The following is a 57671-nucleotide window of genomic DNA, read 5'->3' as shown; positions in this document are numbered from 1 at the left end:
TTGCGCTCCAGCCCGCGGGCCCGGGCGGCGTCCCGCACGTCGTCGAACGCGCTGGCGACCCACGGGATGCTGCGGAACATCACCGCTACGGCGATGCCCACGGCCTCGGGGTCGACCCACCGCCGGAGCGGGCGGGCGAGCCGGACCACGCCGTCGACCAGGACGTTCGGCTGCGTCGTGCCGGTGACGACACCGGCCGCGAGGTAGCACGCCGTGATGCCGAGCTCGACCCGCGCGGCAGGGCCCACCGCCTGGCTCCACCACTGGAAGGCGAACAGCACCACGAGCACCGGCAGGACCGGACGGATCGTGCGCCAGATCCGGCCCGGCCCGAGGTAGCCGGCCGACGGCCCGGCGAGCACGCCCAGCCCGGACTGGCCCTTGGTGAAGACCGGGAAGCCGACGAAGCCGATCACGAGGTAGAGCAGCACCGCGAGGCCACCGCGCAGCGGACCGAGGCAGAGACCGGTGAGCATCACCGCGAGCGTCTGCAGGGTGATCGGCACCCCGACGCTGCCGACCGGGATGCCGGGGACGATCGCCGCGACCGTGATCAGGGCCGCGAAGACGGCCACGAGCGCGATCGAACGGGGTCGTAGGCCGGGCGTGGCGTTCGTCACGTCGGGCGCTGCCGTGGCGGGGCGGTTGGTCATCACGCGTGGACCTAACCTGTTGCCCGTCCGATCCCGGGACTATGTTCACCAGCATGCTCGCTGCCTACGCCGCCGCCCAGTCCGAGAACGACCCCCTGTCCGGCCTCGTCGTCGGCGACCGGCCGGCACCGGAGCCACCCGCCGGCTGGTCCGTGCTGAACGTCCGCGCAGCCGGGCTGAACCACCACGACGTCTGGTCGCTGCGGGGCGTCGGGCTGGCCGCGGACCGGCTGCCCATGATCCTGGGCTGCGACGCGGCCGGGACCGATGCCGACGGCAACGAGGTCATCGCCCACTCCGTCATCCCATCCGCCGGCTGGCGCGGGGACGAGACCTTCGACCCGCGCCGCACCCTGCTGTCCGAGCTGCACCAGGGGGCCATGGCCGAGCAGGTGGTCGTGCCGACCGCCAACCTCGTCCCCAAGCCCGCCGGGATGTCGTGGGAGACCGCGGCGTGCCTGTCCACAGCGTGGCTGACCGCCTACCGGATGCTCTTCACGAACTCCGGGGTCCAGCCCGGTGGCACCGTGCTCGTGCAGGGGGCCGGCGGGGGGGTCGCCACGGCGCTTGTCCAGCTCGGGCACGCCGCCGGCCTGCGGATGTGGGCCACCTCGCGCGACCCGTCCCGTGCCGACCGCGCCCTGCGGATCGGCGCGGACCGGGTCCTCGCGTCGGGCGAGCGGCTGCCGGAGCGCGTCGATGCGGTCATGGAGACCGTGGGGGCCGCGACCTGGTCGCACTCGGTCAACGCGCTCAAGCCCGGCGGGAGCATCGTCATCGCCGGCGCCACCTCGGGCTACGACCCGCGCAAGGGAGAGCTGAACAAGATCTTCTTCAAGCAGCTGAGGGTCATCGGCTCGACGATGGGCACCCGTGACGAGCTCGCCCGGCTGGCCGGCTTCGTCCAGGCCGCAGGGATCGAGCCGGTCATCGACTCGGTCCTGCCGCTGGAGCAGGCCCGGGTCGGCTTCGCCCGGATGCTCGACGGCGACGTCTTCGGCAAGGTCGTCTTCACGCTGTCCTGAGCCTCAGGGGTGCTCGAGCGCCACCTCGACGGCGCACCCGTCGACGGTCGGCACCCCCGGTGTGCCGACAAGGGACTCCGCGGCGAGGGCCACCTCGAAGCGCGCGAGCAGCCGCCCCAGCTCGTACGGTCCGTCCGCCCCGAGCCGCACCGACGTCTCCCCGACGTCGGCCCGCCCCCCGGGCACCGTGTGCAGGGCGAGCGCCACCGCCCGCCGGACCGCCTCGCACTGCGGGCCGGGCCGGGCCGGGCTGATGCCGACCGCCGCCGACCGAGCCGACCCCGGTGCGACGCCGAGCGCGGCCCGGACCGCCTCGACCCGGCCGAGCGCGAACCAGTCACTCGGTCCGGTCCGTACGAGGTCGGCCGCCCCGGTGGCCACGGACTCGCCCCCCGTGACGAGGTCCGCCAGTCCCCGGACCACGGCCGCGGGCACTCGGCGGGCCTTGCCCTTGACGAGGTCGGCCGCCGCGGCGACCTCGTCGGCGACCGCGCGCGTCGTCACCGCCAGGGGCCGACCGTCGGCGTCGTGCCCGCCGCGCAGGTCCTCGACGACTGCCAACCCGTGGGCACCGAGGGCGAAGTCGGTCTGACCCACGCGCCAGGGCCGTCCCGCCGTGTCGCTGAGCACCACCCCGAGCCGGACGCCGTAGCGCGCCGTCAACCCGGCGTGCAGGTCGCGGCACACCGCGTCGGGGTCCGCCGGCAGCAGCAGCCAGCCCCCCCGTCCGCCCGTGTTCGAGCCGTCGACGCCCGCGGCCGCCATCACCGGCCCGGCCACCGAGTGGACCACGCGCGTGACGTGACCGTCCGCGACCCGCTCGGCCACCACGGAGCGGGTCTGGGAGGCGACCAGGGCCTCCTTGTCCGCCGCGTCGCTGACCAGCCCCAGCGCCTTGGAGGCGATCTTGCTCGACACCACGACGATGTCGCCGTCCGCCGGCTCGATCCCCGAGCGGCGTAGCCCGGCCGCGAGCAGGGCGGGCAGGTCGTCGCCCGCACACACCTCCGGTATGCCGCCCACCGCGGTCACCGTCACGCGCCGGCTCACGCCGGGGTGCCCTTCGCCGCGAGCCGGCGGCCGAGCCCGAGCGCGGCGCCCGCGATGTCCGCGGCCGTCCCGACCGAGGACATCAGCAGGGGCCGGGCCAGCACGACAGGCCGCGTCCGCCCCGCCATCGGGTCGGTCTCGTCGACCAGCCAGCCGTCCAGGAAGTCGGCGTACAGGCCCGCCACGGCCTCGCTCGTCGAGGCGACCCCGATCGTCTCGAGGCACACGTCGGCGTGGCCTCGGACCGGCCGGCCGCCGACGAGGGGGGAGACGCCCACGACCGGTGCCCGGGCCCCCCGCAGGGCGTCGCGGACGCCGGGGACGGTGAGGATGATCCCGATCGACACGACGGGGTTGCTCGGCGGCAGCAGGACGACGTCGGCGGTCCGGAGCGCGTCGAGGACCCCCGGTGCCGGAGTGGCCCGGTCGAGGCCCGCCACCACGAAGCGTTCGGCGGGAAGGGCGGCCTGGTGTCGCACCCACCACTGCTGGAAGTGGATCGCCTCGGGCCCGCCACCCTGCTCGACCACGACGTGGGTCTCGACGGGCGTGTCGGTCATCGGCAGGAGCGTGACGCGTCGGTCGGGCAGGCCCCAACGGGCGGCCAGGTGCGTGGTGACCGCGCTGAGCGGCATACCCTGGCCGAGCAGCTGGGAGCGGTAGATGTGCGTGGCGAAGTCCTTGTCACCGAGGCTGAACCAGGTCGGTTGCGCCCCGAGCGCGACGAGCTCCTCGGCCACGTGGTGGCTCTCGTCGGCGCGCCCCCACCCCTGTCCCTCGTGGACCGCGCCACCGAGGGTGTAGAGCAGGGTGTCGAGGTCGGGGCAGACCCGTAGCCCGAAGAGGGTGATGTCGTCGCCGGTGTTGCCGATGATCGTCAGCTCGGCGTCGGTGTCGCCGGTGCGTTCGAGGTGGTGCAGCAGCCCGCGCAGGAACCGGGCCCCGCCGACCCCGCCGGCCAACGCCGTGATTCGCATGGCCCGATCCTCTCAGGCGGCCCCAAGGGGCCCCGGCCGGCCCCAAATATCAGACGTGGGCTTGACTTGAGGGGTATGACACGCTTGTAATTTCATTGTTGTCTTCTGTTCGTAGGCCGGGTTGTGAGTTGGCCGGGTTGTTCCAAGGCCGGGTTGGTCGTAGGCCGGGTTGGTCGTAGGCCGGGTTGGTCGTAGGCCGGGTTGGTCGTAGGCCGGCTGAGGTCGGTCCCGGCACGGCGGAGACGGCAGCACACAGTAGTCCGGAACAGGGCATGCCGAACCGGCAGGCCGGAAAAGTGCAGACACGGATTCAGGGTCGAGGAGAGGTCATGCACGAGATACTGCAGGTGCTGAGCGGTGAGACCGACGAGAGCGAGCTCGCCTGGCAGGAGCGGGGGCTGTGCGCGCAGACGGACCCGGAGGCCTTCTTCCCGGAGAAGGGCGGGTCGACGCGCGAGGCCAAGAAGGTGTGCGTCAACTGCCCGGTGCGCCAGGAGTGCCTCGAGTACGCCCTCGCCCACGACGAGCGCTTCGGCATCTGGGGCGGGCTGTCCGAGCGGGAGCGCCGCAAGCTCAAGAAGCGCGCCGTCTGACCGGACCGCCGGTACCGGGCACCGACCCGGCCGACGGATGCCATCGTGCCCGACGCGCTCAGCACCGCTTCCCTGATCACTCCCGCCGGGGCGGGAGCCGCTGCCGCGACCCGGCTCCCCGCGACGCCGCGGCTGCCGGCCGCACCCCTGGCCGAGGTCTCCGTCGTCCTGCTCGTGCGCGACGGGACGAGGTGGCTCGCCGAGTGCCTCGACGCGCTCGCCCGACAGACCTTCCCGCCGCGGCGCGTCCTCGCCGTCGACCTCGGCAGCGGCGACACCTCGGTCGCGATCCTGCGGGCCCACCAGCCCCTTCGCCACGCGGTCCGCGACGTCGACATCCTCCAGCTGCCCGCTCGGACCCCGGCCGGGCGGGCCGTCGACCGAGCGGTCGCGAGCCTGCCCGCCGCGACGGGTGCCCGTCAGCTCGTCTGGGTGCTGCGCGACGCCGCCGCGCCCCGGCCCGAGGCCCTCGCCCGGCTCGTCGAGGCGTTGCTGCGCTCGTCGTCCGTCGGCGTGGCCGGTCCGAAGCTGGTGGAGTGGGACGACCCACGGCGGCTCGTGGAGCTCGGCCTGCAGGTGACCCGCAGCGGTCGGCGCGTCGACACGCCGGCGCGCGGCGAGGTCGACCAGGGCCAGCACGACGGCCGCACCGACGTGCTGGCCGTCGGCCTTGGCGGCATGCTGGTCGACCGGGCCGTCCACAGCGACCTCGGGGGATTCGACGAGAGCTTCGAGGGGTACGGCGCGGCGCTGGACTTCGGCTGGCGTGCCCAGCTCGCCGGCCACCGGGTCGTCGTCGTGCCGAGCGCCGTCGTGCGCGACGCGTCGGCGGCGGCCGACGGACGGCCACCAGGATCGCCCTCCGCAGCCGAGGTGCTGCGCCGGAGCCGTCGGGCCACCCGCCAGGTGGCGCTCGCCAGGTCGGCACCGCTCACCTCCCCCTTCCTCGCGCTCTGGATCGCCCTGTCCAGCCTCGTCGCCGCAGCGACCCTGCTCGTCGCGAAGCGACCCCGACAGGCGTGGCGCGAGCTGTCCGACATCGGGGCGCTCGCCCACCCGGTGGCGGTCCTGGCGGCGCGGTGGCGCGGGCGGTCGACCAGGCGACTGCGCCGCGGCGACCTCGCCACCCTGTTCGTGTCACCGCTCGAGGCGGCCCGCACGACGCTCGACCACATCCACGAGGCGATCACCCCGGAGACCCGACGGCGCGACGAGTCCCTCCCCAACCTCGAGACCGGTCCGGTCGGTGAGGAGTCGGAGTCGCTCGACGTGCTGCCGGCGGCGCTGCCCCGCCGGATCGTGACCCATCCCGGCTTCCTGGCCGTCGTCGCCGTCCTGGTCGCGACGACCCTCGCGTGGCGCGGCCTCGTCCCGGCCGGTGCGCTGTCCTCGACCGGAGCCGGAGTGGCCGGCGGCGAGCTGTTCCCCGTCAACACCGGCTCGTCGGGCCTCTGGCACGCGTTCCGGGACGCCTGGCACGGGTCCGGGCTCGGCAGCGGCGGGGCGTCGGCTCCGGCCCTCGCGGTGCTGGCCGCGCTGACCTGGCTGCTCGAGCACGTCCCGGGGGTCGATGCGGGCCGGTCGCCGGCGGCGGTCACGATCGCCTGGCTGCTGTTCCTCGGACCCGTCCTGGCGACCTGGTCGGCCTACCTCGCCGGGCGGGTCGTCTCCTCGTCCCGCGTCGCCCGGGCGGTCGTGGCGGCCGCCTGGGGCCTTGGTGCCGTGGTCACCGTGGCCGTCTCCCAGGGTCGGCTGAGCGCCGTCGTCGTGCACGTCCTGCTGCCGTTCGTCCTCGCGGGGTTCGCCCTCGCCGGCCGCCGCGACGGCACCTACACCGCGACCTTCGCCACGGCGCTCGCGACCGCCGTCGTCGGCGCGTTCGCACCACCGCTGCTGGTCGCGTCCGTCGTGGCCGCGCTGCTCATGGTGGTGTTCGGGCCCGGGCAGCGTCGCCTCCGGGGGTTCGTGCTCCTCGTCGTCCCGGCGGCGCTGCTGGGCCCGTCCCTGCTCCGGTTCGTCGCCGACTGGCGCCTGCTGCTGTCCGGTCCGGGGCTGCTCGACACCGGCCCCCCGGGCCCTGTCGTGGGCCTGGTCCTCGCCCAGCCCGGTGCCCACCTCGGGGCGTGGCTCTGGCTGTCGGCACCCCTGGTCGCACTCGGGGCCATGGGGTATGCCGCACCCGCGCGCTCGAGGTCGACCCGCGTGGGTCTGTGGGCCGGCATCGCCGTCGGTCTGGCCGGTCTGGCCGCGGCCCTGGCCGGCGGCCGTGTCGTGCTGGGCACCGCGGCCACCGGCGTGGGCACCTCCGCGCCCGCCCGGCTCTGGGAGGGGGTGGGGCTGCAGCTCTGGCTCGCCGGGCTGCTCGTCGGCCTGCTCGCGGGCAGCCGGGTCGTGCTCGCCGGCCTGCGGCGCCCCCGGCGGCGCCGCTCCCTCGGACTCGCGCTGGTCGCAGCGGTCCTCGCCCTGGTGCCGGTCGGGGCCGGTGGCGTGCACTGGGCGGTCACGGGGGTGGGCGACCGCCTCACACCACGAGAGGCCGCGCTGCCCGCGGTCGCGGTCGAGCAGGGGGCCGGCCCGCTTGCCACCCGGCTGCTGCTGCTGCGGCCCTCCGCGACCGTCGTCGACTTCGAGCTGTTCGGCACCGAGCCGGGCGACCTGCTGCGCGACCTCGACCGCGAGCGCCCCGACAGCTCCGGCCTGGTCGGCGCGGTGGCGACCCTCGTCGGGGGGCAGCAGGGCGACGCAGCCGCCTGGCACGGGCTGGCCGACCAGGCCGTCGGCTTCGTGCAGGTCGTGGCCGACGGTGACGACGAGCTGGTCCGGCGCCTCGACTCCACCGAAGGGCTGAGCCGGCTCGGTCGCGACGACGGCGCCACGCTGTGGAAGGTGCAGGCCCTGCCGGCCGCACCCGGGGCCACGCCGGCGCCTGCCCCTTCGCGGGTGCGCCTCGTCGACGGGACGGGCCGGCTGCTTGCGGCGGTCCCGACGGTCGGCCCGCACGCCGCGGTCGACCACCGTCTCCCGGCGGCCGGTGCGGGGCGGCGCGTCGTCGTCGCGGAACCCACGGAGTGGGCCGACCACGTCTCGGTGACCCTGGACGGCGCGCTGCTGGCACCCGTCCCGGGTACCGCGCAGCCGACCTACCTCGTCCCGGCCTCGGGCGGGCACCTGGTCATCGACCTCGCCACCGCGCATCCGTGGTGGACGCTCGCCCAGGCGGTCCTGCTCGGGTTCGTGTGCTTCATGGCGCTGCCGCTCGGCAACCGCCGGTCGAGGAGGCGCGCATGACTCCGGCCGGCGGCATCCTGCGGGTGACGGTCGTCGTCGCGTGTGCCGGCGCCATGGTGGGCATCGCCACGACGACGACCGGCTCCCTGGAGCTCGCCCGCACCGGCACCGGCGCGGGTCTGCCGGCGGTCTCCGCCGCGGCCGTCACCGATGCGACCCTGGTCTGTCCCGGCCCCGAGCGGATCGGCGTCGACGGGCTGCGCGACGTGCCGGCCCGGACCCGGGTGACGGCGCTGGCGGCGCCGCAAGCCGTGGTGTCCGGGGTGGTCGGCGCGGGCCGCGGTGCGGTGCGCGTCGGACCGCTCGAGGCGACAACGGGCGCCACGGTCGCCCAGCGGGCCCGACCCGTGCAGGTGACCGTCTCCCGGGCGCAGGGAGCCGTCGTCCGGGCCACCGGAGCCCTCGCCCCGGGCGTGGTCGGGGTCCAGACGTGGCTGCGCCGGGGCGACGACGACCGCGGTCTCGCGATGAGCCCGTGTTCCCCACCGGCCGCCGACCTGTGGCTGGTGGGCGGCGGGTCCGGCCCGTCGCGCACCGAGCGTCTGGTGCTCACCAACCCGGGGGCCAACACGGTCATGGTCGCGTTCACGGTGCTCGGGGCCGACGGCACGATCGCGGGCACCGGGCACGACCGCACGATCCCACCCCGCTCCCGCTCGGTGCTCTCGCTCGACACCCTGGCACCCGGGGTGTCCGGCCCCGTCGTGCACGTGGTCGCCACCGGGGGAGAGGTGTCCGGGGTGCTCAGTGACGCCTGGATCGACGGCGCCACCGCCCGAGGCATCGACGATGCCGTCGCGGTCGCCCCACCCGGGCGCGACCTCGTCGTGGCCGGTATCGACAAGGCCGGCGCGGCGAGCCTGCGCATCGGCAACCCGAGCGGGCAGGAGGCGGTGGTCCAGCTGCGTGTCCTCACCCGGGCCGGGCCGGTCCAGCCCGACGGGCTGCGGGCCCTGCGCGTTCCGGCCGGCGCCACCCTGGACGTACCGCTGGACGTGCCCGACGGCGCCGTCGGGGTCCACGTCGTCGCCGACCAGCCGGTCGTCGCCGCTGCGTGGGTCGAGCGCCGGGTGGCGACCGGCACCGACCGGATGGGCGACTTCGGCTGGGTCCCGGCCACGCCGGCCGTGCAGCGCCTGGCGGGCCTGGCCCTGCCCGGTGCCGTCGTGCCGGGCGCCACGGCACGGTTGCTGCTCGCGGCGGGCCGGGCCCGTTCCGTCGTCACGGTGACCACGAGCGGCCCCGACTCGCAGACCCGTCGGGTCGACGTCCCAGCCGACAAGGTCGTCACGGTCGACCTCGGCCGCGCCGAAGGGGTCTGGGTCGCGCCGAGCGCGGGTCCGCTCCACGCCGCGGTGTCCGTCGCCGGCGTGGTGGACAAGGTGCCGGTGCTGTCGATCGTGCCGCTCACCGACACGCCGCTGACCGCGGTGACCGTCCCGGTCCGTCAGGTCGGCAGCTGACCGGTCAGCCCGTCTCGATCGGGAGTGCGCTTGCAAGAGCGCTCGAACGGAGCCGACCGGCTCGCCGACGTCACTCGCCGAACCCGGGGTCCAGCTCCTCCGGTGGGACACCGAGCAGGCCGGCGACCTGTTCGGTGACGATGTCGGCGACCAGCGCGGCGACCTCACGGGCGCCGGACGCCCGCGTCTCGACCGGCCGGCGGTAGACGACGATCCGGGCGGGCCGGCCCGCGCCCGCCGGGTACAGCCGTCCGAGCGGCACCTCGGCGTGCTCCCACGGGGCCGGGTTGCGCGGCACGTCCTCGACGGCGAACTCCACTGCGGGAAATGCCCGCCCGCACGTCGACTCGAGCCGGGCGGCCGCGTCCAGGACGTAGTCGTCGAACTCGTCGCGCCTACTGCGCATCGCCGGCACCGGAGGCCAGGCCAGCGGGCCGCGTGGGCCGCGGCCGTGCCGGTCCCGGCGCTGCACGCCCCAGGAGGTCTCCGGCGGGGAAGGGCTCACACTCGAACTGTAGATCAGCACCGGCGGGACTCGGCGTGGTGCCGCGCCGGGCCACCGGGCCGGGTCTAGAGTGGGCGATCGTGGGGCTGCGACGGGGTTGTTCGAAGACGGCGTGCACCGGAACGGCGGTCGCCACCCTCACCTATGTCTACGCCGACCGCGCCATGGTGCTCGGCCCGTTGGCCACCTACGCGGAGCCGCACACCTACGACCTCTGCCGCGAGCACGCCGAGCGGATGACCGCACCACGCGGGTGGGAGGTCGTGCGGCTCGAGGGTGACTACCCCGAGCCCGAGGCGGCCGGCGACGACCTGCTCGCCGTCGCCGAGGCGGTCCGCGAGGACGGTCGACCGCGCGGGCGTCAGCCTTCCCCGAGCGCCCGGACCGCGACCGGCTCGAGCAGTGCCGCCGCGGAGCTGCGGGCGGAGTCCGAGGCCGGGATCACCCAGGCCGGGCGTCGTGGCCACCTGCGGATTCTGCGCGACGGCTGACGACTAGGGTCGTCCCCGTGGCATCCCTCTCCGACTTCGTCAAGGCGTACGACGTCCGCGGGCTCGTGCCGGAGCAGCTCTCGCCACAGGTCGCCACGGCCGTGGGGGCCGCCTTCGCCGAGGTCGTCGTGCTGCCCGAGGGCCATTCCGGGATCGTCGTCGGACACGACATGCGGCCCTCCTCGCCCGAGCTGTCGGCCGCCTTCGCCGACGGCGTCACCTCCCGTGGGGTCGACGTCGCGGTGCTCGGGCTGACGTCGACCGACGAGCTCTACTACGCCAGCGGCGCGCTCGACCGGCCCGGCGCGATGTTCACGGCGAGCCACAACCCGGCCCGCTACAACGGGATCAAGCTCTGTCGCTCCGCCGCCCGCCCGATCGGCCAGGAGACGGGTCTGGCCGAGGTGCGCGACCTGGCCCAGTGGCTGCTCGACAGCCCGACCGGGCTGTTCGCCCCGACGCGCGGCCGCGGCACGGTCGAGGCGCGTGAGGTGCTCGCCGACTACGCGGCCTTCCTGCGCTCGCTCGTGGACCTGAGCGGCATACGGCCCCTCACCGTCGTCGTCGACGCGGGCAACGGGATGGGCGGCCACACCGTCCCGGCCGTGCTCGGCACGGCGGCCGGGCTGCCCGAGCTGCCGCTCACCGTCGTGCCGCTCTACTTCGAGCTGGACGGCACCTTCCCCAACCACGAGGCCAACCCGCTCGACCCCGCCAACATCGTCGACCTGCAGGCCGCGGTCGTCCATCATGGGGCCGACCTCGGGCTGGCCTTCGACGGGGACGCCGACCGGTGCTTCGTCGTCGACGCCGACGGCACGCCCGTCTCGGCCAGCGCGATCACCGCCCTCGTCGCCGCCCGCGAGATCGAACGGGCCCGCGCAGCGGGCGACACCGAGATCCGGGTCGTGCACAACGTCATCTGCAGCCGCGCGGTCGCCGAGGTCATCCGGGAGCACGGCGCGCAACCCGTCCGGGCCCGGGTCGGCCACTCCTACATCAAGGCCGACATGGCCCGCACCGGAGCCGTCTTCGGCGGGGAGCACTCGGCCCACTACTACTTCCGTGACTTCTGGTTCGCCGACACCGGCATGCTCGCGGCGCTGCACGTGCTGGCCGCGCTCGGTGGGCAGCACGCCCCCCTCTCGGCCCTCGTCGCAGGTTACGAACGCTACCCGAGCTCGGGCGAGATCAACAGCACGGTCGAGGACGCGGCCGCGGTGGCCGACACGCTCCGGGCGTGGGCGAGCGTGCGTCAGGCCGGCATCGACGAGCTGGACGGGCTGACCGTCACCAGCCCGGGGCAGGGCGGCCCGATGTGGTGGTTCAACGTGCGGGCCTCCAACACCGAGCCGCTCCTGCGGCTCAACGTCGAGGCCGCCGACCGTGAGACGATGGAGCACGTCCGGGACGAGATCCTCGGGCTGGTCCGCGCAGGAGCACGTGGAGGGCATGAGAGTGAGCGATCACACGATTGAGCCGTGGCTACGCGAGATCCTGCGGTGCCCGCGCTGCAAGGGAGAGCTGACCGACGCCGCCGCCGCAGACGGCCTCGAGCTGCGGTGCGCCGGGTGTCGGCTCGGCTACCCCGTCGACTCGGGCATCCCCGTCCTTCTCGTCGACCTGGCTCGCCCGCTCGGCTGACCCCTCCGCCGTGTTCGACGACACGCTCCTGGACGACATCGACGCGGTCGAACGGCTCGACCGGCGCGGAGTCCTCCGCGCGCTCGCCACGTCCGGCGCCCAGGTCCGGGTCTCGGCTCGCTCGGCGGACGAGGCGGGGCTGGCGCGGCTGGCCGACATGCAGCCGCGCGGTGTCGTGGTCGCGGCCACCGGTGGCTCCGGCGCCGTCGGTGGCCTGTTCGACACGGTGACACGCCGGCACAGCGCGGTGCCGGTCCAGACGTGCCGTTCGACGCCGCTGCCGGCCTGGGTCGGCGCCTACGACCTCGTCGTCGCCGTGTCGCAGTCCGGCCGTGCGGCCGGGACCCTCGCGCTCGCCGCCGAGGCGGCCCGGCGCGGTGCCAACCTGCTGACCGTCGGTGTCGCCGACTCGCCGCTCGCGGACGTCTGCGCCCGCGCCCACGGCACCCACGTCCCGATCGACGGGGCCGGGTCCAGCTCGCGAGCCGCCCTGTGGGCCCAGGCGACCCCGGTGCTGATGGCCGCCGACGCGCTCGGGCTCGCCGCGATCGGACGCGAGACCATCGAGTCGCTCGCCGACGTCCTCGACGAGCAGGCCCGTCGGCTCGGGCCTCGGGTCGAGTCGTGGGACAACCCCGCGAAGGCGCTGGCCGCAGAGGTGTCCGAGTCGGTCCCGATCCTGCTCGGGTGCGGCCCGCTCGGCGAGTCCGCGGCCCGCCGTGCGAGTGCGATGTTCGGCCGGACCGGCCGCGTCCCGGTCGCCTACGGGGTGCTCCCGGACGCCGCCTCCCAGATCGTCGCCTGCTTCGACGGCCCGCTCGCCAGCAGCGAGGGCGACGACCGGGTGGGACGCGGCATCTTCGCCGACCCGTTCCTCGACGGGGTGACGAGCCGTCCGCTGCGGCTGATCGTGCTGCGTGACGCCTCCACCGACGGGGGCGGCTACTCGGCGGTGACCGACGCGGTCGTGGCGGCCGCCGAGGATGCCGGGGTGCGCGTGTCGGTGATCGACGCGACCGCACCCGACCCGCTGCTGCGCCTCGCGCACCACGTCGCGGTGACCGACTTCGCCGCGACGTACCTGGCGCTGGGGCTCGGATACGACCCGGGCGACTCGCGCCACGTCCGTCTCCTGCGTGACGCCCGGCCCACGGACCCCGCGCCGTAGGCTGCGGGCGTGACCGAACACTACGACCTCGCGATCATCGGGACCGGCTCCGGCAACTCGCTCGTCACCCCCGACTTCGACGACAAGCGGGTGGCCGTCATCGAGTCGGGGACGTTCGGGGGGACCTGCCTGAACGTCGGATGCATCCCCACGAAGATGTTCGTGTATGCCGCCGAGGTGGCCGACAGCGCGCGCACGGCCGCCCGTTACGGCGTGGACGCGCAGGTCGACGCCGTGCGCTGGCGCGACATCCGCGACCGGATCTTCGGCCGGATCGACCCGATCGCGGCGAGCGGGCGCGACTACCGGGTGGACGGGCCCAACACGACGGCCTACCTGGGCCGGGCCCGGTTCACCGCACCGCGGGACCTGACCGTCGCCTACCCCGACGGGCACACGACGGAGCTGACCGCCGACCAGGTCGTCATCGCGACCGGCGCCCACCCGATCGTGCCCCCGGTCATCGGCGGCAGCGGCGTGCCGTTCCACACGTCCGACACCATCATGCGGATCGACGAGCTGCCCGAGCACCTGCTCGTCGTCGGCGGCGGGTTCATCGCCGCCGAGATGGCCCACATCTTCGGGGGGCTGGGCACGCAGGTGACGGTCGTGGCCCGAGGCGGCCGGCTGCTGCGGCACCTCGACTCCGAGATCTCGCAGCGGTTCACCCGGATCGCCCGGGACCAGTGGGACGTGCGCACCAACACGACGGTCCGCGAGGCGAGCGGCGCCCCGGGCGAGATCACGCTGCGCCTGTCCGACGGCAGCACAGTCCACGGGGACCTGCTGCTGGTGGCGACCGGCCGCGCTCCCACCACCGCAGACCTCGCTCTCGGCCGGGCCGGCGTGCGCACCCACGTCGACGGCCGCGTGGTCGTCGACCGCTACGGCCGCACCGGCGCGCCCGGTGTCTGGGCGCTGGGAGACTGCTGCTCGCCCTACCAGCTCAAGCACGTGGCCAACGCCGAGGCCCGGGCCGTCGCCCACAACCTCGTGCACCCGGACGAGCTGCGCCCCTTCCCGCACCGCAACGTCCCCTCGGCGGTCTTCAGCTCACCCCAGATCGCCACGATCGGGCTGACCGAGGACGAGTGCGTCGCCCAGAACCGGCCCCATGTCGTCAAGGTCCAGGCCTACGGCGACACCGCCTACGGCTGGGCGATGGAGGACACGACGAGCGTGTGCAAGGTCCTCGCCGACCCGCACACCGGGCTGCTGCTCGGTGCCCACGTCATGGGCCCGCAGGCCTCGACACTGATCCAGCCGCTCGTGCAGGCGATGGCGCTGGGCACGCCGGCGCCGGTCGTCGCCCGGAACCAGTACTGGATCCACCCCGCCCTCGCCGAGGTGGTCGAGAACGCCCTGCTGGGCCTGGGCCTGGCCGAGCCCTACGTGACCTCCCCGACCCACTGACCGGGCTGGGCCACGAGAACTGCGTTCGTGGTGGGTTCTCGTGGCCCGACCCGGGCGCAGGTGCGCGCCGCGGCACGGCCGCCCCTAGGATCTGACCCCATGGCAGGTGGACTGGTCGCGCTCCTCGACGACATCGCCGCACTCGTCAAGCTCGCGGCCGCCTCGGTCGACGACGTCGGGGCGGCGGCCGGGCGCGCCAGCGTCAAGGCGACCGGGGTCGTGGTCGACGACACCGCGGTCACCCCCCGCTACGTGCAGGGTCTCGCCCCGGAGCGGGAGCTGCCGATCATCAAGCGGATCGCGCTCGGGTCGCTGCGCAACAAGATCATCGTCATCCTGCCGGTCATCCTCGTGCTCAGCCAGTTCGTCCCCTGGCTGCTGACGCCCCTGCTGATGATCGGCGGCGCCTACCTGTGCTACGAGGGGGCCGAGCGCATCTGGGAGGCGGTGTCGGGACACCACGAGGAGAAGGCCCCGGCCGCCGCCGACGCGAACCAGGAGGAGACGGTCGTCTCCGGAGCGGTCCGCACCGACTTCATCCTCTCCGCCGAGATCATGGTGATCGCCCTGGACGAGGTGAGCCACGAGCCCTTCTGGACCCGTGCCGTGGTCCTGGTCATCGTCGCCGTGGCGATCACGCTGCTCGTCTACGGCGTGGTCGGGCTCATCGTCAAGATGGACGACCTGGGGCTGCGGCTCGCGGCCGGCCGGTCCGGGGCGCTGCAGCGGGTCGGACGGCTCCTCGTCAAGGGCATGCCCGTGCTGCTCCAGGTGCTCTCGACCGTCGGCATCGTCGCGATGCTCTGGGTGGGCGGCCACATCCTGGTCGCCGGGTTCGACGAGATCGGCTGGCCCGCGCCGTACGCCGTCGTCCACCACCTCGAGGAGGCCGGCCACGGCGTGCCGGGCGTGGGCGGCATACTCGGCTGGCTGCTCGGCACGATCGGCTCGGCGGTCTTCGGGCTGGTCGTCGGTGCCCTGGTCGTCGGGCTGCTGCACCTGCTGCCGAGGCGGCGCACCGCGCACGAGGCGTCCCGCAGCTGACCGGTAGACTGGACGACCGCCGGCGTGGGTGATGACCCGCGAGGGCCCAGTCGGGCTGCGCCGGGTCTGCACACCACCGAATCCGGAAGGGATCGTCCATGTCCTTTGACTTCCAGGTTGCCGACCTGTCGCTCGCCCAGGCAGGACGCCACCAGCTGCGCCTCGCCGAGCACGAGATGCCGGGCCTGATGGCGCTGCGCGAGGAGTACGCGTCGAGCCGGCCGCTGGCCGGCGCGCGGATCGCAGGCTCCCTGCACATGACGGTCCAGACCGGCGTGCTCATCGAGACGCTGACGGCGCTGGGGGCCGAGGTCCGCTGGGCCTCGTGCAACATCTTCTCGACCCAGGACGAGGCGGCCGCCGCGGTCGTCGTCGGTCCCGCCGGCACCCCGGACGACCCGAAGGGCGTGCCGGTCTTCGCCTGGAAGGGCGAGACCCTGGCCGAGTACTGGTCGTGCACCGACCGGATCCTCACCTGGCCGGACGGCACCGGGCCGAACATGATCCTGGACGACGGCGGCGACGCGACGATGCTGGTCCACAACGGGGTCCGCTGGGAGCAGGCCGGCCAGGTCCCCGCCACGACCGACGAGGACTCCGAGGAGTTCGCCGTCTTCAAGGACCTCGTGCGGCGCACGATGGCCGCGGACCCGCAGAAGTGGACGAGGGTCGCGGCGGGCGTCAAGGGCGTCACCGAGGAGACGACCACCGGGGTGCACCGGCTGTACCAGCTCGCCGAGGCCGGTGACCTGCTCTTCCCGGCGATCAACGTCAACGACTCGGTGACCAAGAGCAAGTTCGACAACAAGTACGGCTGCCGACACTCGCTCATCGACGGTCTCAACCGCGCCACCGACACGCTCATCGGGGGCAAGGTCGCGGTCATCTGCGGCTACGGCGACGTCGGCAAGGGCTGCGCGGAGTCGCTGGCCGGACAGGGCGCTCGCGTGGTGGTCACCGAGGTCGACCCGATCTGCGCGCTGCAGGCCGCCATGGAGGGCCACCAGGTGGCCCGCCTCGAGGACGTGGTGGAGGTGGCCGACGTGTTCGTCACGACGACCGGCTGCCTGGACGTCATCCGCGCCGAGCACATGGCGCAGATGAAGGACAAGGCGATCGTCGGCAACATCGGCCACTTCGACAACGAGATCGACATGGCCGGGCTGGCCCGGATCCCCGGCATCGTCAAGACGCAGATCAAGCCGCAGGTCCACGAGTGGACCTTCCCGTCGGGCAGGAGCGTGATCATCCTGTCCGAGGGGCGGCTGCTGAACCTCGGCAACGCGACGGGTCACCCCAGCTTCGTGATGAGCAACAGCTTCAGCAACCAGACGATCGCCCAGATCGAGCTGTTCACGAGGACCGACGCGTACGAGCGGCAGGTCTACACCCTGCCGAAGGTCCTCGACGAGAAGGTCGCCCGGCTGCACCTCGACGCGCTCGGGGTGCACCTGACCGAGCTGACGAAGGAGCAGGCCGAGTACCTCGGGGTCGACGTGGCGGGGCCGTACAAGCCCGAGCACTACCGCTACTGAGGCCCCCCGCCACGCTCATGGGTATGCCGCCCAGTGCCCCGCCGCCCGGCGGCATACCCCCAGCGGGGGACGCCGGTGGACCCGACCCGGTCGACCGGGCGTTCGCGACGCGGGCGGGCGCCCGCCGTGTGTGATGATGTGGCGGAACGGCAGTGCCGCGCGGGACGACGGTAACGCTGCGGAGGGAGAGTCACGTGAAGGGTCGGGTTCTGGTCGTTGACGACGACCTGGCGCTCGCCGAGATGCTCGGCATCGTGCTGCGCAACGAGGGGCTCGAGGTCAGCCACGTCGCCGACGGCGCCGAGGCCCTGGCCGCCTTCCGGGAGTCCAAGCCCGACCTGGTCCTGCTCGACGTCATGCTGCCCGGTCTCGACGGCATGGAGGTGTGCCGGCGGATCCGGGCCGAGAGCGGCGTGCCGATCGTGATGCTCACCGCTCGCACCGACACGGTCGACATCGTCGTGGGCCTCGAGTCCGGCGCCGACGACTACGTCGTCAAGCCGTTCAAGCCGCAGGAGCTCATCGCGCGGCTGCGGGCCCGGCTGCGCCGGGGTGACGAGCCGACCCAGGAGCGGCTGATGATCGGCGACCTCGAGATCGACGTCGCGGGCCACGCGGTCAGACGCGACGGACGCCGGCTCTCCCTGACCCCGCTCGAGTTCGACCTGCTCGTCGCGCTTGCCCGCAAACCCTGGCAGGTCTTCACCCGCGAGGTCCTGCTGGAGCAGGTGTGGGGCTACCGCCACGCCGGCGACACCCGCCTGGTGAACGTCCACGTCCAGCGGCTGCGCTCCAAGATCGAGCACGACCCGGAGCATCCGCAGATCGTGGTCACGGTGCGGGGCGTCGGCTACAAGGCGGGCCCCGCCTGACCATGAGCCAGCAGCCCGGACGCCTCGGGCTCGCCCACCGGGCCGAGTCCGCGGTGCGCCACGGCTGGGCGCGGACCCACCACCAATGGCGCTCGTCGCTCAGCTTCCGTGTCGTCGTCGTGACGATGCTGCTCGGGCTGCTGGTCCTGGGGGCCGTCGGGACCTACCTGTACGGTGCGATCGCGCAGGGGCTGGTCGACAGCAGGCAGCAGATCGCCGCGGAGGACAGCCTGCGCCTGGCCAAGGACGCCCAGCGCCAGATCCTCTACACCGACCAGACCGAGTCGATCGCACAGGTGACCCAGTTCGCGACCGAGCTCGTCAAGTCCTACCGCCAGGACGCCGGCAACGAGCGGCGCTACGTCGTGCTGTCCCGTACCGAGAACAACACGGCGCCGGTGAGCATCGGCCCGATCGAGAGCAACGAGATCGGGGTGCGCTTCATCCCGGACAGCCTGCGCCAGGCCGTGTCCGGCTCGCCGGACCGGCAACACCTGCAGGTGGCCACGATCGAGGAGGACGGCCACGAGATCCCTGCGGTGATCGTCGGCCAGCAGGTCGACCTGCCGCTGGTGCGCACCTACGGCCTCTACTTCATCTACCCGATGGACCGCGAGCAGCAGATCATGGGTCTGATCGGGCAGACCTTCCTGCTCGGGGCGGCCGCGCTCGTCCTGCTCGTCGGGGCGATCGCGTTCGTCGTGACCCGTCTGGTGGCCGACCCGGTCCGACGAGCCGCGAGGATCGCCGAGCGCTTCGCGGAGGGCAACCTCGGGGAGCGGATGCGGGTCAAGGGCGAGGACGACCTGGCTCGGCTCGCCACGTCGTTCAACGCGATGGCCGCCTCGCTGCAGCAGCAGATCGCCGAGCTGGAGGACCTGTCCAGGGTCCAGCAGCGGTTCGTCTCCGACGTGTCCCACGAGCTGCGCACCCCCCTGACGACGATCCGCATGGCCGGTGACCTCATCCACGACTCGCGCGCGGACTTCGACCCGGCCGTGGCCCGCTCCGCGGAGCTGCTCCGGGGCGAGGTCGACCGTTTCGAGGCGCTGCTGGCCGACCTGCTCGAGATCTCCCGCTTCGACGCGCGTGCCGCCGTGCTGGAGACCGAGGCGACCGACCTGCGGTCCTGCGTCGAGCGGGTCGTCGCCGCCCACCGCACCCTGGCCCAGCGCAAGGGCAGCGCGCTGGTGGTGGACCAGCCCGACGAGCCGGTCGTGGCCGACATGGACGCCCGGCGCATCGAGCGGATCCTGCGCAACCTGGTCGCCAACGCGATCGAGCACGGCGAGGGTGGCCCGATCGAGATCGCCCTGGGACAGAACGACTCGGCCGTCGCGGTGACCGTCCGGGACCACGGCATCGGCCTGCGCCCCGGCGAGGCGGCCCTGGTGTTCACGCGGTTCTGGCGGGCCGACCCGGCCCGCGCCCGCACGACCGGGGGGACGGGTCTGGGGCTGGCGATCGCGCTCGAGGACGCGCGGCTGCATGCGGGGCGACTCGAGGCCTGGGGAGCCCCGGGCGAGGGCTCGTGCTTCCGCCTCACCCTGCCGAGGAAGGCGCAGGTGACCATCACCGGCTCGCCCCTGCCGCTCAGCCCGACGGCCGAGCAGGCCCCGGCCCCGACCGCGGAGGACGGCTCGGGCCGCGTGACCGGCCCTGAGCGGGTCGGCACGACCGCTTCCGGGGAGCCGGACCGGTGAGCACGCGCAGGCGACTGGCCGCGGCGGCCCTGTCGGTCGTCGCCGTCCTCGGGGTGTCCGCCTGCGGCGGCCTGCCCGGCGACGGGCCGGTCCTCGAGGGCCGGCGCCTCGACGAGGTGATCGCCGACCCGGTCCGGGTGCTCCCGCAGGGCCCCTTCGACGGCGCCACGCAGGAGCAGGTGGTGCTCGGCTTCATCCGGTCGAACGAGGACGTCGACGAGAACCGGGAGACCGGCAAGTCCTACCTGGCGCCGCAGTCGCCCGACCTGTGGCGCTGGACCAGCGAGGACGTGGTGATCTACGACACGGCCGACGACCTGAAGGTCGAGCGCCTGGGTCCCGAGCAGCTCGAGGTGTCGACGGTCGCGGTGGCCCTGGTCTCGGCCGACGGCCGCTACCGGGAGCTGCCCGGCGGCACCCGGGCGAAGGTGACCTTCGGTCTGACCAAGGTCAACGGGCAGTGGCGCATCGAGCTGCCCCGCACGGGCTTCGGTCTCTGGCTCGACTCGGCGGCGTTCGACCGGCTCTACGAGGCACGTCGGGTCTACTACGTGACCCCGAGCGGCCGGCGCCTCGTGCCCGACGTCCGGTGGTTCCCGAGCGGACCCCGGATGGTGACCACCCTCGCCCGCGCGCAGCTGGGCCCGGTGCCGGACTACCTTGCCGGCGCGCTCCGGACAGGGGTGCCGCAGGGCACCAAGCTGTCGGTCAACGCGGTCCCGGTGGCGAACGGGCGGGCGCAGGCCAACCTCACCGAGCCGGCCCTGAAGGCCGACCCCAACGAGCGGGCCGCCATGTGGGCGCAGCTGGCCGCGACGCTCGGCCAGGTCCCGGCCGTCCAGTCCGTGGGTCTGGCTGTCGAGGGCGTCGAGCTCGAGCTGCCCGGGGTCGGCGCCTGGGTCTCCGGGCCCGACGAGCTCGACTACAGCCGGGTGACCTCCACCAGCTACGACACCGCCCTGGTCCGCACGGGCGCGACGTTCTCGCGGGTCGACCCCCGCGCGATCCCCGAGAGCGATGCCGCCCACAGGCCCGCCGACACGGACCGGCAGACGGGCGACCCCACCTCCATCCCCACCGAGTGGACCCGGCTGGCCCTCTCGGTGGACGGCAAGGAGGTGGCTGCGGTCAACGCGGACCGGACCCAGCTGTCCCGGTGGCGCGCGGACCGCTGGCGGGTCTCGCCCTCCTTCGCCGACACCCTGACCGCGCCGACCTACGACACGTCGGGATACCTGTGGGTCGGCGGGGTCGCACCCGACGGCAAGGGCGGGCTGTGGGCCCTCCACGCGGACTCGACCGGCACCGACCAGGCCTGGCGGCCGGTCGCCGCCCCCTGGCTGGCCAAGCGCCGGGTAACCGCCGTCGCGCTGTCCCGGGAGGCCGCACGGCTGCTGGTGATCTCGACCGACGCGGCGGGTCACGGGCCCAGGCTGGATGTCGCCGGCGTCATCCGCGCCCCGAGCGGGGAGCCGACCGGCCTCGCGGCCCCGCTGCGGCAGGCCGAGCCGCTGACGCTCCTGCGCGACGTCGTGTGGCTCGACAGCGACTCGTACGCCGTGCTCGGGCGGGTCGACTCGAAGGACCCGGTCCGGCCGTGGACGGGGTCGATCGGGGGCGGCCTCGACGGGATCCGGCGCCACGGCCGGTCCCAGCCGCAGGACAGCCGTCTCGCGCCGGTCCCGGATGCCGCCTCCATCACGACGGTCGGCGGGACCCGCGGCATCATGATCGTCACCGGCGACGGCAAGGTGCTCGCCCGGGCGGGCCGGACCTGGCCGGTGGTCGCGACCGGCACCGACGTGCTGGTCCCCGGTCGCTGACCGGCCGGTGTCGCCGAGGCTGTGTCCACACCCGGGGTCCCGTATGCCGCTCGTCCACAGCGCGCGGACGGGGGCATTCCCCTCGGCGCCGTCTCCGGCTGGACTGCGGCCGTGTCGCTACGCCAGCTGCTCGACCTGGTCCTGCCCGCCGAGTGCGCCGGTTGCCGCCGAGCCGGGTCCCCGTGGTGCCGGCGCTGCTGCCGTGCCCTCGACCGGCTCGCCTTCCCCGGCGGGCCACGACTCGTCACCCCCGACCCGGCCCCGCCCGGCGCGGTTCCCGTCCACGCCTGGGGTGCGTACGGCGACCCGCTGCGGGCCGTCGTCACGGCCTGGAAGGACGAGGGCCGACGCGACCTCGTCGGGGTGCTCGCGCCGCTGCTGACCGCCGCCCTGGCGACCGTGCCGACTCCCGGACGCGACCGCGACGACCCGGTGCTGGTCGTGCCGGCCCCGTCGTCCCGGCGTTCCCGACGGGTACGCGGCGACGTCCCGCTGCACGAGCTCACCGCTCGGGCCCTGCAGGCGCTGGCCCCCGGTCCGGAGGTGTTCGCCCCGGTGCTCGGTGAGTGCCGGGACGTGCTGGACCAGTCCCGGCTCGGGTCCGCGGCGCGGCGGGCCAACGTCAGCGGCGCGTTCACGGTGCGGCGCGCCTGGCGCCCGCTCGTCACCGGGCGCGACTGTGTCGTCGTGGACGACCTGATGACCACCGGGGCCACCATCGCCGACTGCGCGCGAGCCCTGCGGGGGGCCGGCGCCGCCGGCGTGCGGGGCGTGACCATCGCCGCGCCCCGGCGGCGAGCCGGCCGGTAACCCGCCGGGCGCCCGCTGCCGGAGCCGCGCTCCTGACCGGTGGCCGGGGTCGGCACGGCCGCGAACCGCCGACCCCGCACCACCGACGCGCCGGTTGCGTGATCCCTTCCGCCACGTCGGCGGGGAGGTTACTGTCGAGATATCAGCCCCAGTTCCCGCGGGCGCCGTCAGGGGCACCCGTGTTTGATCGAGCGAAAGGGGTGGTGCCGCGGCAGACTTGAGGGGCCTCACCCGGGCCCGGACGCAACAACACCGAATGCGCGATCAAGGAGGAACCGTGGAGATCGTCGTCACTGGACGTCACGTCCAGATCCCCGACCGCTTCCGTGAGCAGCTGGACGAGCGCCTGGCCAAGGTGCCGACGCTGGTCCCGAAGGTGCACCGGATCGACGTGGTGGTCACGAACGAACGGGTCAGCCGGGCCTCGCAGCGGGTCGAGATCACCTGTCGCGCGAAGGGCCCGGTCATCCGTGCCGAGGCCAGTCGGGACGACAAGTTCGTGGCGCTCGACGCGGCGGTGGACAAGCTGCTCGAGCGGCTGCGACGCAGCAACGACAAGCGACGGGTGAGCCGGGGACGACGGCTACCCGAGTCGGTCGGCCAGGCGACGGCCCGGGTGGCGCCCCTGGACGGAGCAGCGCAGCCTGCCGGCGCCCCGTCCCAGGACGGCGTGACCGATGACCTCGACAGGTTCGGCGCGATGGGCAACTCGCCGATCGAGGTCCGCGAGAAGGTCCACGCGGCAGCTCCGATGAACCTCGAGGACGCGCTGAACCAGATGGAGCTGGTCGGGCACGACTTCTTCCTCTACCACGACCTCGACACCGACCAGCCGAGCGTGGTCTACCGGCGGCGCGGGTGGAGCTACGGGGTGATCCATCTCGACACCGCTGTCGAGCCCGTGGGTTCGTCGGGGTCGGCTGCGGCGGCCGGCTGAGCCGGCCCGGTGGCGCCGGCCTCGGGTCGAGACCTGCCGCCCTCGCGACATTTGGGATGATGTCGACTGTGCCGGCCACCAGCTCCGAACGTATCCGCGTCCTGATCGTCGACGACCACGCCCTCTACCGTCGGGGCTTGCAGACCATCCTCGGTACCGAGGACGGCATCGAGGTCGTCGGGGAGGCGGCCGACGGGGTCGAGGCGGTGCAGATCGCCGAGCAGACCCGGCCCGACGTGGTGTTGATGGACGTCGGCATGCCGAGACGGGGCGGCATCGAGGCGTGCCGCACCATCCGGCAGCGCGTGCCTTCGGCGCGGATCCTCATGCTGACCAGCTCCGACGACGAGGCGCACCTGTTCGACGCGGTCCGCGCGGGCGCCAGCGGGTACCTGCTCAAGGACGTGCCGCCCGAGGAGGTGGCTGACGGGATCCGTGGGCTGCACCACGGCCAGGCGCTCATCTCGCCGATGATGGCGGCCAAGCTGCTGACCGAGTTCGCCAGCCTGAGCGACCACGAGAGCGTCCCGGCGCCGACCCCGGGCCTCGAGGTGCCCCGGCTGACCAACCGGGAGCTGGACATCCTCGGCCACGTCGCACGCGGCCGGCTCAACCGCGAGATCGCCCGAGACCTGTTCATCTCCGAGAACACCGTGCGCAACCACATCCGCAACATTCTCGACAAGCTGCAGATGCACTCCCGCATGGAGGCGGCGATGTACGCGGTGCGCCAGCGGCTCATCGACCCCGACGAATGAGCGTCGGCAGCGGCCGCGACAGCAGGCCGGAACGTCGGTCGGCGTGACGACGGCAGCCGCTGCCGGCCCGGAGTGCCGGCCCGCGCGACGCATCAGCCGCGAGCAGGCCCGGCGCATCGCGATCGCGGCGCAGGGTCTGCTCGACCCCCAGCCGGAACCGTTCCGGGCGACCACGCGCCACCTGCAACGGGTCATCGACCGGGTCGGCGTGGTGCAGATCGACAGCGTCAACGTGCTCGTGCGCAGCCACTACCTGCCCTTCTTCTCGCGGCTCGGGCCGTACGACACCGCCCTGCTCGACCGGGCCCGCGACCGCGCACCGCGGCGCCTGGTCGAGTACTGGGCCCACGAGGCGAGCCTCATCCCCCCGCAGACGTGGCCGCTGCTCGACGCGCGGATGCGGACCGCCGCCGAGCATGCCTGGGGCTCGATGCGCCGCGTCCTGGCCGAACGACCGGAGCTGGTCGGGCTCGTGGAGGAAGAGGTGCGCCGACGAGGTCCGCTGACGGCTCGCGAGGTCGAGGCGGGCCTCGAGCACGACCGGACCCGCCGTACCGACGACTGGGGGTGGAACTGGTCCGAGGTGAAGCAGGCGCTCGAGTACCTCTTCTGGGCCGGACGCATCAGCTGCGCCGGACGGACCGCCCAGTTCGAGCGGAGGTACGCCGCGCTCGAGGTGACCGCACCGCCGGCGCTCCGCGCGGCGTGGCTGGACCGGGCCGGGCCCGGTGCCGACCCGGAGCGTTTCCTCGAGCTGGTCCGGATCGCCGCCCGGGCCCACGGCATCGGCTCGGAGCGCTGCCTGGCCGACTACTTCCGCCTGACGCGCGAGCAGGTGCGCCCGGCCATCCAACGGCTCGTCGCCGACGGGGAGCTCGTGCCGGTCTCGGTGCCCGGTTGGCGGCAGGCCTGGCTCCACGCGGCGGCGCGAGTGCCGCGGCGGGTGCACGTCGAGGCGCTGCTGAGCCCCTTCGACTCACTCGTCTGGCAGCGCCACCGGGTCCACGTGCTGTGGGACTTCCACTACCGGATCGAGATCTACACCCCAAGGGAGAGGCGGGTGCACGGCTACTACGTCCTGCCCTTCCTGTTCGGCGACCGCCTCGTCGCGCGCTGCGACCTGAAGGCCGACCGGCAACGTGGCGTGCTGCGCTGCCACTCGGTCACGTGGGAGCCGGACGTCCCGGTCGGGGCGCCGGCCGCGCTGCAACGTCAGCTGCAGTCGATGGCCACCTGGCTCGGTCTCGAGTCGGTCCGGCCCGGCGCCGGCCCCGCCCCGACGGGGCCGGCGGCTGGCCCGGGAAGGCCGTGAGCGGCATCCGCGCCGGTCGGTGGCGGCGGGTCGGCACCTGCTGGAACGGCGCGTGGGGGCTCGTCCGTTGGTGGGGGAGAGGGGTGGCGGCTAGCCTTGTCGGGTCCCGTGCAGACCCACGGGGGCTGTCGCGCGCCGCGGGCGGCACACGAGTCAGTCGGGAGAGAACAACGCCATGGTGATCGAGAAGCTGCTGCGCGCCGGTGAGGGCCGGACCCTGAAGAAGCTGCAGGGCATCGCGAAGCAGGTCAACGCCCTCGAGGCCGACTTCGAGAAGCTCACCGACGAGGAGCTGCGCGAGGAGACACCGGAGTTCCGCCGTCGCCTCGAGCAGGGGGAGGCCCTCGACGCGCTGCTGCCGGAGGCGTTCGCCGCGGTTCGCGAGGCGAGCAAGCGGACCCTCGGCAAACGGCACTTCGACGTGCAGCTGATGGGTGGTGCCGCACTGCACCAGGGCAACGTCGCGGAGATGAAGACCGGTGAGGGCAAGACCCTGGTGGCGACCCTGCCGAGCTACCTGAACGCCCTGACCGGCAAGGGCGTGCACGTCATCACCGTCAACGACTACCTCGCCGAGTACCAGTCCGAGCTGATGGGCCGCGTCCACCGGGCGCTGGGCATGGAGACCGGATGCATCCTGGCCTCGATGACGCCCGAGCAGCGGCGCGTCGAGTACGCCAAGGACATCACCTACGGCACCAACAACGAGTTCGGCTTCGACTACCTGCGCGACAACATGGCCTGGTCGCCGGACGAGCTCGTGCAGCGCGGCCACAACTTCTGCATCGTCGACGAGGTCGACTCGATCCTCATCGACGAGGCGCGCACCCCGCTGATCATCTCGGGGCCGGCGGACATGGCCACGAAGTGGTACGTGGAGTTCGCCAAGCTCGTGCGGCGGCTGAACCGCGGCGAGGAGGGCCGCGGCGACTACGAGGTCGACGAGAAGAAGCGCACCGTCGGCGTCCTCGAGCCGGGGATCGCCAAGGTCGAGGACCTGCTCGGCATCGAGAACCTCTACGACACCGTCAACACGCCGCTGATCGGCTACCTCAACAACGCGATCAAGGCCAAGGAGCTGTTCAAGCGCGACAAGGACTACGTCATCATGAACGGCGAGGTCCTGATCGTCGACGAGCACACCGGCCGGATGCTGCCGGGCCGGCGCTACAACGAGGGGATGCACCAGGCCATCGAGGCCAAGGAGGGCGTGGAGATCAAGAACGAGAACCAGACGCTCGCGACGATCACCCTGCAGAACTACTTCCGGATGTACGACAAGCTCTCCGGCATGACCGGGACGGCCCAGACCGAGGCTGCCGAGCTCAACTCCATCTACAAGCTCGGGGTCATCCCGATCCCCACGAACATGCCGATGATCCGCCTCGACCAACCGGACCTGATCTACCGGACCGAGGAGGCGAAGTTCGAGGCCGTCGTCGAGGACATCGCGGAGCGGCACGAGAAGGGCCAGCCGGTACTCGTCGGTACGACCTCGGTCGAGAAGAGCGAGTACCTGCACCAGGAGCTGAACCGCAAGGGCGTGCGCCACAACGTCCTCAACGCGAAGTACCACGAGCAGGAGGCGACGATCGTGGCCGACGCCGGCCGCCGGGGCGCCGTCACGGTGGCGACGAACATGGCCGGACGCGGCACCGACATCATGCTCGGCGGCAACTCCGAGTTCCGCGCGGTGGCCGAGCTCAAGCGACGTGGCCTCGACCCGGAGCAGACCCCGGAGGAGTACGAGGCCGCGTGGGACGAGGCGCTCGCCGCGGCCGAGGCTGCGGTGTCCGAGGAGCACGACCAGGTCACCGGCCTCGGCGGTCTTTACGTGCTCGGCACCGAGCGGCACGAGTCGAGGCGGATCGACAACCAGCTCCGCGGCCGGTCCGGCCGCCAGGGCGACCCGGGGGAGTCGCGCTTCTACCTCTCGCTCCAGGACGACCTGATGCGGCTGTTCAACGCCGGCATCGTCGACCGGTTCATGCAGACCGCCGGCATGGACGACACCACGCCGATCGAGTCGAAGATGGTGACCAACTCGATCCAGAAGGCCCAGGGCGCCGTCGAGGCCCAGAACTACGAGATCCGCAAGAACGTCCTCAAGTACGACGACGTCATGAACCGGCAGCGCCAGGTCATCTACGACGAGCGGCGCTCGGTCCTTGAGGGTGAGGACCTGCAGGAGCAGATGCGGATGTTCGTCAACGACGCCGTGGGCGGCTACATCGACGCCGCGACCGCCGAGGGCTTCGCCGCCGACTGGAACCTCGAGCACCTCTGGGACGCGCTGCGCCAGGTCTACCCGGTGTCGCTGACGATCGAGCAGGTCGAGGACATGGCAGGCGGCCGCCAGCTCGTCACCCCCGAGCTGCTTCGCGAACAGCTCCTCACGGACGCCCACGAGGCCTACGACCGGCGCGAGGAAGCGCTCGGCCCCGAGACGATGCGCGAGGTCGAGCGGCGGGTCGTCCTGTCGGTGCTCGACCGCAAGTGGCGCGAGCACCTGTACGAGATGGACTACCTGCAGGACGGCATCGGCCTGCGTGCGATGGCCCAGCGCGACCCGCTCATCGAGTACCAGCGCGAGGGCTTCCAGCTCTTCGAAGCCATGATGGACTCGATCAAGGAGGAGTCGGTCTCGCACCTGTTCAGCGTCGAGGTCCAGGTGGCCCCGGCCACCGTGCCGGTCGGTGCCGTCGCGCCGCAGTCGGTCTCCGACATGGTCGCGGGTCTGGCCGCGCCGCCGGCGGCCGTGGACGCCGGGGCCGAGCCCTCCCGTGAAGTCGACGGGGAGCCGGTGCCGGCCGGCGTCAGCGTCTCCGGGGTCGACCTGCGTACGGGCGGCGACGCCGGCCGCGTGCTCAGCTACTCGGCCCCGGGCGAGGACGGGTCGGTGGTGCGGTCCGGCGGTGGGCAGCGTCCCGTCGAGCGGGCGGCCGACCGGCGCGGCAAGAAGGTCAAGCGCAAGCGCCGCTGACGACCTGGTGACGCGGTCCTTCCGGACGCCCTCCAGACCCTCGGCCGATCCTCACCCCGTCGTCGAACGAGCGGGCTCAACCGACGGTGAGCTGCGTGACGAGCCACCGACCGTCGAGCCCTTCGAGACGCAGGGCCAGGGCTCGCACCCGGCCGTGCGCAACCACGACGGCACATGCCTCGACGATGCCGTCTGCGGGCTCGCACAGCCTGACCCGTCGCACCATGGCGCTGCGCCGCGGGCCGGTCGGCTGCCGTCTGGCCGCGACGAGCGCCCGACGGGCCAGCCCCGCGTAGACCTCCGGTGAGGTGTGCCGGATGAGCTGGGGGGCCGGACGCTGCGCGGCGATGACCTCGATGATCGCCTGGGCCATCTTGGCCACGAACGAGGTGGGGTCGGGAAGCAGGCTGCGCCGCGTCGGGCGACGCGAGCTGTCGTCGTCCGGGCCGTAGGTGAAGTCGAGGGCGAGGGCAGCCTGGGTGTATGGCACAGGTGTCGCCGGGCGGTAGGCCTCCTCTGCCGAGATCACGGGCGGCTCGGTGGCCGGCGCGGGACGGACGAGGACGGGCTTGGTCGTCATCGGTGCTCTCCAAGGTCTGGGATGCGCAGCTGTTGGCCGGGACGGATCAGGTCCGGGTCCGCGCCGATCACGTCGGCGTTGAGGGCGTACCACGCCGGCCAGGCGAGCGCGATCTGCCGGTCGGTGGCGCCCGGACCCAGCTGCCGTGCCGCGAGCGACCACAGCGAGTCGCCCTTCCGGACGGTCATCAGGTCGTCCGCTGCCGTCACCGTTCGCGGGGTCGGGGCGAGCAGGGCGCTCAGGTCAGGGTCTGTCGCCTTCGGGGGACGCACGGGTAGCCACCGGGGATCGGGCACCTTCGCGGCGCCCTCGTCGGCAGGCGCGGTCGGGGCGAAGGCAGGTGTGACGGGGTTCCCCCGGCGGGGAGCGGCAGCGCCGGTCGTCGGGGACGGTGCGAAGCCGGGCTCAGGAGCCCCGGGGACGTCCGGCGTGGCCGGCTGCCTCACCCCGCCGGACGGGTGCGGTGCTGCCGTGGCGGCGACCGGGGCGCCGGTGGCCGGGCCGAGGGGCAGGCTCATGGTGCTGATCCCCGTGCCCAGCACGAACGCCAGCACGCGACCGACGAGCGCCGGCGTCAGGGCCTCGGCGCAACCGGCTGCGCTGCGTCCCACTGCCCCCGGCACGAGACCGAGGACGGTCAGCAACGAGGTCAGCGTCAGCCAGGCCGTCAAGCCCAGGGCCGCCCAGACGAGCACGCCGCCGATGACGTCGTCGAGCCGGGGGACCGGCACGTCCGTGACCGGCCACGACGAGCGGGCCAGCGGCAGGAGGACGGCATCCACCACGGCGATGCCGATGGTCGTCACGAGGGTCATCGCGCCGAAGGTTCGGGCCGCGGCCCAGCTTCGTGCCGAGGACGAGGGTTGCGTCTGCACGCCTTTATTTAACGTTGTTTGACGTCGATTGACAACACCGGGGTGTGACGATGTGCTTGGGTAGGTGTTCAGCAGGGCGAGCGGGCGAAGGCGGAAGGGATAGGTCGGTGCAGATGCGGTGGGACCGGCTCTTCGAGGACCTCGACGGGCAGATCGAGTCGGACGTGCTGCGCGAGCGCGAGGCCGAGGTCGCCGACCGGACGCGTCGGGAGCGGGCCCAGATCGACATCCAGTCGCGCCTGCTCGCCTCGGTAGGCGCCCCGCCGGTCACCGTGCGGCTCGCCAACCGAACCCTGACGGGTGTCGTCCGGGACGTGGGCCCGGACTGGGTGCTGCTCGAGACCGAGGGTCAGCGGGCGCTGCTCGTGGTCACCGCAGCAGTGGGCTCCCTGGTCGGTGTCGTCCGTGGCGCGGTGCAGCCGTCGGCCGTCGCCAGGCGTTTCGGCCTGGGCGCTGCGCTGCGGGCGATCAGCCGGGACCGGTCGGTGGTCGAGCTCGTGGCAGCGGCTACCGCGCTGGTGGGCACCATCGACGTCGTGGGCTCGGACCACCTGGAGATCGCCGAGCACGCCCCGGACCTACCGAGACGTGCTCGCAACGTGCAGGCCGTCCACGTCGTGCCCTTCGCGGCCGTCGAGACGGTGCGGCAGGTGCGACCCTGAGCGACCCTCGGACACGGGTCACTCCTCGTCGGTGCCGCCCCCGAACGGATGGGCCTTGACGAACGTGCGGGTCTCGGTATACATCCGCTGGATGTAGCTCTCCAGCTCGGTGGCCTCGACGCGCCACTGGCCGCGACCACCGATCTTGATGGCGGGCAGCTCCCCGGAGCGGACGAGGGCGTACGCCTGGGCCGACGAGATGTTGAGGATCTCGGAGACCTCGGCAAGTTGGAGAAAGCGCTGGGCCACGACTGCTCCTGTGTTCTCACGAGTCTTGACGGTTCCTTGGGACATTCTTGACCATCTCTTTACTCTTTGTCTGCCCTTTGGATGACGTGGTCAGAATCCCCCGTGGCTCTCGCACGTGCTTCGATCCTAGGGGCACCTACTTGGACGGACCCGCAGTTGTCCACAGGACGACTCCGAGACGACAGTTTGGGCCCGTTTCGGGCAGGATGTGGCCGCGACAGGTCGGGAGCCACCCGGCCCGGATCTTCATGGGAGCACGATGCAGCACTTACCGACACCTACCGCCGCGCGACTTCGTCGACCGTCATGGCGCGACAGCCGCCTCGTCGTGGGCGTGCTGCTGGTACTCCTCGCGGCCACGCTGGGGGCACGGCTGGTGGCCGGCCTGGACGACCGGGTCCCCGTGTACGTGGCCAGCCGCGACCTGGTGGTGGGCGATCCGGTCGACGCCGCCGCGCTGACCCGAGTGGACGTTCGGCTCGACGGCGATGTCGCGCCGTACCTGTCGGCCGGATCGGCCCTGGGCCCGGACCAGTTCGTGCTGCGCGACATCCGCGCCGGAGAGCTCGTCCCGCGGGCTGCGGTCGGTTCGGGCGGGAGCCTGGACGTGCAGCTGGTGACGGTCGGTGTGGCGACCCTCTCGGCAACCGGTCTGCACAGCGGCAGCCTCGTGGACGTGTTCCTCAGCGACGTGCCGGCCGGCAGCGAGCACGGCACGAAACCCACGGCCCGACGGGTGCTGGAGGGTGTCGGGGTGTCCGCCGTGCTCGGGGCGTCGGGCAGCTTCGGGACTGCCGCGCAGACGTCCGTGCAGGTCTTCGTGCCCCGAGCCAAGGTCAAGGACCTCATCGAGGCGGTCGACGGCGGAGCGAACATCACGCTGGTGCCGGTCGCCGGCCCGACCGTCGGTGCCCGGTCATGACATCGGTCGTCACCGCCCTGAGCCACCGTTGGGAGGCCACCGTCGGTGCGGCCCTCGAGCCGCTGGCCGACGTCACCGTCGTGCGACGGTGTGCCGACGTCCCCGAGCTCGTCTCGGTCACCGCGGCAGGCCTCGGTACCTGCGCCGTCGTGTCGGCGGACCTGCGTGGCCTCGACCTCGGGGTCGTCGAGTCGCTGCACGCCCGGGGCATCTGGGTCGTCGGGCTGCACGAGCCCGACCAGGAGGCCGACGAGCGACGGCTGCGCCAGCTGGGCGTCGACGCGGTCCTGGCGACCGACGCCACCGGCCCGGTGCTGGCGGCCGCCGTGCGGGACCGCAGCACGGCTGCGGCCATCCCCGGGGTGACGGACCCGGCGGCCCCTTCGCAGGTGGTCGGCCCCGATGCGCGTCCCGGATGGCGCCCAGCCGGCCCGTCGGACGCCGCCGGTGCCGCCATGGCTCCCTCGAGCTCGGGGCCCGGCATCGACGCTGCCGAGGCGGGCCGGGTGCTGGCGGTGTGGGGCCCGCACGGGTCCTCCGGGCGCACCACCATCGCGGTCACCCTCGGTGCCGAGCTCGCGGCTCGCGGACACTCGGTGCTGCTGGTGGACGCCGACACCTACGGCGGCTGCATCGCCCAGGTCCTGGGCCTGCTCGACGAGGCCCCGGGCATCGCCGCCGCCTGCCGAGCCGCCGAGCACGGAGACCTAGACCTGGTCGCGCTGGCCCGCGTGGCCCCCGAGGTCACGACACGGCTACGGGTCCTCACCGGGCTGCCGAGGCCCGATCGCTGGCCCGAGATCCGGTCAGCGGCGCTCGAGCGAGTCCTGACCGTGGGTCGCTCGCTGGCCGAGTACGTCATCGTCGACTGCGGCTTCTGCCTGGAGGAGGACGAGGAGCTCAGCTACGACACCCAGGCGCCCCGGCGCAACGAAGCGACGTTGACCTCGCTGTCGGTGTCCGACGAGGTGCTCGCGGTCGGTGGCGCCGACCCGGTCGCGCTGCAGCGCTTCGTGCGGGGCATGCAGGAGCTCGGCACGGTGCCCTCGGGTGCCCCCCGGCCGATCATCAACAGGGTCAGGGCCAGTGCGGTCGGTGCCGACCCCCGGTCGCGCATCAGCGCCTCGCTCGAGCGTTTCGCCGGGCTGGGGTCCGTCCAGTTCGTACCGGACGACCCGGCCGCGGCCGACGGGGCGCTGCTCGCCGGACGGACCGTGGTCGAGCACGCGCCCGACTCGGCCCTGCGGCAGGCCGTCAGCGAGCTGGCCTGCTCCGTGGCGCCGAGCACCGCCCGCCGACCTGCTCGACGACCGATGTGGCGGGTCCGTGGTCGGGCGCCGGTGCTGGGGGCGTGACCCGGGTGGTGGGTGATCCCCCGAGCACGTGCCGCCGCCGGGTTGGCGTGCTGCCCACCCGGCTCGCTCTGGCAGAGTGAGAGCATGTCCGACCGGCTGACCTCGCTCGACGCCTCGTTCCTCTATCTCGAGGAGAGCACGACGGCCATGCACGTCGGCTCGGTCATGATCTTCCAGCCGCCCGTCGAGGGCTTCGACTACGACCAGCTGATCCGGATCATGGGGCGCCGGATCGGTGCGATCCCCCGCTTCCGCCAGAAGGTGCGTGACGTGCCGGGTCGGATCGCCAACCCGGTCTGGGTCGACGACGAGAACTTCGACATGGGCTACCACGTACGGCGCACCGGCCTCCCACGCCCGGGCAGCGACCCGCAGCTGCAGGACTTCGTCGCGCGGGTCCAGGCTCGTCGGCTGGACCGCTCGCGACCGCTCTGGGAGGTCTACCTCGTCGAAGGGCTCGAGCAGGGTCGGTTCGCCATCGTCACCAAGACCCACCACGCCCTGATCGACGGAGTCCACGCCCTCGACATCGCGCACCTGATCGTCGACTCCACGCGCGGCGCGGTCGGCCCTGCGGACGACCAGGACCCGTGGGAGGCGCATCGTCCGCCCGGCAGCCTCGAGCTGGTCACCGAAGCCGTCGTGGACGCCGTGCGGCGCCCCGCCCAGGTCGTCGACCTCGTCCGGGGTGGTGTCGAGGACGTGCTCTCCGTCGGGCGGCGAGCCGCGGAGTCGGCGGGGTCGATGCTCTCGGCGCTGGCCCGGACGGCTGCGCGGCCGGCACCCGAGTCACCGCTGAACGCGGAGATCGGCACGACCCGGCGCTGGGTCAACGTCGCGACCGACCTGCAGGACTACCGCGACGTGCGCACCCACCTGGGCCGCGGCGCCTACGCCGACGACGTCACGATCAACGACGTCATCCTCGCGACGATCGCCGGTGGGTTCCGCACGTGGCTGCTGAACCGTGGGGAGGCGGTCAGCGGCAGCACGGTCGTGCGGGCCATGGTCCCGGTCAGCATCTACGGCCACGACCCGAGCGGGATGTACGCCAACCAGGTCATGGCCTGTGTCGTCAACCTGCCCGTGGGTGAGCCGGGCGCCTCGATGCGGCTGCACCAGATCGCGTTCGCCATGCGACAGCAGATGGAGGGCGGCCAGGCCGTCGGCGCAACCGCGCTGGCCAACCTGGCCGGCTTCGCACCGCCGACCCTGCACGCCCTCGGCGCCCGGCTCGGCTCGGCCATGTCGCGCCGCATCTACAACGTCATGATCACCAACGTCCCGGGCCCGCAGAGCCCGCTCTACGCGGGCGAGGCGCAGATGCTGTCGACCTATCCCGTCACACCGCTCGCGAAGGGCCAGGCGCTGTCGATCGGCGTCACCTCGTACAACGGCGGGGTGTACTACGGCCTCAACGCCGACCGCGACGCCATGCCCGACGTCGACGTGCTGGCACAGTCGATCCGTGACTCGCTCACCGAGCTCGCGAGCGGGCGGGGCTCGTGATGCCGGTCGTGCGGCTCTACGTGCCTCTGGGTGGAGCGACCCTCCGCGAAATCGCCGCCACCGGGGTCCTTCGCGCCGGTGTCGCGGCCCCGGTCGAGGCCTACGCCGTCACCGACGAGCTGACGGCACTGCTGCCGGGGCTCGACCAGGAGGCTCTGGAGTACACCGCGTTCCTCGACGCCGTCGCCGTGTCGGCCACCTTCCGCGAGCACCGTGGCGATCGGCGCCTCGTCATCGCTGCCGACGCCGACCCGGAGGCTGTCCAGCCGGGCTCGCGCACGCCCAGTGCCGTGCGGCTCGTCGACACCCTGCCCGTCTCGAGGATCGCCTCCCTCCACGTCGGTGAGGTAGCCCCGCTCGCCGGCAGGACCCCGACCGACCCGGACGAGCCGCTGCTGTGGTATGACGTCACCGAGCTCGGCGAGGTTGCCGCCCTCTTTCCCGCTGCGGGCGCTCGACCCGGGCGGGGCGCGCACGGCTGACCTCGAGGTCGTCCCAGCCCCTGGTCCGGGGGCTCCACCGGGCCCGCCTCCCTTGTTACGTTCTGGCCATGGACTTCACCGCCGAGGAGTACGAACGGCGCGATGCCGCGCGACTGGCCGAGATCCTGACCGGCCCGCCCCTGACCTGGGTGTTCGCCGGTGACAGCATCACGAGGGGGGTCGGCCACACCCACGGCCGGCGCAACTTCGTGGAGCACTTCGCCGAGCGTCTCTGCGGGGAGCTGGGCCGGAGCCGGGACGCCGTCATCAACTCCGGGGTGGCGGGCGCGACGGTAGCCGATCTGCTCGACGAGTTCCATTGGTGGGTAGGCAGGTTCGCTCCCGACGTCGTTCTTGCCATGTTCGGCACCAACGATGCGCTCGTGGAACGCGAGGGCGGTCCTCGGGCCTTCCGGTACGACCTCGGGCAGTTCGTCGAGCGGTCCCGTGACCTGGGCGCGACCGTCATCCTGCAGACCCCGCCGCCGGTCGCCGCGGGGGACAGACGCGACCCCGATACCGTCGCTGCCTACGCGGCCGAGGTCCGGGTGGTGGCTCGGGAGCTCGGGGTCCCCCTCGTCGACCACGCTGCCGTATGGCGCGCTGCCGGGCCCGTGGCGGGGGTCGCGTCCGGTTGGCTCGATGACACCGTGCACCCCAGCGCCCTGGGCCACCACGAGCTCGCGCTGGCGTTGTTCGACCGGCTCGGCGTCCGCGACCCCGACAGCCCGGTCTGCGCACTGCGTCTCGACGCTGTCGTGGCACCCGCGACCTGAGCCGAGCGGTCCCTACCCGGGCGGACCTGCCGTTCGGGGCCCGGACTCCGCGGGCGATCGAGGTCCTGGGCGATGAGACGATGAGGGTGGGTGCGCCGGGCGCGCGCCCGTCGTCGATCATCAGGAGTCCTGACATGGACGCAGTCACCCAGCTTCCCGCACCGGTCAACGAGCCGGTCCTCGACTACGCACCCGGGTCACCGGAGCGAGCGGCCCTGACGGCCGCGCTCGCGCAGCTCGGATCCACACAGACGCAGCTGCCCGCGACCATCGGCGGCGAACGCGTGGTCGGCTCGGGCGAGCCGATCGAGGTCCGCCGTCCGGACCGGCGCGAGGTCGTGCTCGGCGTGCTGCACAACACCACCGTGGCAGAGGCTCGTCGGGCCGTCGCAGCGGCCAAGGACGCAGCTCCCGGGTGGCGGGCGCTCTCGTTCGACGACCGGGCATCGATCCTGCTCAAGGCGGCCGAGCTGCTGTCCGGACCATGGCGGGCCCGGATGAACGCCGCGACGATGCTGGGCCAGTCCAAGACCCCGTACCAGGCCGAGATCGACAGCGCGTGCGAGCTGATCGACTTCTGGCGCATCAACGCGTACTACGCCCGTCAGATCCTCGCCGACCAGCCACCGCTGAACTCGCGTGGCGTCTGGAACCGAGCCGACCACCGCCCGCTCGAAGGTTTCGTCTACGCGATCACCCCGTTCAACTTCACCTCGATCGCCGGCAACCTGCCGACGGCCCCCGCCCTCATGGGCAACACCGTCGTGTGGAAGCCCTCGCCCACCCAGCAGCTGGCCGCCCAGGTCATCATGGAGCTGCTCGAGGCCGCGGGGCTGCCTCCGGGGGTGATCAACATGGTCACCGGCGACGGCATCCACGTCTCCGAGGTCGCACTGCACGACCCGGACCTGGCCGGGATCCACTTCACCGGCTCGACGCCGACGTTCCAGCACCTGTGGGCCGAGGTCGGCGCGAACATCCGCAACTACAAGGCCTACCCACGCCTGGTCGGCGAGACGGGCGGCAAGGACTTCATCGTCGCGCACCCCTCCGCGGACCCGGCGGTGCTGCGCACCGCGATGGTGCGTGGCGCCTTCGAATACCAGGGGCAGAAGTGCTCGGCGGCGTCGCGGGCGTACGTGCCCGAGTCGGTCTGGGCGCGGATCCGCGACGACCTGGTCGCGACCACGAACGACCTGCCGCAGGGCGACGTCACCGACTTCGGCAACTTCATGGGCGCCGTCATCGACGAGCGAGCCTTCGCCAAGCACAAGGGGGCCATCGACCGGGCGCACGCCGCGGAGGGGATCGAGGTTGTCGCGGGTGGCACCTACGACGACACGGTCGGTTGGTTCGTGCGCCCGACCGTGATCGAGGTCAAGGACCGTGGGGACGAGATGTTCGCCACCGAGTACTTCGGGCCGATCCTGGCCGTGCACGTCTTCCCCGACGGGCAGTTCGACGCCGTCGTCGACCAGATGGAGTCGTTCGCGCCCTACGCGCTGACCGGCTCGATCTTCGCCCAGGACAGGAGGGCGATCGCCGCGGCCACGGAACGGCTGCGCTTCGCGGCCGGGAACTTCTACATCAACGACAAGCCGACCGGTGCCATCGTCGGGCAGCAGCCGTTCGGCGGCGGTCGCGCCTCGGGCACCAACGACAAGGCGGGGGCGCCGCAGAACCTGCTCCGCTGGACCAGCGTCCGCGCGATCAAGGAGACGTTCGCGCCCCCGACGCAGTGGCGCTACCCGCACATGGGCTGACCCGGCCGCCCCGGAGCGACCGGGCGGAGCCGCGGGAAGGTGGTGGGAGGCGTCGCGACCAGCCCGGCGTGATCAGCGCTGTTCGGACAGCCAGGCGCGACCCACGGTGCCCTCGCTGCGGATCCCGTCGATTATCGCCGGTGCGGCAGTCCTCTCGATCCGGCCGCCGATGAGTGGCACCGAGGCCTTGAGCTTGCCGTCCAGGCGCATCTGCGTGCCGTTGCCCGCCGGCACGAGTGCGAGCCTGGCCCGCAACGAGACAGGAGCCCCGCCGAGCTCCACGGTGAGCTCACCGGTGCGTGAGCCGTCGCCGTCCGGGGCGGCCCACTCGTACGTCTCCGTGATCATCAGGCGTCGCCCGATCAGGGACTTGGCGAAGTCCGGCAGGTTCTCCGTCGGCAGCTCGCGCCTGGTCACGACCCGGCGGCCGGCGTCCAGCCGGGTCACGGCCACGTCGTGCGACAGGGCCCCGGCCTGCTCGCACTTGCGTCCCTGGAACCGCTCGTCGGTGAGCATCGCGAACACCACATCGGGGGCGGCGGGATACTCGACCGTCTCGGAGATCTTCATGGAGGACACGCTATTGCACGGTCTGCACCGACCGGGCCCGCTCGGAGATCCCCCGCAGCACCACCAGGGACACGTCGAGGTCCCGCGAGAACGAGGCGAGGTCCCGACCCTGCGCGGCGGCGACCCGGTTGAGCAGCTCCTGGAGCCGCTCGCGAACCTGTGCCCGGGTGTCCGGCGCCACCCTGCTCGGGCCGGGCCGCGGGCACACCCGGGTCCCCTCGATGTCGAGCTCGTGCCGCGCCGCCTCCCTGCGCAGGTTCCGGCGCCGGACCGAGCGTTCCACGTCGCCCGTGGCGAGCCGTTGCAGCACCGCCCCGATCCGGTCCAGCTCGTCGGCCACGGCCCTGATGAGGTCACGTTCCCGGCAGGTCTCGGGGGCGCCATCCGAGGGTCCGACCGCAGCGGGCTCGCCCAGCAGCTCCAGCAGGCCCACCAAGGTGAGCGCGTGCGTGCGAAGCGCGCCGCCCAGGGCCGACGTCGAGACCGGGTCGGCGGCCTCAGGGACCACCGCAGCACCGCCGACCCACGGTCGCATCCGGTGGCCCGACCCGGTCGAGCAGCCGCTCCCCGAGCGCGTCCGACACCGCGAGCAACGCCTCCGACGCCTGCTCGACCCAGGCGTCCAGCCGCCCCTGGGTCGACGCGCTGCCCAGCTCGGGCAGGTGCGTCAGCAGGTCCGCGGCGAGGTCACGGGTCAGGGACCTGCCGTCGACGAGCGCCCGCGCCACCCGTGCCGAGGGTCCGGGCGTGACGTCCACATCGGCCATGCCCCTCACCCTAGACAGGTTCGGGCAGATCCTCGGGAAGTTCTCCACCGACCTCGATTCCGCCAACGGCCCTCGTCGGGGCTAGGCTCGCTGTGATGCCCGGCACAAGGAGGTGCCGGCACGGCTAGCTCGCGAAGGAATCGACCGCCGACATGTCTGTGTCACTCGACAGCTCTCGCAAGGACATCCTCCAGGCCGCTGCGGCCTCACCCGTGCCGAGCAACGGCCGCTCGGCTCCCGGAGAGGGGGGCACGACCGGGGCCTTCGACTTCGGCGACTACCTCAAGACCTTCTACCGTCATGTCGCGACCGAGGACCTGCAGGCGCGACCACCGGTCGGGCTGGCGGCCGTCGCCGCCTCCCAGCGGCGGCTGGCCGGCGACCGGACGGCCGACACGGCCAACGTCCGGGTCTTCAACCCCGACCCGGAGCGGGACGGCTGGGAGAGCCCGCTCACCGCGGTCGAGATCGTCACGGACGACATGCCCTTCCTCGTCGACTCGGTGCTCGCCGCGCTCGGCGGCTTCGACCGCGGCGTGCACCTGATCATCCACCCGCAGATGTCGGTCCGCCGGGCGATGACCGGTAGCCTCGACGCGGTCCTGACCGACACGGTCGACGGCGAGGTGCCGGCCGCGGGCGTGACGCACGAGTCGTGGATGCACCTGGAGATCGACCGGGTGCCGGAGGCGGGGCTGTCCGAGGTCGAGGCCCGTCTGCGCGGCGCCCTCGACGACGTGCGCGACGCCGTCGAGGACTGGCCCAAGATGCGGGCCGAGGCCCTGTCCATCGCGGCGCAGCTGGAGGCGTCCGCACCGGCCGGGACCGACCCCTACGAGGCCAGTGAGGCCGGGCGTTTCCTCCGGTGGCTCACCGAGAACCACTTCACCTTCCTGGGCTACCGCGAGTACTCGCTCCACCACGAGGACGGCAAGGACGTGTCCCGGTCGGTGCCGGGCACCGGGCTGGGCGTGCTGCGCTACGACCGGCCGGGCGCGGCCGGCCACGTGCTGACGTCGGCGGCGAGCCGGGCGGCCCGGGACTCGACGATCCTGATCATCACCAAGGCGAACTCCCGGGCGACGGTCCACCGCGAGGCCTACCTCGACTACATCTCGATCAAGCGGTTCGACGACGCCGGTACGTGCACGGGTGAGCAGCGCTTCCTGGGGCTGTTCACGTCGGCCGCCTACAACGACACGATCCAGGACATCCCGCTGATCGACGTGCGCGCCCAGGAGGTGCTGCGGCTCACGGGGCTGTCGGCCGACAGCCACAGCGGCAAGGACATCGTCCAGATCCTCGAGACCTACCCCCGCGACGAGCTGCTCCAGACCAGCGCCGGACAGCTGACCGAAATCGCCACGGCCGTGCTGCACCTGCAGGAGCGGCGCAAGACCAAGCTCTTCCTGCGTCCCGACGGCTTCGGCCGGTTCATGTCGTGCCTGGTGTACCTGCCCCGGGACCGCTACAACACCGCGGTCCGGCTGCGGATCCAGGCACTGCTCCTCGAGGCCTTCGAGGGGCAGACCATCGACTACACCACGCGCGTGACCGAGTCGAGCCTGGCCCAGCTGCACTTCGTCGTCCGGATGGCGCCGGAGCAGGAGATCCCCGAGGTCGACGTGGCGACCCTCGAACGGCGGGTCATCGACGCGACCCGAACCTGGGAGGAGGACCTGTCCGAGGCGTTGCGCGCTGCCCGGGGTGCCGAGGGTGGCGCACAGGCCATGGCTGCGTACGCCAAGGCACTGCCCGAGGCGTACAAGGAGGACTTCGACGTCACGACCGCCGTGGCCGACCTCGAGCGCATCGACGCCCTCGACGACTCCCTTGAGGCCACCGCGCTGCACCTGTACGACGACCCCTCGTGCGGACCGACCGAGCGACGCTTCAAGCTCTATCGCCGTGCGGGCCTGTCGCTGACCGAGACCCTGCCCATGTTCACCGACCTCGGCCTCGAGGTTGTCGACGAGCGTCCCTACCAGCTCCGCTTCCCGGACGGGCTGCGCCTGCACATCTACGACTTCGGGCTGCGGGCCAAGGACGCGCAGCACTGGGGGAGCGGGTCACGACGCGACGAGATCAGCGCCTACTTCGAGTCGGCCGTGCGCGCGGTGTGGGACGGCGTCATCGAGTCGGACGGGTTCAACGCGCTCGTGCTCGCCGCCGACCTCAGCTGGCGTGAGGTCGTGATCGTGCGCGCACTGGCCAAGTACCTCCGCCAGACCGGGTCGACCTTCTCGCAGGACTACATCGAGACCGCGCTGGTGGCCAACCCGGCGATCGCCCGCGACGTCGTCCAGCTGTTCGAGACCCGGTTCGACCCGGACGCCTTCGCCGACGACGAACCGGGCCGCGAACAGCGCGAGGAGCGCGAGGACGTCATCGTCGGGCAGATCAAGGACGCGCTGACCGGCGTCGCCAGCCTCGACCAGGACCGCATCATCCGGGCCTTCCTGGGCATCATCCTCGGCAGCCTGCGCACCAACTACTACCAGGTCGGCGAGGATGGCCGGCCGAAGCCCTACGTCTCGCTGAAGCTGGACCCGAAGGCCATCCCGGACCTGCCGGCACCCCGCCCGATGTTCGAGATCTGGGTCTACAGCCCGCAGGTCGAGGGCGTCCACCTGCGGTTCGGCAAGGTCGCACGAGGTGGGCTGCGGTGGTCCGACCGGCGCGAGGACTTCCGCACCGAGGTCCTCGGCCTCGTCAAGGCCCAGATGGTCAAGAACGCCGTCATCGTGCCGACCGGCTCCAAGGGTGGCTTCTACGCCAAGCAGCTGCCCGACCCGACGGTGGACCGGAAGGCCTGGCTCGCCGAGGGGATCGAGGCCTACCGGGTCTTCATCTCCGGGATGCTCGACGTGACGGACAACCTGGTCGACGGCAAGCCCGTTCCGCCGCCCCGGGTCGTCCGGCACGACGAGGACGACACGTATCTCGTCGTCGCCGCCGACAAGGGCACCGCCAAGTTCTCCGACATCGCCAACGGCAAGTCGGCCGACTACGGCTACTGGCTCCATGACGCCTTCGCGTCCGGAGGCTCGGCCGGGTACGACCACAAGGGCATGGGCATCACCGCACGCGGTGCGTGGGAGTCGGTGAAGCGACACTTCCGTGAGATGGGCGTCGACACCCAGGCGCAGGACTTCACCGTGGTGGGGATCGGTGACATGAGCGGTGACGTCTTCGGCAACGGGATGATGTTGTCCGAGCACATCCGGCTGGTGGCCGCGTTCGACCACCGGAACATCTTCGTCGACCCGGAGCCCGACGCGGCGAGCTCGTACGCCGAGCGGCGCCGCCTGTTCGAGCTGCCCGGCTCGTCCTGGCGCGACTACAACCGCGACCTGATCTCCGCGGGCGGAGGCGTCTTCGAGCGGTCGGCGAAGTCCGTGCCCATCTCCGGCCAGATGGCGACGGCGCTGGGGCTGCCCGCGGATACCGCGTCCCTCACCCCGGCCGAGCTCATGCGGGCGATCCTTCTCGCCCCGGTCGACCTGCTCTGGAACGGCGGTATCGGCACCTACGTCAAGGCGGCGTCCGAGACCAACGGACAGATCGGCGACCGGGCCAACGACAGCATCCGGGTCAACGGTGCGGAGCTGCGCTGCAAGGTCGTCGGCGAGGGCGGCAACCTGGGGATGAGCCAGCTCGGCCGGATCGAGGCCGACTTCGCCGGAATCCGCGTCAACACCGACGCCATCGACAACTCGGCCGGGGTCGACACGTCCGACCACGAGGTCAACATCAAGATCGCCCTGGGCGGGCCCGTCCGAAGCGGCGAGCTGTCGCTGGAGCGGCGCAACGAGCTGCTCGAGTCGATGACCGACGATGTCGCCAACCGGGTCCTGCGTGACAACTACGAGCAGAACGTCCTGCTCGGTAACGCTCGCGCACAGCAGCATCTGATGCTGAGCGTGCACGAACGGCTCATCCAGTTCCTCTCGGAGCACGGGGACCTCGACCGGGCGCTCGAGTTCCTCCCACCCCCCGCCGAGATCGCGCGCCGCCAGAAGGCGGGCCTCGGTCTGGTGTCGCCGGAGTTCGCGGTGCTCGTGGCCTTCACGAAGCTCTACCTGAAGAGCCAGATCGTCGCCTCGAGGCTGCCCGACGACCCGTTCTTCGCCGAGACGCTGCACGACTACTTCCCGGCCCCGATACGCGAGCAGTACGCCGCCGCCATCGACGCGCACCCGCTGCGGCGTGAGATCATCACCAACTCGGTGGTCAACTCGATGGTCAACCGCGGCGGGATCACGTTCGCCTTCCGCGCCTCCGAGGAGACCGGAGCCGGGCCCGACGACGTGGCACGCGCCTACGTCGTGTGTCGCGAGATCTTCGACCTGCCTGCCTTCGTGCGGGCGGTCGAGACCACCGACAACGTCGTGACGACCTCGGCCCAGACCGTGCTCTACCTCGAGTTCCGGCGCCTCCTCGACCGGGCGGTCCGCTGGTTCCTGACGAACCGTAAGGGCGAGTTCAACATCGCCACGGAGGTCGACCGGTTCCGGCCGGGTGTCCAGCAGTACGCCGGCCGGATCTCCGAGCTGCTCAGGGGCAGCGAGCGAGAGCGGTTGCTGAGCCGGGCGGCCGAGATCGAGGGCACCGGGGTCCCCGGGGAGCTGGCCCTGCAGACGGCCTCCCTGCTCGACCGGTACTCGTTGCTCGACTGCATCACGCTGGCGGAGGACACCGGCAGCGACCTGGGTGACGTCATGGAGACCTACTTCCGCCTCTCGGAGCGGTTCTCCGTCGACGCGCTCCTGACGCGGGTCACCAACCTCCCGCGGGAGAACCGTTGGGACTCCTTGGCGCGTGGGGCACTGCGGGACGACCTCTACTCGGTGCTCAGTGCGCTGACCCATGCGGCGCTCGTCGTCAGCGACCACGGCGCCTCGCCGGAGCAGCGTGTCGAGCAGTGGTTCGAGCTCAACTCCGAGGCACTGGAACGGGCCTGGGCGTCGTTGGGCCCCATCGACCGGTTGTCCCACCCGGGCATCGCGGCGCTCTCGGTGGCGCTGCGGACCCTGCGCACGGTGACCCGGACGGGCGGAGGCGCGCCTGCCCCGGCCCGCGCGGCGACGGCGACGGCCTCGGGTGCGAGCGCCGGTGCAGGGGCCGCCGACGGTGAGGCGGGGTGACGCCCGTCGGTGGGTAGGCTCTCGGTGTGGCCACGCTGTCCGAGCTCCTGCGCGGCAGGACCACCTTGGCAGGCCCGGACGTCGAGTGGCTGCATCTGCTCGTCGGTGACTGGCAGCTGATCGCCGACCTCTCCTTCGCCGACCTCGTGCTGTGGGTACGGCCGGTCGACGGCGGGTGGGAGGCGGTTGCGCACGTGCGTCCGACGACGGGCCAGCTCGTCTTCGTCGAGGACCAGGTCGGGCAGGTCGCCGACCCGGAACGCATCCGCGGGCTGTTGGACGAGGCCGCGGCCGACCGTCGGGCCGTCCGCGTCCGTCAGGTCGCCGAGAACCCGGAGACGACGATCCGGGAGGAGTTCATCCCCGTCATCCGGGGCGACCACGTCATCGCGATCATGACCAGGCACACCAACCTCTGGACGACACGCACGCCGAGCCGGCTGGAGATCACCTACCTGGCCACCGCCGACGCACTGTGCCGGATGGTGACCGCGGGGGAGTTCCCGCACGCCGGGGCGTCGGCGAGCGTCCGGCGGGGCGCACCCCGCGTCGGCGACGGTGTGCTTCGGCTCGACGTCGACGGGGTGGTGACCTATGCGAGCCCGAACGCCGTGTCCGCCCTGCATCGGATCGGGCATCTCGGCGATGTCGTCGGTGCGAGCCTCGCGCAGATCGTGACCGACAACCTGCGGGAGAACTACCTCGTCGACGAAGGCCTCGCGTTGGTCGTGACCGGACGACAGCCCTGGCGTACCGAGGTGGAGGCCGGCGGCACGACCGTGTCCATGCGGGCGATACCGCTCACCGAGTCGGGCCGGCGGTTCGGGGCGGTCGTGCTCTTGCGCGACGTCGGAGAGCTCCGGCGCCGAGAGCGCGAGCTGATGACGAAGGACGCGATCATCCGCGAGATCCACCACCGCGTCAAGAACAACCTGCAGTCGGTCGCGGCGTTGCTGCGCCTGCAGGCCCGTCGGGTCCCGGACGGAGAGGCCCGGGCCGCGCTCGAGGAGGCCGAGCGGCGGGTCGGGACGATCGCGATGGTGCACGACCAGCTCAGCCAGGGATTCGACGAGACCGTCGACTTCGACCCCATCGCCGAGCGCGGGCTTCGGGCGGTCGTCGATGTCGCCGCCAACGGCAATGGTGTCCGGACCGAGCTGCGGGGCAGCTTCGGGCAGCTGCGGGCGGAGGATGCGACGTCGCTGGCGATGATCGTCAGCGAGCTGGTCCAGAACGCGATCGAGCACGGCCTGGCGGACCGCGGCGGCCTGGTCACCGTGAGTGCAGAACGCTGCACCGACGACCGTGGCCGGCCGATGGTCGCGGTCGTCGTCGAGGACGACGGCCTGGGCATCGACCCGGCCCGCCCGCCCGGCTCCGGACTCGGGACCCAGATCGTCCAGTCGCTCGTGGCGGACCTGCAGGGCCGGATCACCTGGGAGCCGGCCCGGCCCAGCGGCACTCGAGTCCGGTTCACGGCCAGCCTGCGGGCGTTGCCGTGAGACACGCGAGAGCCCGGCGAGAGACCTCGCCGGGCTTCGTCGGCAGCGCGGAGTGACCCTGCTCAGCCGGCGCGCCGTGCCCTCGCGTTGCGGCGCTTCAGCGAGCGCCGCTCGTCCTCGGACATCCCGCCCCAGACGCCCGCGTCCTGACCGGTCTCCAGCGCGAACTTGAGGCAGATGTCGATGACGGGGCAGGTCCGGCAGATCGCCTTGGCCTCCTCGATCTGCGCGATGGCCGGGCCGGTGTTCCCGATCGGGAAGAACAGCTCCGGGTCGACATCGAGGCAGGCAGCGCGGTCGCGCCAGTCCATATGGATCGTGCTCCTTCGTCAAGTGTGGCACTGCCTGACCGAGGCGGTGCGGTATGGGGGCGCCAGCGTCGTTGTCGGAGCCAGATCGTCATCGAGCCACGGAATCTTCCCTGCTCAACACAAACGCGCACGAAGGTGTTCCGTACGCGTCCGCAGGAACAAGTGTGCCGCCACATGCGGCCGTACTCAATAGGTCGGAGGCAGTTCACGGCAGATGTGGACACTACCGCAGGCAGGTGCCGGGCCCGATCCCACCCCGCCGGCTGCTCCTGGGGCAAGTACGCTGAGGGCGTGGCAGGTCCGTACCAAGGACACGGCGGCGGTGGCCGCGCCGCGGCGGGACGCCGTCTCGCCGCGCTCGTGATGATCCTGCAAAGTTGTGCCCTGCTGGGCTTCTCCGCCTTCTTCGGCTACGAGATCGGCCACGGCGCCACCGACGACCTGACGCGGGCCGGCACCCTCGGCGGGCTGATCCTGGTCTTCGCGATCGCCGCCGGCCTGCTCGGACGGGCCTGGCTGCGCGGCGCCGGCTGGCCGCGCACTCCGACGATGCTGTGGAACGCGCTGCTCGTCCCGGTTGCCTGGTCGCTGCACGACGCCGGACGCAACGCGATCGGCCTCGCGGTGGCAGTCCTCGCGCTCGCCGGGTTGGTTGGTGCCGTCCGGGCCGACGGCCGCCATCGACCGGCGCACCGGGGTGCCGACGAGATCAGCTGATCCGGAGCCAGTCGTTCCAGCCGTTGTGCAGGACCAGCCAGGCGATCAGGCCGTAGCCGGCCTGCCCGGGGTGCGCGTGGTCGGGGCTGGCGGCCAGGTCGGCCATCCACTGGTCGTGACCCACGAGGGGCCGGAAGCAGTCGACGTAGGTGACGCTGCGCCGCCCGCACACGTCGGCCTGCGCCTCGGCCAGGGCCAGCACCCGGTGGTTGAGCTCGGGGTCGAGGGTCGGGGCGAGACCCACCACGAAGACCGCGACCCCCGCCGTCTTGGCCTCGTCGAGGATGTTGGCCAGGTTGAGCCTGGACCGGGCCAGGGTCATCCCGGTCAGGACGTCGTTCGTCCCCACCGAAAGCACGAGGCGCCGCTCGCCGCGGCCGCGCCACCGCGGTCGGCACTCCGCGGCCCAGCGGGCCGCGACATCGGCCGAGGTGTCGCCGCGCACCCCCAGGTTGTAGGCCGTCAGGTCCAGGTCGGGGTGCTGGGTGCGAGCGACGACGCGGCCGACCCACCCGAGGCCCTTGGGGTCACCGTAGCCGGCCGTCTGCGAGGCGCCGAGGAAGACGATGCCGACGTCCCGCCCGCTGTCCGCAGGCCCGGACCGTGCGACGGGGCTCGGGCGGACGCTCTCCTCGGGTGCTCCCGCGGCCGGGCCGGCTGTCGTCTGCCCGGACCGGCGGCTGTCGCTGAACTGCTGGTGCTCGGAGGGGTAGGCCGGGCCGACCCCGAACGAGCGGCTCTCGGGGTGGGGTGTCTGTGGAGGGGTCACTGCTCAGTCCTCGTCGTCGTCAAGCCGGGCCAGCCAAGTGGCAAGGCGGTCGACCGGCACCTCGAACTCGGGGTTGAGGTCGACGAAGGCGCGCAACTGGTCGGCCAGCCAGTCGAGCCGGACCTCCTCCTCGCCACGCCGGGCCGCGAGCTCCTCGATGCCGCGATCGGTGAAGTACACGTCTGGAGGCTACCGTGAGCGTGCACCGGGCCGCGGGAGGCCCGTCGCACAAGGCTGGCCGGACCTCCCGCGAGCCGCACCGGAACCGCTAGCGGGCGAAGGCCCGGTCCATCAGCTCGGCCTGCTCGGCATGGTGCTTCTTCGAGGAGCCGGTCGCCGGCGAGGCCGAGGCCTTGCGTGCCACGACCCAGGGGGAGCGCGTCTCCCCGAGCAGGATGAGGTCCTCGTGCAGCCATTGCGCCATCAGCGGCCAGGCACCCTGGTTGCGGGGCTCGTCCTGCACCCAGACCAGCTCGGCCTTGGGGTAGGCGGACACGGCATCGCGGATCTCCTCCAGCGGGATCGGGTAGAGGCGCTCGACCCGCAGGATCGCGATCTTGTCGTCGCCACGCTTCTCGCGCTCGGCCTCCAGCTCGTGCACGATCTTGCCGGAGCACAGCAGGACGCGGTCGACCTGGTCGGAGGGCGGACGGCTGTCGGGCAGGACCGGTTGGAACCCGCCCTGCGTGAAGGCCTCGACCGGACTGGCCGCCGCGTGGGAGCGGAGCATCGACTTCGGGGTGAAGACGATCAGCGGCACCCGGGGGCGGGCGTAGGCCTGGCGACGCAGCAGGTGGAAGTACGACGCCGCCGTGGACGGGAAGGCGACCGTCATGTTGTTCTCCGCGCACAGCTGCAGGTAGCGCTCGATGCGGGCCGAGGAGTGGTCCGGCCCCTGCCCCTCGTAGCCGTGGGGCAGCAGCAGGACGACCGAGGAGCGCTGCCCCCACTTCTGCTCGGAGCTGGTGATGAACTCGTCGACGATCGTCTGGGCGCCGTTGGCGAAGTCGCCGAACTGGGCCTCCCACAGCACGAGGGCGTCCGGTCGCTCGACCGAGTAGCCGTACTCGAAGCCCATCGCGGCGTACTCCGACAGGAGCGAGTCATAGATCCAGAACCGGGCCTGTCCCTCGCCGAGGTAGAGCAGCGGCGTCCACTCGTCTCCCGTCTTCTTGTCGATCAGGACGGCATGGCGCTGCACGAACGTGCCGCGGCGGGTGTCCTGGCCGGCCAGTCGGATGGGGGTGCCCTCCCGCAGGAGGGTGCCGAAGGCGAGCAGCTCGGCCATGGGCCAGTCGATGCCGCCCTCGTGGACCATCCGGGCCCGACGCTCCATCAGTTGCCCGAGCTTGGGATGGATGGTGAAGCCGGCCGGCGGCTTGGTGAAGGACTCACCGATCCGGACGAGCTCCTCCACCGGCACGCCGGTCTGCGTCGAGGAGCGCACCGGGGCCCGGTCGTCCAGCACCTGGGCCGTCGGCTTCTCCAGGCCCGCGTTGTCGGGCGCGTCCGAGGCGCCCCGGGCAGCGGCCGGTGACTCGTGCTCGTGCTTCCGGGTCGCCTCGCGGGTCTCGACGAAGACCCGCTCGAGCTGCTGTTGGTAGTCCTTGAGGGCCGACGCCGCGTCCTCGACGCTGATGTCGCCACGGCCGATCAGCGACTCGGTGTAGAGCTTGCGGACGGAGCGCTTCGCCTCGATGAGGTTGTACATCAGCGGCTGGGTCATCGATGGGTCGTCGCCCTCGTTGTGGCCGCGGCGCCGGTAGCACACCATGTCGACCACGACGTCCTTGTTGAACGTCTGCCGGAACTCGTAGGCCAGCTCGGCCACCCGCACGCAGGCCTCGGGGTCGTCGCCGTTGACGTGGAAGATCGGTGCCTGGATCATCCGGGCGACGTCCGTCGAGTACACCGACGACCTGGACGAGCTCGGCGAGGTGGTGAAGCCGACCTGGTTGTTGATCACGACGTGGACGGTCCCGCCGGTGCGGTAGCCGCGCAGCTGGGACAGGTTGAGCGTCTCGGCCACGACACCCTGGCCGGCGAAGGCCGCGTCGCCGTGCAGGAGCACGGGCAGCACGGTGAAGTCCTGGCCGGCGAGGTTGAGCCGGTCCTGCTTGGCCCGCGCGATCCCCTCGAGCACCGGGTTGACCGCCTCGAGATGGGACGGGTTGGCCGCCAGGTAGACCTTCGTCATCGAGCCGTCCTCGGCGACGAACTTGCCCTCGGTGCCGAGGTGGTACTTCACGTCGCCCGAGCCCTGGACCGACTGCGGGTCCTGGATTCCCTCGAACTCCCGGAAGATCTGGCCGTAGGACTTGCCGGCCAGGTTGGCAAGCACGTTGAGGCGACCGCGGTGCGACATCCCCACGCAGACCTCGTCGAGCCCGTCGGCGGCGGCACGGCACAGGACCCGGTCGAGCAGGGCGATGACCGACTCGCCACCCTCGAGGGAGAAGCGCTTCTGGCCGACGAACTTGGTCTGCAGGAACGTCTCGAAGGCCTCGGCCGCGTTGAGCCGGCGCAGGATGCGCAGCTGCTCGTCGTGGGTGATCTTCGCGTAGGGGATCTCGACCTTGTCCTGGATCCACTGGCGCTGGTCGGGGTCCTGGATGTGCATGTACTCGATGCCGACGGTGCGACAGTACGAGTCGCGCAGGATGCCGAGGATCTTGCGCAGCTTGAGGAACGGCGCACCCCCGAACCCGCCGGTCGCGAAGGTCCGGTCGAGGTCCCACAGGGTCAGCCCGTGCGTCGTGACGTCGAGGTCGGGGTGCTGGCGCTGCTTGTACTCCAGCGGGTCGGTGTCGGCCATCAGGTGCCCGCGCACCCGGTAGGCGTGGATCAGCTCCTGGACCCGGGCGACCTTGTTGATGTCGTCGTCGTGCGAGGAGTCGATGTCCTGGATCCAGCGCACCGGCTCGTACGGGATGCGCAGGGAGGCGAAGATCTCGTCGTAGAAGCTGTCGGCGCCGAGGAGGAGCTGGTGGATGATCCGGAGGAAGTCGCCGCTCTGGGCCCCTTGGATGATCCGGTGGTCGTAGGTCGAGGTGAGCGTGAGGATCTTGCTGACGGCGTTGCGGTTCAGCGTCTCGTGGCTGGCCCCCTGCCACTCGGCCGGGTACTCCAGCGCGCCCACGCCGATGATCGTGCCCTGCCCCTGCATGAGGCGGGGCACGGAGTGGACCGTCCCGATCCCGCCCGGGTTCGTCAGGGAGATCGTCGTGCCCTGGAAGTCCTCGACGGTCAGCTTGTTGGCGCGGGCCTTGCGGACGATGTCCTCGTAGGCGTTCCAGAACCGGACGAAGTCCATGTCCTGGGCGGCCTTGATCGAGGGCACGACGAGGGTGCGGCTGCCGTCGTCCTTGCGGACGTCGATGGCCAGGCCGAACCCCACGTGGGCCGGCTCGACGATGGCCGGCTTGCCGTTCTGCACCACGTAGCTGTGGTTCATCACCGGCATCTGCCGGAGGGCCTTGATCATCGCGTAGCCGATCAGGTGCGTGAACGAGACCTTGCCGCCGCGGCTGCGCGCCAGGTGGTTGTTGATCACGACCCGGTTGTCGATCAGCAGCTTGGCCGGGACGGCACGCACGCTGGTCGCGGTGGGCACCTCGAGCGAGGCGTTCATGTTGGTCACGACCCGCGCCGGGGCCCCGCGCAGCGGCCTGACGAGGTCGCCCTCCGCGACGACGGCCGGCGCCGGTGAGGGGCGCTCGGCGGCAGCGGTCGGCGTTACCGTGGCAGCCGCCGGCAGCGTGGCCGGAGCGGGAGCAGCCGGGGGTGGCGCGACAGGGCGGTCGGGGCGGGCCGGCGCGGCCACCGTGCCGTCGCCGTCGCCCCGGCCGGTATCGGACCGGTAGTCCTCGAAGAAGCTCCACCAGGCCCGGTCCACGGAGTTCTTGTCCGACAGGTACTGCTGGTACAGCTCGTCGACGAGCCATTCGTTCGGCCCGAACGCTGCCATCGGGTCTTGGGAAGTGGGCTGCTCGGACACGGCGGTTGCGCCTCTTTCGTTACCTCGTGGCGGTTACGCGCCCAGCCTAGCCCGCCCGGGACACGCTCGCCGACCTGCCGACACCCGTCCTGCGACCCCGGTCGCGAGCGGGTGACGAGGATCCGGGACCGACCCCGCGGTGCCCGCAGGGCCGGGGTCAGGAGATGTCCGCCCGCACGGTCCGCCACGTCCCGAGGCCGGCCATGACGGCGGCATACCCCGCGAGCACGAGCGCCCCGGCCCACCAGGCGAGCTGGGTCACGGCCCGGCCGTCGAACCCGCTGCTCACGGTGCCGAGCGTCGCACTCGTCGCCTGGCTCGGCAGGTACGGCGTGATGTGCTGGCCCCACGACGGGATCGCGAGCACCACGCCGAGGATCGGTTCGACGATCCAGGCCACCCCGATCGAGATGAGCAGCGCGGCCACCTGGTTGGGGATCAGGATGCCCGCGCCGAGGCCGATGAGGGCCCAGAGCCCGAGGACCAGCAGGGACAGCGCGAGGGTGCGCCAGACCGAGGGGTCACCGAAGGCGCTGTGCCCCCTGGCGGTCAGGACGATCGTGCCGGCCCCGACCGAGCCGAGCAGGGAGACGATGCCGTACATCGCCCCGATGCCGAGCAGCGTGACGACCTTGGCGCCCATGACGCGCCCACGCCGTGGAGTGCCCAGGAAGGTCGCCGTGATCGTCTCGTGCCGGTACTCCGAGCCGATCATCATGATCCCGATCGCCAGCGTCAGCAGGTAGCCGACCTGGATGCCGCTGGTGAAGACCGTCTTCGCGAGGGCGGCGTCGTCCTGGGCGTAGACGGGGGCTTGCTCGCCGGTCATGGCGCCGCTGGTGAAGACGAGCCCGATGATCGTGGCGAAGGCGACCCCGCTGAGGAACACCGCGATGGCCATGCCCCACCAGAGGCGGGTCGTGAAGAACTTGCGGAACTCCGACCGGATCACCGCGTTCACCGGCCCACCTCCTCGGTCGGTGCGGCCGTCGACACGGGTGGTCCGGTGGGGGGCGGGAGCGCCCCGGGCGGCGGACCACCCGGGCCGCCGAGGTTGCGGTTGCGGTGCTCCGCCGACTCGGTCAGGTTGAAGAACAGCTCCTCCAGCCGGGTCTGCTCGGCGCGCAGCTCGTGGATCGCCACCCCTGCTGCCAGGGCGATGTCGCCGATCCGGGCCAGGTCGCCGCTGTGCACCGTGAGGCCCTCGTCGCGGCCTGCGCAGTCGATGCCCTCCCGGCGCAGCGCCGTCTCCAGCGCGGGCAGGTCGGAGGAGCGGACGTATGCCGCCGAGTCCCCGTGCAGGTCCGCGATCGTCCCCTCGGCGACGCGTCGGCCGTTGGCGATGATGACGATGTCGTCCACGGTCTGCTCCACCTCGGCGAGCATGTGGCTCGAGATGAGCAGCGTGCGGCCCTCGCCCGAGAGGTGGCGCAGGAACCCGCGCAGCCACCGGATGCCCTCGGGGTCGAGGCCGTTGGCCGGCTCGTCCAGGATGATGACCCGGGGGTCGCCGAGCAGCGCGCCGGCCAGCCCCAGGCGCTGGCGCATCCCCATCGAGTAGCCGCCGGCCCGCTGGCGCGCGGCGGCCGGGATGCCGACCAGGTCCAGCAGCTCGTCGACCCGGCGGTCGGGTACCCCCGCCACCGCGGCCAGGACCCTGAGGTGGTCCCGCCCGGTGCGACCGGGGTGGAAGCTGGTCGCCTCGAGCGCCGACCCGACGACGCGCAGCGGGTCGGGGATGTCGCGGTACGCGCGGCCGTCGATGGTCGCCGTACCGGCGGTGGGACGGATCAGCCCGAGCAGCATGCGCAGCGTCGTCGTCTTGCCGCTGCCGTTGGGCCCCAGGAACCCGGTGATCCGGCCCGGTCGCACCGTGAAGTCGAGCCCGTCCACGGCGGTGAACGTCCCGAACCGCTTCGTCAGGCCACGGATCTCGATCCGGCCCGGGCCGCGCTCGGGTGCCGCTGTCATGCGTCGTCTCCTCGTCGATGGTGCGCGCCCATCGAACCACAGCGTCCGGGCAGGCGGGCTCCGGGGCATCCGGGGTGCCGGTGCTCCATGTCGTCGGGCAGTGGCGCTCCATATAGTGGGGAGACCATGACCGAGTGGCTGCTGGTGCTCGCCGCCGTGGTGCTGACCGCCGGCACCACTCTCTTCGTGGCAGCAGAGTTCAGCCTCGTCGCACTCGACCGCCCGTTCGTGCAGCGGGCCATCGACGAGGGCGACAGCCGGGCCCGGGTCGTGCTCCGGTCCCTGAGCCAGCTCTCGACGCAGCTGTCCGCGGCGCAGGTCGGGATAACCCTGACGACACTGGTCGTCGGCTATCTCGCCCAGCCCTCGGTCGGCGCGCTGCTGGCCGGCCCGCTCGGCTCGGCCGGCCTGCCCGCGGGGGCGGCCGCCGCGGTCTCGAGCGCCGCCGCGCTGGTCATCGTGACGGTCTTCTCCATGGTCTGCGGGGAGCTGCTCGCGCAGTTCCTGGGCATCTCGGCCCCGCTGGCCACCGCCAAGGTCGTGGCCCTGCCGGTACGTTTCTTCGCGGCCGTGTTCAAGCCCCTGGTGCTGCTGCTCAACGGCTCGGCCAACCGGGCCCTGCGGGCCATGGGGATCGAGCCGCAGGAGGAGCTGTCGGCGGCCCGGACGCCCCAGGAGCTGACCAGCCTCGTCCAGCGCTCCGCCGAGGCGGGCACGCTCGACGTGGCAACGGCCCGGATGCTGACCCGGTCGCTCGGCTTCGGCGAGCGGTCCGCCGACGACGTCATGACCCCCCGGGTCAGGTGCACCGGGATCCACCGCGAGGAGTCGGCCGAGGACGTGCTGCGGCTGTCGCGCCGCACCGGGCACTCGCGCTTCCCGGTCCTCGGCGACGACTGGGACGACATCGACGGCGTGGTGCACGTCAAGCACGCGATGGCCGTCCCGCACGAGCGTCGCAAGGACGTGCCCGTCTCCGCCCTCATGTCCGAGCGTCTGCTGGTGCCCGAGACGATCCGGCTGGACCCCCTGCTGCGCCAGCTGCGCCAGGGCGGTTTCCAGATGGCCGTCGTCGTGGACGAGTACGGCGGCACCTCCGGGATCGTGACCCTCGAGGACGTGGTCGAGGAGATCGTCGGCGAGGTCGCCGACGAGCACGACCGGGCCCGGCAGGACGGCCGGGCCCGGCTGGACGGCTCGTGGACGGTGCCGGGGCTGTGGCGCCCCGACGAGGTGCGCGACGCCTTCGACGCCGACGTCCCGGACGGCCCCGAGTACGAGACGATGGGCGGCTTCGTGATGGCCCGGCTCGGCCGGATCCCCGTGGTCGGTGACGTGGTGGGCGTCCCCGGCTGGCGGATCCTGGTCGTCGCGATGGCCGGCCGCCGCATCGACCGGCTCCGGTTCGTGCCCCACCCCGACTCCCTGCCGGGCCCGACCGAGCCCGGCCCGGCCGGGTCCGCGGAGGGCCGCCGAGCCCACGACGGGGATCGGTGAGGCACGGTGACGACCGGTCCCGCGCTCGCCGTCTCGGTCCTGCTCCTGCTGGGCAACGCGTTCTTCGTCGGCGCCGAGTTCGCCGCCATGGCGGTGCGCCGCTCCTCCCTGGAACCGCTCGCCGACGCCGGCAGCAGACGAGCCGCCACTGCGCTGGTGGCCCTCGAGCGGCTCGGCGCGATGCTCGTGACGGCCCAGCTGGGCATCACCGTCTGCTCGGTCGGTCTCGGCGCCCTCGCGGAGGCGGCCCTGCACGACCTGCTCGAGCCGCCGCTGCACGGCGTCGGCCTGCCCGAGGTCTGGGCCGGAGGGTTGGCGCTCGCCTTCGCCCTGCTGATCGTGTCGTACCTGCACGTCGTCGTGGGCGAGATGATCCCGAAGAACATCGCCATCGCCGGGCCGGACCGGATGGCGCTGCTGCTCGTGCCGCCGCTGCACGTCCTGTCCAACCTGCTCCGGCCCGTGGTGCGGGCCATGGAACGGACCGCCAAGGCCCTCGTCCGGCTCCTCGGGGTCGAGCCGAAGGACGAGATCGCCTCGGCCTACACCGCCGAGGAGGTGGCCGCGATCCTGAGCGAGTCCCGTCAGGAGGGTCTGATCGAGGAGGAGCGGCACGGCCTCGTCTCCAAGACGCTGGAGTTCTCGGACAAGACGGCAGGGGACGTGGCCGTCGCCACGGAGCGGCTGGTGTGCGTCGCGCTCGGGGCGACGCCGGACGACATCGAGCACCTCGTGGCGAGGCACGGCTTCTCGCGCTACCCGGTGAGGGACGCGGCCGGGGAGGTGGCCGGGTACCTGCACCTGAAGGACGTCCTCTACGCGGACGACGAACGGTACGAGCAGCCGATCCCGCCCAAGCGGTTCCGGCGGCTGGCGACCGTGCGTGCCGGCGACGAGATCGAGCAGGTCCTGGCCACGATGCAGCTGACCGGCGCGCACCTGGCCAGGGTCCTCGACGACACCGCGACGGTGTCCGGCGTGGTGTTCCTCGAGGACGTGCTCGAGGAGCTCGTCGGCGAGGTCACCGACACCACGCAGCGGTGACCCTTGGTACGGCGCAGGCGAACCCGTGTGGCGCGCGCCGACGTCGGCGTGCGGGCCCGGCGTGAGCGGCATACGTCCCCGGTATGCCGCTCACCTCCCGCTCGCACCGCGGCCTCCCTCCCCGCGCGGGCCCCCGGCGTCAGAGCCCGGCGCACTCTCCGCGCTTGGGTCCGACGACCTTGTTCGTGGGTGGCACGTTGGCCGGGTTCCCCGTCGCGTCGCCGATCTGGGCCGCGGGCGTGTTGCGGTAGCAGGAGAGGCTGCCGACGATGCGGTTGGCCACGATCTCGTTCGAGTCCGGACCCTGCGGCCAGGCCAGGTTGGCCGACATGTCGGACCACGTGACCGACCCGACGATCGTGTTGCGCAACAGGCCGGCCCAGCAGCCGGACCACCCTCGGGCGCTCAGCCCGCCGATGATCGTGTTGTCCTTGATCGTGAGGGTGTGCCCGAGCGGCGGCCATCCGGGGTCGACGCACTGGTCGCCGGGTCCGCCGCCCCGGACCGAGACGTGTCCGACGATCCTGGCGTTGTTGAGGTAGACGGCCAGCGGCTGGTTGGCGGTGATCCCTCCGGTGACCGAGTCGTGCGACGGCTCGTAGGGTCCGGGCCCTTCGGGTGACGGCTCCCCCAAGGCGAGGATCGCGCCCCGGCCGACGGTGACATGGCCCGTGATCCGGGTCGTCTGGGGACCCATTGCCGCGAGGACGCCACCCGGTCGGACCGTGACCGGGCCCTGCACCGACACCACGGCGTGGTCCGGCACCATGCAGAGGCCCGAGACGACGAGGCCGTCGTAGGTACCGGACCCGAGCACCTGCGCGTTCTTCGCGAAGTCCGGGTAGGGCGCCCAGTCGCCGCCCGCGCAGTGGAACGGGCCGTTGCCCTGCGCCGATGCCGCACCGGCTCCGGCGAAGCCCAGCACTGCGGCGACGGCCCCGACGGCACCTGCTCGCACAAGTCGAAGTGACATCCGTCCTCCTGTGTCTCCCGGCCCGGTGACCGGGCCCCCACCGACCCGTCGGATGGCGGGTCGATCCGTCCGGACGAGGTTCACGACAGACCCCCGGATCCCCCCGCCCCGGCCCGGTGGGCGGCGTCCCGGCCCACTCCCTCGACCGACGGCCCGCCAGAATTTCTCCCATTACGCTGACACAGTCGAGTGGATCGAGATATACGTAGGACGACGTATCTTTCGCACCCCCATGGGCTCTCGGGTCGCGCCCGTGCGGCCGTGTCGACGCCATACGTAGGAGCACGTGTGGACAGTTCCTGGGGCCCCACCCTGCGCGGCCTGCTGGACGCGCTCCGAGTCGACGCGCCGGCGGGCCGGAGTGCGGTACGCGCGGCGCGCGGGTCCGGCAGCGCCGCCGCCTCGACCGGGCTGCCGGCCGATGTGATCGCCGCGATCTGGCGGGCCCTCCCGTGCGACGTGGCCTGGTACCTCGACCTGACCGCGACGGGCCGGGTCGCCCACCACCTGCGCCACCCGGGCGGGCCCGGGCCGGGCCGGGCTCCGGCGGCGGCCGGTCTCGCCGAGCACGTGCCGGCCTGCCCACTGTGCCAGGACCCGGCCTCGTTCGCGGACCCCTACGGGGTGGCGAGCACCGGGGACGCCAGCGTCGCCCGGGTCGTCGGAGCCGCCGCCGCGTACCAGGGTGGCGCGCCACGCGGCTCACCGCACGACGTGGCGGGTGGCGAGGCCCTGGTGGTCGAGCTGCCGGGCAGCTCCCCTCGTGGGGCCCGGCTGGTGCTGTGCCGGCGGCGTTGCCCGTTCTCGCCGGACGAACGGCTCGCCCTGGGCCTGCTGCTGCCGCATCTGGCCGGGGCCTGTCGGCGCCGCGCGGACCTGGCGCAGCTTGGCGGGATCACGCACCGACAACGCCAGGTCCTCGAGCTGGTGGCGCAGGGCTGCACCAACGCCGAGATCGGCGCTCGGCTGCTGGTCTCGACCGGCACCGTGCGAAAACACCTGGACAACATCTTCGCGGAGCTGCACGTCTCGTCCCGGGCTGCCGCGGCAGCCCGGGCGCAGGTGCTCGTGCAGCCGGCGGTCGGGCCGGGCGAGGGGGCCTGACTCCCGTCCGACCCCGCGCGTCGGCCCAGCTGCCGGCCTGATGTGATCTCGGCAGGTCGAGCGGCCGGTCATCCCGGTATGC

49 protein-coding genes (1 of these 49 running past the window's edge) are annotated in these 57671 nt (G+C 72.5%); 32 read left to right on the top strand and 17 right to left on the bottom strand.

Annotated elements, in window-relative coordinates; all coding sequences use genetic code 11:
- Positions 1-653 carry the 5' portion of a biotin transporter BioY gene (locus WMI84_RS01745; protein WP_347350274.1) on the bottom strand. Its footprint begins 178 nt before the window's first position, so only the first 653 of its 831 coding nucleotides appear in the window; its start codon is at positions 651-653; its stop codon lies beyond the left edge, outside the window.
- 53 nt (positions 654-706) lie between these two features.
- Between WMI84_RS01745 and WMI84_RS01740 the strand changes: the two genes are divergently transcribed.
- Positions 707-1678 carry a zinc-binding dehydrogenase gene (locus tag WMI84_RS01740; protein WP_347350273.1) on the top strand — a complete coding sequence of 324 codons (972 nt, stop codon included), beginning with the start codon at positions 707-709 and terminating at the stop codon, positions 1676-1678.
- 3 nt (positions 1679-1681) lie between these two features.
- Here WMI84_RS01740 and WMI84_RS01735 read toward each other — a convergent pair whose 3' ends face one another.
- Together WMI84_RS01735 and cofD are read right to left on the bottom strand one after the other, a co-directional pair.
- A complete protein-coding gene (locus tag WMI84_RS01735; protein ID WP_347350272.1) occupies positions 1682-2728 on the bottom strand; it encodes a coenzyme F420-0:L-glutamate ligase in 1047 nt (348 codons plus the stop codon).
- Entirely contained in the window at positions 2725-3705 is a 981-nt protein-coding gene (cofD, locus tag WMI84_RS01730; RefSeq protein ID WP_347350271.1) for a 2-phospho-L-lactate transferase, read from the bottom strand. The genes WMI84_RS01735 and cofD overlap by 4 nt, the downstream gene beginning before the upstream one ends.
- A 329-nt stretch (positions 3706-4034) precedes the next feature.
- Here cofD and WMI84_RS01725 point away from each other — a divergent pair, with 329 nt between their 5' ends.
- Genes WMI84_RS01725 through WMI84_RS01715 form a run of 3 tightly spaced genes read left to right on the top strand, consistent with a single transcriptional unit; the run spans position 4035 to position 9049 of the window.
- Positions 4035-4298, top strand: a complete 264-nt coding sequence (locus tag WMI84_RS01725; RefSeq protein WP_347350270.1) for a WhiB family transcriptional regulator — start codon at positions 4035-4037, stop codon at positions 4296-4298.
- 45 nt (positions 4299-4343) lie between these two features.
- The gene (locus tag WMI84_RS01720; RefSeq protein WP_347350269.1) at positions 4344-7586 is read left to right on the top strand and encodes a glycosyltransferase; all 3243 of its coding nucleotides are present in this window, start codon (positions 4344-4346) and stop codon (positions 7584-7586) included.
- The gene (locus WMI84_RS01715; RefSeq protein ID WP_347350268.1) at positions 7583-9049 is read left to right on the top strand and encodes a DUF5719 family protein; all 1467 of its coding nucleotides are present in this window, start codon (positions 7583-7585) and stop codon (positions 9047-9049) included. The genes WMI84_RS01720 and WMI84_RS01715 overlap by 4 nt, the downstream gene beginning before the upstream one ends.
- A gap of 70 nt (positions 9050-9119) precedes the next feature.
- Here WMI84_RS01715 and WMI84_RS01710 read toward each other — a convergent pair whose 3' ends face one another.
- The gene (locus WMI84_RS01710; RefSeq protein WP_347350267.1) at positions 9120-9554 is read right to left on the bottom strand and encodes a metallopeptidase family protein; all 435 of its coding nucleotides are present in this window, start codon (positions 9552-9554) and stop codon (positions 9120-9122) included.
- Positions 9555-9634: 80 nt separating this feature from the next.
- On the opposite strand from WMI84_RS01710, the gene WMI84_RS01705 reads away from it, so the two are divergent.
- The 15 genes from WMI84_RS01705 (at position 9635) to secA (ending at position 28047) form a co-directional block, all read left to right on the top strand.
- Positions 9635-10045 (top strand): DUF3499 domain-containing protein, encoded by a 411-nt coding sequence (locus WMI84_RS01705; RefSeq protein WP_347350266.1) that lies wholly within the window; start codon positions 9635-9637, stop codon positions 10043-10045.
- Positions 10046-10062: 17 nt separating this feature from the next.
- Positions 10063-11523 carry a phosphomannomutase/phosphoglucomutase gene (locus WMI84_RS01700; RefSeq protein WP_347350265.1) on the top strand — a complete coding sequence of 487 codons (1461 nt, stop codon included), beginning with the start codon at positions 10063-10065 and terminating at the stop codon, positions 11521-11523.
- Positions 11498-11689 carry a Trm112 family protein gene (locus WMI84_RS01695; protein WP_347350264.1) on the top strand — a complete coding sequence of 64 codons (192 nt, stop codon included), beginning with the start codon at positions 11498-11500 and terminating at the stop codon, positions 11687-11689. The genes WMI84_RS01700 and WMI84_RS01695 overlap by 26 nt, the downstream gene beginning before the upstream one ends.
- A 10-nt stretch (positions 11690-11699) precedes the next feature.
- Positions 11700-12857 carry an SIS domain-containing protein gene (locus tag WMI84_RS01690; protein WP_347350263.1) on the top strand — a complete coding sequence of 386 codons (1158 nt, stop codon included), beginning with the start codon at positions 11700-11702 and terminating at the stop codon, positions 12855-12857.
- A 9-nt stretch (positions 12858-12866) separates the two neighbouring features.
- Positions 12867-14270: a mycothione reductase gene (locus tag WMI84_RS01685; protein WP_347350262.1), complete on the top strand. Its 1404-nt coding sequence runs from the start codon at positions 12867-12869 to the stop codon at positions 14268-14270.
- Between the two features lie 99 nt (positions 14271-14369).
- Positions 14370-15314 (top strand): DUF808 domain-containing protein, encoded by a 945-nt coding sequence (locus tag WMI84_RS01680; RefSeq protein WP_347350261.1) that lies wholly within the window; start codon positions 14370-14372, stop codon positions 15312-15314.
- Between the two features lie 98 nt (positions 15315-15412).
- Complete coding sequence (gene ahcY, locus WMI84_RS01675) at positions 15413-16849, top strand: adenosylhomocysteinase (RefSeq protein WP_347350260.1); 1437 nt, start codon at positions 15413-15415, stop codon at positions 16847-16849.
- A gap of 194 nt (positions 16850-17043) precedes the next feature.
- On the top strand, positions 17044-17721 hold the full coding sequence (mtrA, locus tag WMI84_RS01670; protein WP_347350259.1) for an MtrAB system response regulator MtrA: 678 nt from the start codon (positions 17044-17046) through the stop codon (positions 17719-17721).
- A gap of 2 nt (positions 17722-17723) precedes the next feature.
- Positions 17724-19424 (top strand): MtrAB system histidine kinase MtrB, encoded by a 1701-nt coding sequence (gene mtrB / locus WMI84_RS01665; protein WP_347350258.1) that lies wholly within the window; start codon positions 17724-17726, stop codon positions 19422-19424.
- Entirely contained in the window at positions 19421-21247 is a 1827-nt protein-coding gene (locus WMI84_RS01660; protein WP_347350257.1) for an LpqB family beta-propeller domain-containing protein, read from the top strand. The genes mtrB and WMI84_RS01660 overlap by 4 nt, the downstream gene beginning before the upstream one ends.
- A gap of 111 nt (positions 21248-21358) precedes the next feature.
- On the top strand, positions 21359-22057 hold the full coding sequence (locus WMI84_RS01655) for a phosphoribosyltransferase family protein (protein WP_347350256.1): 699 nt from the start codon (positions 21359-21361) through the stop codon (positions 22055-22057).
- 277 nt (positions 22058-22334) lie between these two features.
- Positions 22335-22994 carry a ribosome-associated translation inhibitor RaiA gene (gene raiA, locus WMI84_RS01650; RefSeq protein ID WP_347350255.1) on the top strand — a complete coding sequence of 220 codons (660 nt, stop codon included), beginning with the start codon at positions 22335-22337 and terminating at the stop codon, positions 22992-22994.
- Positions 22995-23053: 59 nt separating this feature from the next.
- Positions 23054-23752: a response regulator transcription factor gene (locus WMI84_RS01645; RefSeq protein WP_347350254.1), complete on the top strand. Its 699-nt coding sequence runs from the start codon at positions 23054-23056 to the stop codon at positions 23750-23752.
- A gap of 43 nt (positions 23753-23795) precedes the next feature.
- Positions 23796-25064, top strand: a complete 1269-nt coding sequence (locus WMI84_RS01640) for a crosslink repair DNA glycosylase YcaQ family protein (RefSeq protein ID WP_347350253.1) — start codon at positions 23796-23798, stop codon at positions 25062-25064.
- 175 nt (positions 25065-25239) lie between these two features.
- The gene (gene secA / locus WMI84_RS01635) at positions 25240-28047 is read left to right on the top strand and encodes a preprotein translocase subunit SecA (RefSeq protein ID WP_347350252.1); all 2808 of its coding nucleotides are present in this window, start codon (positions 25240-25242) and stop codon (positions 28045-28047) included.
- 76 nt (positions 28048-28123) lie between these two features.
- Here secA and WMI84_RS01630 read toward each other — a convergent pair whose 3' ends face one another.
- The gene (locus WMI84_RS01630; protein ID WP_347350251.1) at positions 28124-28627 is read right to left on the bottom strand and encodes an Rv3235 family protein; all 504 of its coding nucleotides are present in this window, start codon (positions 28625-28627) and stop codon (positions 28124-28126) included.
- Positions 28624-29502, bottom strand: a complete 879-nt coding sequence (locus tag WMI84_RS01625; protein ID WP_347350250.1) for a LysM peptidoglycan-binding domain-containing protein — start codon at positions 29500-29502, stop codon at positions 28624-28626. Before WMI84_RS01625 ends, WMI84_RS01630 begins: the two co-directional genes overlap by 4 nt.
- Before the next feature lie 107 nt (positions 29503-29609).
- Here WMI84_RS01625 and WMI84_RS01620 point away from each other — a divergent pair, with 107 nt between their 5' ends.
- Positions 29610-30164: a hypothetical protein gene (locus tag WMI84_RS01620; RefSeq protein ID WP_347350249.1), complete on the top strand. Its 555-nt coding sequence runs from the start codon at positions 29610-29612 to the stop codon at positions 30162-30164.
- An 18-nt stretch (positions 30165-30182) separates the two neighbouring features.
- Here WMI84_RS01620 and WMI84_RS01615 read toward each other — a convergent pair whose 3' ends face one another.
- Positions 30183-30413, bottom strand: coding sequence for a helix-turn-helix domain-containing protein (locus WMI84_RS01615; RefSeq protein WP_347350248.1), 231 nt, complete (start codon positions 30411-30413; stop codon positions 30183-30185).
- Between the two features lie 259 nt (positions 30414-30672).
- Here WMI84_RS01615 and WMI84_RS01610 point away from each other — a divergent pair, with 259 nt between their 5' ends.
- The 6 genes from WMI84_RS01610 to pruA all read left to right on the top strand — a co-directional run bounded on the left by WMI84_RS01610 (position 30673) and on the right by pruA (position 37220).
- A complete protein-coding gene (locus WMI84_RS01610; protein ID WP_347350247.1) occupies positions 30673-31335 on the top strand; it encodes a hypothetical protein in 663 nt (220 codons plus the stop codon).
- On the top strand, positions 31332-32690 hold the full coding sequence (locus WMI84_RS01605) for a hypothetical protein (protein WP_347350246.1): 1359 nt from the start codon (positions 31332-31334) through the stop codon (positions 32688-32690). The genes WMI84_RS01610 and WMI84_RS01605 overlap by 4 nt, the downstream gene beginning before the upstream one ends.
- 84 nt (positions 32691-32774) lie before the next feature.
- Positions 32775-34199 carry a wax ester/triacylglycerol synthase family O-acyltransferase gene (locus WMI84_RS01600; protein ID WP_347350245.1) on the top strand — a complete coding sequence of 475 codons (1425 nt, stop codon included), beginning with the start codon at positions 32775-32777 and terminating at the stop codon, positions 34197-34199.
- Positions 34199-34681 (top strand): hypothetical protein, encoded by a 483-nt coding sequence (locus WMI84_RS01595; RefSeq protein WP_347350244.1) that lies wholly within the window; start codon positions 34199-34201, stop codon positions 34679-34681. Before WMI84_RS01600 ends, WMI84_RS01595 begins: the two co-directional genes overlap by 1 nt.
- Positions 34682-34749: 68 nt before the next feature.
- Positions 34750-35457 (top strand): SGNH/GDSL hydrolase family protein, encoded by a 708-nt coding sequence (locus WMI84_RS01590; protein WP_347350243.1) that lies wholly within the window; start codon positions 34750-34752, stop codon positions 35455-35457.
- A gap of 134 nt (positions 35458-35591) precedes the next feature.
- The gene (gene pruA / locus WMI84_RS01585) at positions 35592-37220 is read left to right on the top strand and encodes an L-glutamate gamma-semialdehyde dehydrogenase (protein WP_347350242.1); all 1629 of its coding nucleotides are present in this window, start codon (positions 35592-35594) and stop codon (positions 37218-37220) included.
- A gap of 72 nt (positions 37221-37292) precedes the next feature.
- Here the strand turns inward: pruA and WMI84_RS01580 are convergent, their stop codons facing one another.
- From WMI84_RS01580 to WMI84_RS01570, 3 genes are read right to left on the bottom strand one after another with little or no spacing between them, the layout of a single operon-like run.
- The gene (locus WMI84_RS01580) at positions 37293-37790 is read right to left on the bottom strand and encodes a DUF2505 domain-containing protein (RefSeq protein WP_347350241.1); all 498 of its coding nucleotides are present in this window, start codon (positions 37788-37790) and stop codon (positions 37293-37295) included.
- 10 nt (positions 37791-37800) lie between these two features.
- Positions 37801-38298: a hypothetical protein gene (locus WMI84_RS01575; RefSeq protein WP_347350240.1), complete on the bottom strand. Its 498-nt coding sequence runs from the start codon at positions 38296-38298 to the stop codon at positions 37801-37803.
- A complete protein-coding gene (locus WMI84_RS01570) occupies positions 38288-38557 on the bottom strand; it encodes a hypothetical protein (RefSeq protein ID WP_347350239.1) in 270 nt (89 codons plus the stop codon). Before WMI84_RS01570 ends, WMI84_RS01575 begins: the two co-directional genes overlap by 11 nt.
- A 152-nt stretch (positions 38558-38709) precedes the next feature.
- Here WMI84_RS01570 and WMI84_RS01565 point away from each other — a divergent pair, with 152 nt between their 5' ends.
- Positions 38710-43704: an NAD-glutamate dehydrogenase gene (locus WMI84_RS01565; protein ID WP_347350238.1), complete on the top strand. Its 4995-nt coding sequence runs from the start codon at positions 38710-38712 to the stop codon at positions 43702-43704.
- A 26-nt stretch (positions 43705-43730) separates the two neighbouring features.
- On the top strand, positions 43731-45206 hold the full coding sequence (locus tag WMI84_RS01560) for a histidine kinase N-terminal domain-containing protein (protein WP_347350237.1): 1476 nt from the start codon (positions 43731-43733) through the stop codon (positions 45204-45206).
- 62 nt (positions 45207-45268) lie between these two features.
- On the opposite strand, the gene WMI84_RS01555 is transcribed toward WMI84_RS01560, so the two are convergent.
- Positions 45269-45517, bottom strand: coding sequence for a WhiB family transcriptional regulator (locus WMI84_RS01555; RefSeq protein WP_347350236.1), 249 nt, complete (start codon positions 45515-45517; stop codon positions 45269-45271).
- Between the two features lie 291 nt (positions 45518-45808).
- Here WMI84_RS01555 and WMI84_RS01550 point away from each other — a divergent pair, with 291 nt between their 5' ends.
- Positions 45809-46234, top strand: a complete 426-nt coding sequence (locus tag WMI84_RS01550) for a hypothetical protein (RefSeq protein ID WP_347350235.1) — start codon at positions 45809-45811, stop codon at positions 46232-46234.
- On the opposite strand, the gene WMI84_RS01545 is transcribed toward WMI84_RS01550, so the two are convergent.
- The 5 genes from WMI84_RS01545 to WMI84_RS01525 all read right to left on the bottom strand — a co-directional run bounded on the left by WMI84_RS01545 (position 46227) and on the right by WMI84_RS01525 (position 52971).
- On the bottom strand, positions 46227-47003 hold the full coding sequence (locus tag WMI84_RS01545; protein ID WP_347350234.1) for a GDSL-type esterase/lipase family protein: 777 nt from the start codon (positions 47001-47003) through the stop codon (positions 46227-46229). The genes WMI84_RS01550 and WMI84_RS01545 overlap by 8 nt on opposite strands.
- Positions 47004-47006: 3 nt before the next feature.
- Positions 47007-47183, bottom strand: a complete 177-nt coding sequence (locus tag WMI84_RS01540) for a DUF6104 family protein (protein ID WP_347350233.1) — start codon at positions 47181-47183, stop codon at positions 47007-47009.
- A gap of 88 nt (positions 47184-47271) precedes the next feature.
- On the bottom strand, positions 47272-51000 hold the full coding sequence (locus WMI84_RS01535) for a multifunctional oxoglutarate decarboxylase/oxoglutarate dehydrogenase thiamine pyrophosphate-binding subunit/dihydrolipoyllysine-residue succinyltransferase subunit (protein ID WP_347350232.1): 3729 nt from the start codon (positions 50998-51000) through the stop codon (positions 47272-47274).
- Between the two features lie 157 nt (positions 51001-51157).
- Positions 51158-51961, bottom strand: a complete 804-nt coding sequence (locus WMI84_RS01530; protein WP_347350231.1) for an ABC transporter permease subunit — start codon at positions 51959-51961, stop codon at positions 51158-51160.
- Positions 51958-52971, bottom strand: coding sequence for an ABC transporter ATP-binding protein (locus WMI84_RS01525; RefSeq protein ID WP_347350230.1), 1014 nt, complete (start codon positions 52969-52971; stop codon positions 51958-51960). The genes WMI84_RS01530 and WMI84_RS01525 overlap by 4 nt, the downstream gene beginning before the upstream one ends.
- Before the next feature lie 126 nt (positions 52972-53097).
- On the opposite strand from WMI84_RS01525, the gene WMI84_RS01520 reads away from it, so the two are divergent.
- Together WMI84_RS01520 and WMI84_RS01515 are read left to right on the top strand one after the other, a co-directional pair.
- Positions 53098-54468 (top strand): hemolysin family protein, encoded by a 1371-nt coding sequence (locus WMI84_RS01520; RefSeq protein ID WP_347350229.1) that lies wholly within the window; start codon positions 53098-53100, stop codon positions 54466-54468.
- A 6-nt stretch (positions 54469-54474) separates the two neighbouring features.
- Complete coding sequence (locus tag WMI84_RS01515; protein WP_347350228.1) at positions 54475-55512, top strand: hemolysin family protein; 1038 nt, start codon at positions 54475-54477, stop codon at positions 55510-55512.
- 139 nt (positions 55513-55651) lie between these two features.
- Here WMI84_RS01515 and WMI84_RS01510 read toward each other — a convergent pair whose 3' ends face one another.
- Complete coding sequence (locus tag WMI84_RS01510) at positions 55652-56485, bottom strand: hypothetical protein (protein WP_347350227.1); 834 nt, start codon at positions 56483-56485, stop codon at positions 55652-55654.
- 288 nt (positions 56486-56773) lie between these two features.
- On the opposite strand from WMI84_RS01510, the gene WMI84_RS01505 reads away from it, so the two are divergent.
- A complete protein-coding gene (locus WMI84_RS01505; protein ID WP_347350226.1) occupies positions 56774-57589 on the top strand; it encodes a helix-turn-helix transcriptional regulator in 816 nt (271 codons plus the stop codon).
- Positions 57590-57671 lie beyond the last annotated feature (82 nt).

This window comes from Intrasporangium sp. (assembly GCF_039812505.1).
In the GTDB taxonomy this organism is placed as follows: domain Bacteria; phylum Actinomycetota; class Actinomycetes; order Actinomycetales; family Dermatophilaceae; genus Intrasporangium_A.
The sequence above is the reverse complement of the archived record's forward strand: the minus strand, read 5'-3'. Positions and strand labels throughout refer to the sequence as shown.

Bases quoted from the DNA above. Each gene is read 5' to 3' on its own strand.
- WMI84_RS01525 (WP_347350230.1), bottom strand. From the start codon at position 52,971: ATGACAGCGGCACCCGAGCGCGGCCCGGGCCGGATCGAGATCCGTGGC.
- WMI84_RS01590 (WP_347350243.1), top strand. From the start codon at position 34,750: ATGGACTTCACCGCCGAGGAGTACGAACGGCGCGATGCCGCGCGACTG.
- WMI84_RS01510 (WP_347350227.1), bottom strand. From the start codon at position 56,485: ATGTCACTTCGACTTGTGCGAGCAGGTGCCGTCGGGGCCGTCGCCGCA.
- WMI84_RS01630 (WP_347350251.1), bottom strand. From the start codon at position 28,627: ATGACGACCAAGCCCGTCCTCGTCCGTCCCGCGCCGGCCACCGAGCCG.
- WMI84_RS01600 (WP_347350245.1), top strand. From the start codon at position 32,775: ATGTCCGACCGGCTGACCTCGCTCGACGCCTCGTTCCTCTATCTCGAG.
- secA (WP_347350252.1), top strand. From the start codon at position 25,240: ATGGTGATCGAGAAGCTGCTGCGCGCCGGTGAGGGCCGGACCCTGAAG.
- WMI84_RS01715 (WP_347350268.1), top strand. From the start codon at position 7,583: ATGACTCCGGCCGGCGGCATCCTGCGGGTGACGGTCGTCGTCGCGTGT.
- WMI84_RS01740 (WP_347350273.1), top strand. From the start codon at position 707: ATGCTCGCTGCCTACGCCGCCGCCCAGTCCGAGAACGACCCCCTGTCC.
- WMI84_RS01570 (WP_347350239.1), bottom strand. From the start codon at position 38,557: ATGGCCGATGTGGACGTCACGCCCGGACCCTCGGCACGGGTGGCGCGG.
- WMI84_RS01645 (WP_347350254.1), top strand. From the start codon at position 23,054: ATGTCGACTGTGCCGGCCACCAGCTCCGAACGTATCCGCGTCCTGATC.
- cofD (WP_347350271.1), bottom strand. From the start codon at position 3,705: ATGCGAATCACGGCGTTGGCCGGCGGGGTCGGCGGGGCCCGGTTCCTG.
- WMI84_RS01520 (WP_347350229.1), top strand. From the start codon at position 53,098: ATGACCGAGTGGCTGCTGGTGCTCGCCGCCGTGGTGCTGACCGCCGGC.
- WMI84_RS01725 (WP_347350270.1), top strand. From the start codon at position 4,035: ATGCACGAGATACTGCAGGTGCTGAGCGGTGAGACCGACGAGAGCGAG.
- WMI84_RS01565 (WP_347350238.1), top strand. From the start codon at position 38,710: ATGTCTGTGTCACTCGACAGCTCTCGCAAGGACATCCTCCAGGCCGCT.
- WMI84_RS01680 (WP_347350261.1), top strand. From the start codon at position 14,370: ATGGCAGGTGGACTGGTCGCGCTCCTCGACGACATCGCCGCACTCGTC.
- WMI84_RS01610 (WP_347350247.1), top strand. From the start codon at position 30,673: ATGCAGCACTTACCGACACCTACCGCCGCGCGACTTCGTCGACCGTCA.
- WMI84_RS01695 (WP_347350264.1), top strand. From the start codon at position 11,498: ATGAGAGTGAGCGATCACACGATTGAGCCGTGGCTACGCGAGATCCTG.
- ahcY (WP_347350260.1), top strand. From the start codon at position 15,413: ATGTCCTTTGACTTCCAGGTTGCCGACCTGTCGCTCGCCCAGGCAGGA.
- WMI84_RS01555 (WP_347350236.1), bottom strand. From the start codon at position 45,517: ATGGACTGGCGCGACCGCGCTGCCTGCCTCGATGTCGACCCGGAGCTG.
- pruA (WP_347350242.1), top strand. From the start codon at position 35,592: ATGGACGCAGTCACCCAGCTTCCCGCACCGGTCAACGAGCCGGTCCTC.
- WMI84_RS01605 (WP_347350246.1), top strand. From the start codon at position 31,332: ATGACATCGGTCGTCACCGCCCTGAGCCACCGTTGGGAGGCCACCGTC.
- WMI84_RS01580 (WP_347350241.1), bottom strand. From the start codon at position 37,790: ATGAAGATCTCCGAGACGGTCGAGTATCCCGCCGCCCCCGATGTGGTG.
- WMI84_RS01595 (WP_347350244.1), top strand. From the start codon at position 34,199: ATGCCGGTCGTGCGGCTCTACGTGCCTCTGGGTGGAGCGACCCTCCGC.
- mtrB (WP_347350258.1), top strand. From the start codon at position 17,724: ATGAGCCAGCAGCCCGGACGCCTCGGGCTCGCCCACCGGGCCGAGTCC.